This is a genomic window from Aquabacter sp. DMC10, assembly GCF_056314145.1.
Map to the genome: position 1 here is coordinate 226,504 of NZ_JBQUYX010000003.1, position 56,127 is coordinate 282,630.

Genomic DNA, 56,127 nt, shown 5'->3' on the forward strand with positions numbered 1-56,127 from the left:
GTCCGTTCTGGAGGCGCAAGCCTGCGGCGTGCCGGTTGTGGCGAGCCGGGTTGGGTCGGTGGCAGAGGGCGTTTGTCCGGGAACGGGCGGGCTCGTTCCGCCGGGCCAGCCGTCGGCCCTGGCCGCAGGGCTGCGGGCCGCGCTGGCGATGCCCCGGCCGGCCGGGCTTCGCGCCTTTGTTCTCGACCATTTCTCATGGGACCGCATGGTGGCGGCCTATGAAGAGCTGACGGACCTTTCCCGCCCATGAGGCTGATCCTCGAAATCCTGTTCTGGGCCAGCGTGATCGGCGTCGTCTATCACCACGCGCTCTATCCGCTCCTGCTGCGAGCGCTGGCCCGCCGCCGCCCGCCTCCGGCCGAGCCCGCGCCAGTGCCGGACGTGGCCTTGCCGCCGATCACGCTGGTCATTCCGGCCTATCAGGAGGCGCGCTTCATCGCCGGCAAGCTCGAGGATTGCGCGCGCCTGGATTATCCCCGCCACCTTCTGAGGGTGATCGTCGCCTGTGACGGCTGCACCGACGGCACGGAGGAGGTGGCCCGCGCCGCGCTCGCTTCCCCCGCTTGCGCCGGCCTCCAGGCAGAGATCCGGGCCTTCGTGCTCAATCGGGGCAAGGTGGCGGTGCTGAACGAGGTCATTGGCAGCTTGCCACCCGGCCTTGTGGGCCTCTCCGATGTCTCAGCCCATCTGTCGCCCGACAGCCTGCGCCGGGCCGCCGCCCATTTCGCCGATCCCGCCGTCGGGGTGGTGGCCGCGACCTATGCGCTCACCGCGGCCGGCAGCGCCGGCGAGGCGCGCTACTGGGCCTATCAGACCGCCATCAAGGCGGACGAAGCGGCGCTTGCCGCACCCATCGGGGTGCATGGGGCATTCTACCTGTTCCGCCGCGAGCTGTTCACGCCGCTACCGGCGGACACCATCAATGACGACGTCATCCTGCCCATGCGTATGGTCGCGGCCGGCGCGCGAGCGGTCTATGACCGGCGCATGGTGGCCTATGAGGCCGAGCGCACGGAGCGGAGCCAGGAATTCCGGCGGCGCGTGCGCATTGCCTCCGGTAACGTTCAGCAGGCCTTGCGGCTGATGGGCCTGGCCGATCCCCGGCGGCCCGGCCTGGCCTTCGTGTTCCTGTCGGGCAAGGCGCTGCGCGCGCTGGCGCCGGTCCTCCTGGCGGTGGCCCTTCTGACCAATGTGGTGCTCGCCTTCACGGGCGCGCCGCTGTATGTGCTGGCCCTTGCAGGACAAATCGCGCTCTACGGCTCGGCGTGCGTCGCCATGCTCCGGCCGGAAGCGGTTCCGCGGCCGATGCGCTTGCTCGCCTATTTCGTGGAAGGTCATGTAGCCGGGCTGGTGGGGGCCATCCGGCAGGTGTCGGGACGGGACAAGGGCCGCTGGGGGCGGGCCGGGGAGAGCAGGGTGGAGCTGGACGGAGAAGACTTCACGCATCCCCTCGTACGGGTGGGGAAGCGGGCGTTCGACATCGTGGTGGGATCGGTGGCCATGGTGGTGCTCATCATCGCCTTCGTGCCGGTGGCGCTGGCCATCAAGCTGACCTCCAAGGGGCCGGTGTTTTACCGGCAGATCCGGGTGGGCCGGTCGACGCCCACCTGCACGCACCTCTTCTACCTCTACAAGTTCCGCACCATGAGAGTGGATGCGGAGGCGCGCACCGGCGCCGTGTGGGCCTCCGCCAACGATCCGCGGGTGACCCCCATCGGCCGCTTCATGCGCAAGACCCGCATCGACGAACTGCCCCAGGCCATCAATGTGCTGAAGGGGGAGATGTCCATCGTCGGCCCGCGGCCGGAACGGCCGGTCTTCTTCCAGAAGCTGGAAACCGAAATTCCCTTCTATGTGGAGCGCACCTTTGGCCTGAAGCCGGGCATTACCGGCTTGGCCCAGGTCAACCAGGGCTATGACGCCTCCATCGAGGATGTCCGCTCCAAGGTGTCCTACGACCACGCCTATGCCATGCGCCTGCTGGATCCGGTGGACTGGATCAAGACGGACCTCTGGATCATCATGCGCACCTTCACCACCATGGTGCTCGGCAAGGGCCAATAGGCTGCGGTCGGTTCAGCCCAGGGCCGAAAGCAGGCGCTCCACCTCCTGCGCCCGCACGTCCCAGCCTTCTCCGGCCACGCAGGCGCGGCGGGCGGCGGCGGCGTCCGGGCTGGCGCCCGCCGCCGCTGCGCGAATGGCGGGGGCAAGCGCGCCTCCCGGCTCGATGGCGCTCACCTCCGCCTCATAGGGGGCGAGGGCGGGAAAGCGCGTCGCGGCCACCGGCGTGCCGCTCGCCAGATATTCGCGTAGCTTCAGGGGGTTGCAGGCGCGGATCTGGGGCGTGTCGCGGAACGGGATCAGCGAGACCGTCCAATTCTGCACATAGCCGGGCAGGGCGTCATGGGGCCGCGGGCCCAGGAAGTGCACATTGGGCAGACAGGCGAGGGGGGTGACGTCGGTATGGACCGCGCCCACCAAGACAAACCGCCACTCCGGCAAGTCCTGCGCGGCCCGCGCGATCATGGCAATGTCCAGCCAGTCGGAAATGCTGCCATAAAAGCCCGCCACCGGGCCGCCCGGCAGGTCTGCGGGCCGAGGGGCCGGTCGGGCAAAGAGATCGAAATCCACCCCATGCGGCACCAGGTGAGTCTTCTGTGCCGGAAAGCGGTTGGCAAGCGCCGGGCTGGCCGCGATCACGAGATCCGCCCGTGCCACCAGGCGCCGTTCCATGTCCAGAACGGGGGCGTGGTCCACCCCGGACAGGGCGCCGAAATCATCCCCGCAATAATAGACCACCGCCCGCTCACCGGCCGTGCCGAGGGCCGCCACCGCACTGGGAAGGGAGGCCCACAGGATGGGGCGGCTGATGCCGGAGGCGGGCAGCACGGTCCCCAACTGACGGGCGAGGGAGGCGTGGTTCAGCCATTCCACCAGGGGGTTGCCGGGCCAGGATGCCACTTGCGGGGAGACCACCTGGAGGCCGGGGGGGAGCGGTCGCGTCGTGCCCGGGGCGGGAGAGGCGACGCCATGACCCAGCATGGCCCGCACCTTGCGGGCGGCGCGCGCGAGATCATGGGCGGTGAGACGCGGCCGACGTAGGCCCAGTGAGTTGACCCACACCACCCGGTGGTGGGCGAGAAGACGTCCCACCAGATGCTGGGTGGACGAGGGATGACCGCCCCAATCCTCGCCGAAGACGACCAGATCCGCAGTCACGAAATGGGTGCTCCCGGCTGGAAATTGGGCGGCTGCCGCGGCGGGCGCCCCCGTTCATCTGGCACCGCCCCCTCGTTGAGGGGCATCTCCGACGGGAGGTCCCGACGCGGAAGGGGCGCCAGCTCCGCGGCGAGGGGGGCTTCCTGCGGCTGGTCGAGGGAGAGCACACGCGCGAGCGCGACCGTCATGGCGAAGATCATGTAGAAGGGCCAGGAAAAGCCCTGGGTGAGGAAGGTGCCGGACACACAGAAGCTGGCGAGCCCGCCGGCCAGCGCCACGGCGGCGGTCTTCAGCCGGGGATCCACATCGCGGCTGTCCACGATCTTCAGCGACCGACGGGCCACCAGCGCGGTGGATCCCACCAGGGTGAGGAAGGCGGCGATCCCCGGAAAGCCGGTCTCGGCCAGGATGCCGAACCAGGTGGAGTGCACGGCGTGGGGCTTGCCGTCCCAGTCATTGGTGAAGAAGAAATAGTTGGGCGCGAAATTGGCGAGCCCGACCCCGGTGAGGGGCCGCGCCTTGGCCATGTTCCAGGCGGTTTCCCAGGCATTGAGGCGTCCTTGGGAGGATTCATCAATGCCTTCCTCCGCCGCGCCGCCCGATTGCCGGCCGGAAATGCCAGCCACCGCGAACAGGCCGATCACGCCCACCACGCCGATGGTGATGAGGAGCGTCCGGCTCTTGATGAAGCGGCTGCCCAGCAGCGCCAGCACGGCGGTGATGCCCAGCAGCCCGCCCCGGCTCTGTGTGCAGATGATGCCGGCGAAAATGGTGGCAAAGCCAGCCAACCCCAGCAGGCGGTCGAAGATGTTGACGCGGCCGATGATGAGCGAGCCGGCAAAGCTCAAGGGAAAGAGGAGCGCCAGAGCCAAGTCGTTGGGGTCGCCCAGCACCGAGCCCGTGGCGCGCCCGATGGTCACGCGGGTGCCTTCCACTAGGCCGATCCCGTTGAGCTTGTTGGAGATGGCAACGCTCGCCACGGCCGAACCGAAGATCACGAACATGCGGTTGATGAGATGGAAATCGCTGGGTGTCCGCGTGGTCCAGGCGACGATGACGGTGATGAGCCCCACCTTCGAGAACAGGTCCGACCATTGCTTGAAGGCCAGTTCGCGCGACACGGCCGTGGCCACCGTGGCGGTCGCAATCAGGAAGAAGATGGCGAAAATGGTCAGCTCGCGGGTCCAGAACGGCTTCATGGTGCGCGCCAGCGCCAGGTGCCAGAACACGACGATGATGGACACCTGAGCCAGGATCTGGGGGATCTTCCAGGGATTGAGGATCTCAAACGCCTCATGCACCCGCAGGAAGGAGAAGATCACGAACAGGATGCAGGGAATGGCCGGCCGGTCGAACCCCATGACCACCACGATGGCCAGGGTCGCCAGGAGCACGGGATACTCCACGCCCTCCACGCCGATCCACAGATAGAACATGATCCCGGTCGCGGCGAGCGCGATCAGGATGTCCCGCCAGTGGCTGGTGAGGCGCGTCGGGGGCGGGGGCTGGTAAAGGCCTTCCATCGCGTGAAAATCTCGTCGTCGGCGCGCATGAGGACCGATGCCTCGCGCCGGACCTTGCGGGGCCGGCACCGGTGATCGGGGATGAGCCTGATCCAAGAAGCTTATCGCCCCTCTGGATAAACGCACAGGACGGCCGAGGAAAGCGCGCCTCAGGCGGCGGGTCGAGGGCCCCCGGTGCGGACAGGCGCGTCAGAGCGGGGCGATACGGTCGTAAAGGGCAAGGAGATCGCCGAGACGGGCCTGGGTGCCGTATCCCTCCCGCGCGGTGCGCCATGCGGCATGGGACCAGGCGGCGCGGTCGGTCGCGTCACCCCTCTGCCAGGCGGTGACCGCCGCCTGCGCGGCGTCCAGGTCGCCCGCGGGAAACAACCATCCGTTCTCGCCCGGCCGGATCAAGTCCGGCAGCGCACCCAAGGCGCTGGCGGCCACTGGCCTTCCCGCTGCCATGGCCTCGATGGCCGCATAAGGCAGCCCCTCCGCGCGGGAGGGCATGAGCAGGAGGCCGATGCGCGGCCAGATGCCGCCGGGGTCCGTGACAAGGCCGTGGAACTGAACCACCGCGCCATAGGTGTTTTCCAGCTCGGCCCGCAGCGGGCCGTCGCCGAACATCTCGAAGGACAGGCCGGGCATGCCGTGCTCGGCAAAGCGGCGGGCGAGGGCGCAGAACAGGTCGGGGCCCTTCTCGTGGCTGAGACGTCCGACAAAGCCCACCGTCTGCGATACGGGCGTGGCCGGCGGGGCGGCCGGGACGGGAATGAAGTTGGTCAGCAGGGTCACCGGCGCAGGCAGGCGCGCCGCGATGGGTGCGCTGACCGCGATGCGCGTGGCAAGGCGTGCCGTGATCTCGTCCAGGCGCTGATAAAGCGAGACCGGGAAGGGCGCGCGCTCGCCCGCATGAAAGGTGGAGGCGCAGGGTATGCCGGCGAGCTTCGCCGCCAGGCGGCCAAAAATGCCCGCCTTGTAGCCGTGGGTGTGCAGGAGCCGCGGCCGCTCGGCCTTCAGCCGCCTCAGAAGAGTGCCGAACCGCCCATCCAGCACCGAGAAGGTCACGCCCTCCGCTTTGAGCCGGCCCAGAAAGGGAGTGTCGCCATGGTCGGACAGCAGCACCACGCGGCATGGATGCCCGCTCTCGGCCAGCGCCTGCGCCAGCACGATGACGTGCCGCTCAATGCCACCGATGCCGCTCGCGTCCAGCAATTGCCAGATCTCGCCCGCCACCCCCGTCTCCCCTGTCCCTCGGTCCGCGCCGGCGCGTGCCCCACGCCGTGCCTTTTGCGCAGAACTGCCATGCCCGTGGAAGACCCCATGCTCCAGCGGGTGGGGCCATTTCCCGTGGCGCCGCGCGCGGCCTCTGATATATGCCCAACCGATCGGGGTCGAACGAGGGGAAACCGCCCATGACCAGTGTCACAGCTTTTGCGGACAAGGCCACCATCGCGGAACTCACCGCGAAGATGATTATCGAGGTGGGGGCGGTGGGCTTCTCGACGGGCGAGCCCTTCATCTTCACATCCGGCTGGGCGAGCCCTGTCTATATCGATTGCCGCCGGCTCATCTCCTTCCCGCGCGTGCGTCAGACGCTGGTGGATTTCGGCGTCTCCACAATCTATCGCGACATCGGCTTCGAGCAGGTGGACACGGTGGCCGGCGGCGAAACGGCGGGCATCCCGTTCGCGGCCTGGATCGCCGACCGCATGATGCTGCCCATGCAGTATGTGCGCAAGAAGCCCAAGGGCTTTGGCCGCAACGCGCAGATCGAGGGCTTCCTGGAGCCGGGCAAGCGCGTCCTGCTGGTGGAGGATCTCACCACCGATGGTCGCAGCAAGGTGAATTTCGTCCAGGCCCTGCGCAATGCGGGCGGCGAGTGCGGCCACTGCTTCGTGTTCTTCTATTACGACATCTTCGCCGAGGCGCAGAGCATTCTCGATGATGCGGGCCTGTCGCTTCATCGCCTGTGCACCTGGTGGGACATCCTGGCCGCGGTGAAGAAGATGGATCGCTTCCCGCCCCAGCAGATCGCCGAAATCGAATCCTTCCTGCACGACCCGCATGGCTGGTCCAAGGCCCATGGTGGGGCTTCCAACGCCAGCGAGTGATAGCCACGCCATGGATCTTTACGGCCTCGCCCGCCCCTTCCTTCCCCTCGTCTCGCCGGAAACGGCCCATGGATTGACGGTGCGGGCCCTCGCGGCGGGCCTGCGCCCGGTGCGGTCTGCGCCGGACGATCCTGTGCTCGCCTCCCGCCTGTGGGGGATGGATTTCCCCAATCCGGTGGGGCTCGCCGCCGGCTTCGACAAACATGCCGAGGTGGTGGACGAGGTGCTGGGGCTGGGATTTGGCTATGTGGAGGCGGGGTCGGTCACGCCGCGCCCGCAGCCCGGAAATCCCAAGCCGCGCCTCTTCCGTCTGGACGAAGACGAGGCGGTCATCAACCGCTTCGGCTTCAATTCGGAGGGGCTCGGCCCCTTCGTGGAGCGGCTGCGCAAGCGCCGCGCCGCGGGGGCAAGCGGGATCGTCGGGGCCAACCTCGGCAAGAACAAGGAAACCGCGAACGCGGCGGATGACTATGACGCCGGCATCCGCGCCACCTGCGGCCTTGCCGACTATCTGGTCTGCAACCTGTCGTCGCCCAACACGCCCGGGCTGCGGGCGCTGCAGGCCCGCAGCGAGATGGCTGCGGTCATCGGCACCGCCCGCAATGCGCGGGACGAGACCATTGTGGAGCCGACAAGGCGCCCCCCGCTTCTTGTGAAGATCGCCCCCGATCTCGATGATGCGGCCCTCGCCGACATTGCCGAGGTGGTGCTGGAGGAGAAGGTGGATGGCGTCATCATCGGCAACACCACTTTGTCCCGGCCGGCGAGCCTGAAGAGCGCCCATAAGGGCGAAACCGGTGGCCTGTCGGGCCGGCCGCTCATGAGCCTGTCGACGGAGCGCCTCGCCGCCTTCGCCCGCTTGGTGGAGGGGCGCGTGCCCCTCATCGGCTGTGGCGGCATCGCCTCCGGGGCCGACGCCTATGCCAAGATCCGCGCCGGCGCGAGCCTGGTGCAGCTTTATTCGGCCCTGGTGTTTCAGGGGCCTGCGCTGGTGGGCCGCATCAAGCGCGATCTCGCCGCCCGCCTGAAGGCGGACGGCTTCACCTCCCTCGCGCAGGCCGTCGGCGCGGACCTGCGCTGACGCCTTTGGCCTGGCGTCTGGTCCTTACCCCTGGCGCTTCGCCAAAAGGTCGCGGATCTCCTCCAGGAGCACCTCGGAGCGCGTGGGGGCGGCGGAGGGCTTGGCGGCCTCCTCCTTCTTCAGCGCATTCATGGCCCGGACGATGAAGAAGAGGATGAAGGCCACGATCAGGAAGTTGATGGCCAGCGTGATGAAGCGGCCGTAGGCCACGACCGCCCCCTGCCGGCGGGCTTCCTCCAGATTGTCCGCCGTGACGTTGGATGCGAGCGGGATGAAGTAGTTGGTGAAGTCCAGGCCGCCCGTGATCGCGCCGATGATCGGCATGAAAATGTCGGCGACGAGTGAGCTCACGATATTGCCGAAGGCGGCGCCGATAATGACGCCGACCGCCAGGTCCACCACGTTGCCCTTCATGGCGAATTCGCGGAATTGCTTGAGCATGGCTCTCCTTTCCCAGTGCCGGTGTTCCCCGGCGACAACGCACACGCCCCGCTCCGGTGCCAGCCTCAGCTTGACCTGTTGCGTGCGAATTGTCGCCTCTCCCGGCGCGGGAACTGCAAAGCGGTATTTTTTGGCGCGCCAAAGAGCGGGCGTGACGCTTTCATGACTTTGAGCGCGGCGGCGCCTATGTTAGGGAGTGCGCCGGTCGGCGAGGGGTGCCGGTGGCGATCTGATCGCGCCGCGCTTTGAGCCGCAAGGAATCATCCCTTCGTGGGCAGCATGGCGATACCAGCGAGAATGGCGGACCGGCAGACCAGTTTCGAGTATGAAGACCTCCTCGCCTGCGGGCGTGGCGAGCTTTTCGGCCCCGGCAACGCCCAGCTGCCGCTGCCTCCCATGCTCATGTTCGATCGCATCTCGGAGATTTCCGAGACCGGCGGTGAATTCGGCAAGGGCTTCGTGCGCGCCGAACTGGCGGTGAAGCCCGACCTCTGGTTCTTCCCCTGCCACTTCAAGGGCGACCCGGTGATGCCTGGCTGCCTCGGGCTTGACGCCCTCTGGCAGATGGTCGGCTTCTTCCTGGGCTGGCTGGGCTCTCCCGGTCGTGGCCGGGCGCTGGGGCTCGGCGAGCTGAAATTCTCTGGCCAGGTTCTGCCGAGCATGCAGAAGGTGGTCTATGGCGTGGATTTCAAGCGCGTCATGCGCTCCAAGCTGGTGCTCGGCATTGCCGATGGCTGGCTTTCTGCGGATGGCGAGATCATCTATCGGGCAAAGGATCTGAAAGTCGGACTGTTCCAGCAGGATGCGGCGCCGGCGGCCATTGGCGGCTGACAAGGCATCGCCATCTTTGCGGGGCAGGGTGCGGTTTTCCACCTGAGGAAGTGACATGCGGCGCGTCGTCGTTACCGGGATGGGCATTGTCTCGTCCATCGGAAACTCCACGCAGGAGGTGCTCGCCAGCCTGCGCGAGGCCAAGAGCGGGATCTCCTTTGCGAAGGACTATGCCGATCTGGGCTTCCGGTCGCAGGTCCATGGCGCGCCCAGCCTCCATGCCGAGGACGTGGTGGATCGTCGCGCCATGCGCTTTCATGGCGGCGGCACGGCCTGGAACCATGTGGCCATGGACCAAGCCATCCGCGATGCGGGCCTTGAGGCTCACGAAGTGTCCAACGAGCGCACCGGCATGGTGATGGGCTCGGGCGGCTCGTCCACCCGCACCATCGTCGAGGCCGCAGACACCGCCCGCACCAAGGGCCCCAAGCGCGTGGGTCCGTTCGCTGTGCCAAAGGCCATGGCCTCCACGGCGTCGGCGACGCTGTCCACCTGGTTCAAGATCAAGGGGCCGAGCTATTCCATCTCTGCCGCCTGCGCGACCACCAATATCTGCATCGGCAATGCCTATGAGCAGATCGCCTATGGTAAGCAGGACCGCATGTTTGCCGGCGGCTGTGAGGATCTGGACTGGACGCTGTCCGTCCTGTTTGACGGCATGGGCGCCATGTCCTCCAATTACAATGACCGTCCGGCGGTTGCCTCCCGCGCCTATGACAAGGATCGCGATGGCTTCGTGATTTCCGGCGGCGCCGGCGTGGTGGTGCTGGAGGATCTGGAACTCGCCAAGGCGCGCGGCGCCCGCATCTATGCGGAGATCGTCGGCTATGGTGTGTCCTCTGACGGCGCCGACATGGTGGCCCCGTCCGGCGAGGGGGCGGAGCGGGCCATGCGTCTGGCCATCGCCGACCTGAAGGCGCCGATCGACTATATCAACCCCCACGCCACCTCGACCCCCATCGGCGATCTCAAGGAGATCGAGGCGATCCGGGCCGTGTTCGGCGACAAGGCACCGCCCATCTCGGCCACCAAGTCGCTGACCGGCCATTCCCAGGGCGCCACCGGGGTGCACGAGGCCATCTATTCCATCCTGATGATGCAGAACGGCTTCATCGCCAAGAGCGCCAATATCGACGAGATCGATCCGGCGTTTGCGGACATGCCGATCCTGCGCGAGCGGATGGACGATGTGGCGCTCGGCCATGTGCTGTCCAATGGCTTCGGCTTTGGCGGGGCCAATGCGTGCCTGGTGCTCAAGCATCCCAACGCCTGATCCGTCATCGGTGTGAAATCGTTAAGGCCCGCGGGGCGATTGTGCAGAATGCGCAGCGCGGCAGATGCGTGCGGGTAGCATCGGCCGGCAAGGTCTGCTATCGCCCCTGCCAGTATCGGACGAAGGATAGCCAGCGATGCGGGACCTGATGAAGGGCAAGCGCGGCGTGGTGATGGGCGTGGCCAACGACCACTCCATCGCGTGGGGGATCGCGAAGGCCCTGTCGGGTCAGGGTGCGGAACTGGCCTTCACCTATCAGGGCGAAGGCATGGCCAAGCGGGTCCGCCCGCTCGCCCAGAGCCTCGGCTCCAGCCTCATTCTGCCGTGCGATGTGGAAAACCTTGCCAGCGTGGATGAGGCCTTCAGTCGGCTCAAGGACGAATGGGGCACCATCGACTTCCTCGTCCATGCGGTTGCCTTCTCCGACAAGTCGGAGCTGAAGGGTCGCTACGCCGACACCACGCGGGAAAACTTCTCCCGCACCATGGTCATTTCCTGCTTTTCCTTCACCGAGGTGGCCAAGCGGGCGGCCGCGCTGATGCCGAACGGCGGTTCGCTGATCACGCTGACCTATGGCGGGTCCACGCGCGTCATGCCCAATTACAATGTGATGGGTGTGGCCAAGGCGGCCCTTGAGGCCTCCGTGCGGTACCTCGCAGCCGACTACGGTCCGGTCGGTGTTCGGGTGAATGCCATTTCCGCCGGCCCTGTGCGCACGCTTGCGGGCGCGGGGATCGCGGATGCCCGGCTGATGTTCAACTATCAGCGGCGTCACGCCCCCTTGCGCCGCACCGTCACCATCGAGGAAGTGGGCGGCTCTGCCCTTTATCTCCTCTCGGACCTATCCACGGGCGTGACCGGCGAGGTCCACTTCGTGGATAGTGGCTACAACATCATTTCCATGCCCCATCCCGACGTCCTGAAGACGCAAGAGGATGCAGAGGCCAAGCTCGCCAGCGAAGTGCCCGCGACCGCAGCGGAATAAGGCGCACGCCTCCGGTTGGACGGCGGCAAGGGGGAATGGGCCGGCCCGGCGGGAATCCCGCAGGACCGGCGCTACGTGCGGTGCCGTTGCGACAGGCATCATATTGCCATGTTTTAAGTTGCCCGGCGCGACACCTCCTCACTAAAGTGCCGCTGCCCGCCTTGCAGGGGCGCATTGCCCTCCCCCACATGACATAAGTCCCACACGATGAATTCCTGGCTCGTTGCGGCTCTCTCCTTTGGCTGCATGTTCGGTGGCGCGCTCGGTGCTCTTGCGCTTGCCTCGCGGCTGCCGGACCATCATCTGTCGCCGGCGACCCAGGATACGGTGAAGCTCGGCGTGGGCATGATTGCCGCCGTGGCCTCCCTCATCCTCGGGCTCATGGTGGCCTCGGTTCAGGGGTCTTTCAGCTCCACCTCCGGGGATGTGCGCAGCTATGCGCTGTCCATCCTCTCCGTCGACGTGGATCTTCGCCATTACGGGCCAGAAGCCTGCAAGATCCGCGACCTGCTCGACGACTATACCCGTGCTGTCCTGACGGACACCTGGCAGGACGCACCGTCCACCATGCGGCCCAGGAACACCCAGTCACCCCGCGAGACACTGGGTCAGCTCGATGCCGCCGTGCGCGCCCTGGAACCGGCGACGGACAGCCTGAGGGGGCTGAAGGAGACCATTTCAGGTGAATTGCGGACGGTGCTGACGGAGCGTTGGAAGGTGTCCGGCGACACCAGCTCCCAGATCCCGACGGCCTTCATCATCGTGGTCATCGTCTGGCTGGCGTTGATCTTTTCGAGCTTCGGGCTGTTTGCGCCGCTCAATGCCGTCGTCATGGGCGCCCTGTTCCTTTGCTCCATCTCCATTGCCGGTGCCCTGTTCCTGATTGTGGAGATGGCCAGTCCTTTCGACGGGGCGATCCAGGTGTCGCCGAGCGCCATCACCGACGTCATCACCTATATGGAAGCTCATCCCTGTCCGAAATGAGCCGCGCACGCCGGTGACGTGCTGGCGGCTACGGTGCCGGCTCGGGCGAGCGGACCTCGATCACTTGGACAAAGCTGGCCGGCCAGGGGCGCGGGCTGGGAATTCACGGGAAAGGGTCGGGCATGGAGCCCTGGCAGATCTCGCTCATTGCCTTCTTTTGCATGTCCCTCGGAACGCTCGGGGCCATGTTCATTGCCCGGATGCTGCCGGAGCATCACGTCTCCAAGGAGACGCAGGACACGGTGAAGCTGGGCGTTGGCATGATCGCCGCCATGTCGTCCCTCATCCTCGGCCTCATGACGGCCTCGGTGAAGGGGAATTTCGATACCACCGACAAGGATGTGCATACCTATGCGCTGAATATCCTGTCCGCGGATACGGCCATGCGCCATTACGGGCCGGAGGCGTGTGCCGCGCGTGATCTCCTGCGCCAGTATACGCAGGGCGTGATTGATGAGGCGTGGTCGGGCCTCGACGACGGCGGCACCCCCGGGGTGGCCACCGGGCAGGTCCTGACCGAAATTGACGCCGCTGTCCGCGCCTGGAAGCCCCAGAATGACGACCAGCGCGCCATCCGGGCGGCGGTGATGGATCGCCTCCAGAGTCTGCTGGCCAGCCGCTGGACCATCAGCCAAGACGCCATGACCAATATCCCGAACGTGTTCCTTCTCGTTCTAATCATCTGGCTCACCCTCATCTTCATCAGCTTCGGGCTTTTCGCCCCGTCCAACGCGGTGGTGGTGGGCGCGCTCATGCTCTGCTCCATGTCCATCTCCTGCGCGCTCTTCATCATCATGGAGATGTCCGGCCCCTTTGATGGCCTCGTCGTCGTGACGCCCCAACCGCTGATTCGGGTGCTGGAGCTGGTGAAGGCCTATCACTGCGCCTAGAGCATTTCCGCTGATGATTGAATCGGGTTGGATTCCCTTTGGCGCGGGGTTGTGATTCAAGGTGCTGGCTGGGCGGAGGCCAGCATCAGATGATCCGACCTCTCTCCAATGATCTGCGTGAGCGGGTGGTTGCGGCGGTTGTGGCTGGGGAGACGACGCGGGTGGTTGCGGCCCGGTTCGGGGTGGCGGTGTCCTCGGTGGTGAAGTGGGCGCAGCGCCATCGCGCGACCGGCTCGGTGGCGCCGGGCCGGATGGGCGGCCATCGCAAATATGTGCTGGAGCCGCACCGCGCCTTCATCGTCGAGCGGCTGGTTGAGAGCCCGCATCTGACGCTGCATGGCCTGAAGGCGGAATTGGCGGGACGCGGGATCGCCGTCTCCCACGATGCAATCTGGCGCTTCCTGCGCCGCGAGGGGCTGCGCTTCAAAAAAAACGATGTTCGCCCTTGAGCAGGCGCGCGCCGACATCGCTCGCCGTCGTCAGCACTGGCGCTTCCGGCAGAAGAGGCTCGATCCAAACCGACTGGTGTTCATCGACGAGACCTGGATCAAGACCAACATGGCCCCGCTCCACGGCTGGGGGCCAAAGGGCAAACGCCTGAAGGGCTTCGCGCCGCACGGCCATTGGAAGACCCTGACCTTCCTCGGAGCCCTGCGCGCCGATGCTCTCACCGCGCCCTGCGTCTTCGACGGCCCCATCAACGCCGCGTGTTTTTGCGCCTACGTGGAGCAGGAACTCGTGCCCACGCTGAAGCCGGGCGACATCGTCATCATGGACAATCTCGGCAGTCACAAGGGAGCGGCGGTGCGCAGGCTCATCACTGAGGCCGGCGCCAGGCTCCGCTTCCTGCCGCCCTATTCGCCGGACCTCAACCCGATCTAGCAGGCCTTCTCCAAGATCAAGCACTGGATGCGCCAGGCCCAGAAGCGGACCGTCACGGACACCTGGCGCCATATCGGCGACCTCGTCGCAACTATCGAACCCAGCGAATGCACAAACTACCTCGCAAACGCCGGATACGCTTCAATAAAAACATGAAGCGCTCTAGCCGGGGGCGGGGCGCCGCCCGCGCCCGCAAGGTCCAGGCAAGTCTCTTCGCCTTTCTTGCTCCCGCTTGGGTTTTTCGGGAGCATTCACATGCGCGGCTTGCGGTTGGGTATCGGGCTGAAGCTCGGATTGGTCGCGGGCTTTCTGGTGCTCATGTCCGCCGGCGTCATCGTCAGCCGGCAGATCGCCCTTACCCGCATCAACGGGGCGCTCGACGATTCCCGTCTCCAGGCGGAAATCCTGAAGGAGGCGGAGAATGTGGGCCTGCTGCTCAGCACCATCCGCCTCAACGCCGCAGAGATGCGTCTTTCCTTCGCCAATCTGGACAATGACGATCTGCTGCGGAAGGTGAAGGTGGACGTGGCCACCGCCCAAGGGCAGCTCAATCATCTTCTGGAGGTGGAAACCCATGAGGATGATCGGGAGACGTTCCGGTCGCTCAAGGCCAGCCTGGTCCAGATCTCCCGCGCCGTTGCCGACGTCCGCGAGACCCAGACCACCCAGCTTCAGGCCGTCGACAGCCGCATCGCCCTGGCATCGCGCGCACGCGGCACCTTCTCGATGCTGGCGAGCACTGCCGCCGCTGCCGGCAAGGCGGACGCCGTGAGCGCGGCGCATCAGTTGGAGCAGTTGCTGGACAATATCAGCCTCGCCGCCGCCACCTTCACCCTGGAGGACGACCGCAAGCAATTGGTGCTGATCTCCGCCATGCACGACAGCGCCGGGCGGATCCTCAATGACCTGGAGGATGCCCTCGGCCGGTCGACAGATCTGGATACCGCTCGCAAGCTGTTCGACAATTATGTGGATGCCATCCGCCAGGGCCTCGCCGAAATCCAGGCGCGAGACAAGCTGGTGCAGGAGCAACTCCTGCCGGCAACACAAAAGGCCGCCAAGCTCCTGGCGGGCGTGATCCATGAAAGCGAGGAACAGGCAGTCGAGGCACAGGCGGCTGCCAATGAGGCGCTGGACGAGGGCATGACGCAGATCCTGTCCCTTTCCATCATTGCCATCCTCGCCGCCCTCGCCGCCGGGGCCTATTCCATCATCGGCGTGGCGCGGCCGTTGGGCCATGTGGCCGGTGCCATGGAGCAGGTCTCGTCCGGGAACCTGGACGCGGCCATTCCTCATGGCGCCCGGCAGGACGAGATCGGCGATCAGGCCCGTGCGCTCACCTATTTCCGCGACAGCCTGGTGGAGTCGGAGCGCCAGCGCGACGAACGACGCCAGGAAGAAGAGGCGGCCCGGGCGCGACGCAAGGACGAAATGAACGCCCTGGCCCAGTCCTTCGAGGCGGCGGTGGGCGCGGTGGTGGATCTGGTTGCCAGCGCCGCCACCGAGCTGCAGGAAGCGGCGGAGAGCCTCAACGCAACCGCCGACGAAGCCTCAAGCGAAGCCGCGACCGTCGCCGCTGCGGCCCAGCTCGCCACCACCAATGTGCAATCCGTGGCGGCGGCCATCGAGGAACTGTCCACTTCCGCCCGGGAGATCGGCGACCGCCTCCAGCATTCCTCGCAGATGACCGAGCAGGCGGTGACCGAGGTGGAGACCACCAATGGCCAGATCAACGGCCTGCGCGTCTCCGCCGACCAGATCGGCACCATCGTGAGCCTGATTGACACCATCGCCGGGCAGACCAATTTGCTGGCGCTGAACGCCACCATCGAATCCGCGCGGGCCGGTGAGGCCGGGCGTGGCTTTGCGGTCGTGGCGCAGGAAGTGAAGGACCTCGCCGGGCAGACAGCGAAGGCGACCGCCGACATTGCGTCGCGGATCACCGGCATCCAGGACTCCACGGGCGACGTGGTGGTGTCCATCTCCGGCTTCAGCCAGACCATCACCGAATTGCGCGCCGCCGCCGCCGCCATCGCCGCCGCCATGGAGGAGCAGAATGCCACCACGGGCGAGGTGGCCCGCAGCATCCAGAGCGCGGCCAACGGCACCACCGAGGTGACCGCCAGCATTGCCGCTGTGGAACGGGCGGCCCACGCTTCTTCAGCCGCTGCCCAGCAGGTGCTGATCTCGTCGCGGGATCTGTCCCAGCAAGCCGAGCGTCTGCGCCGTCAGGTGCGCGACTTCGTGCAGACCGTGCGGGCGGCCTGACCGAGGCGACAAAGCCCAAAGAAAAAGGGCGGCCCTGGGGCCGCCCTTCTCGTTTCTGGGGGCGAAAGCCTCACTCGGCGGCGCCAGCCTCGTCCTTGGCCGCAGCGTCCTTGGCGGCGTCCCGCTCGGCCTTTTCCTTGGCCTCGAGGTCCTCGCCGGTGGTCTGGTCGACCACCTTCATGGACAGGCGGGTCTTGCCGCGCTCGTCGAAGCCCATCAGCTTCACCTTGACCTTGTCGCCTTCCTTGACCACGTCGGTGGTCTTGGCGACGCGCTCCTTGGCGAGCTGCGAGATGTGCACCAGGCCGTCCTTGGAACCGAAGAAGTTCACGAAGGCGCCGAAGTCCACCACCTTCACGACCGTGCCGTCATAGATCTGGCCCACTTCCGGCTCGGAAGCGATGGACTTGATCCAGTTGATGGCGGCCTTGATGCTTTCCGCGGCGGCGGAGGCGATCTTGATCGTGCCGTCGTCCTCGATGTTGATCTTGGCGCCGGTCTTCTCGACGATCTCGCGGATCACCTTGCCGCCGGAGCCGATCACTTCGCGGATCTTGTCCACGGGGATCTGCATCACTTCGATGCGGGGAGCGTGCTCGCCCAGTTCTGCACGGGCGGAGGTCAGGGCCTTGGACATCTCGTTCAGGATGTGCGCGCGGCCGTCCTTCGCCTGGCCGAGGGCGACCTTCATGATCTCCTCGGTGATGCCGGCGATCTTGATGTCCATCTGGAGCGAGGTCACGCCCTTCTCGGTGCCAGCCACCTTGAAGTCCATGTCGCCCAGGTGATCCTCGTCGCCCAGGATGTCCGAGAGAACGGCGAACTTCTCGCCTTCCAGGATCAGGCCCATGGCGATGCCGGCCACGGGACGGCGCAGGGGAACGCCCGCATCCATCAGCGCCAGCGAGGTGCCGCAGACGGTGGCCATGGAGGAGGAGCCGTTGGACTCCAGGATCTCCGAGACCACGCGCAGGGTGTAGGGGAACTCATGCTTGGCGGGCAGCATGGGGTGGATGGCGCGCCAGGCCAGCTTGCCGTGGCCGATCTCGCGGCGGCCGGGAGAGCCCATGCGGCCGGTCTCGCCCACGGAGAAGGGCGGGAAGTTGTAGTGCAGCAGGAAGTGCTCCTTGTAGGTGCCCTCCAGGCTGTCGATGAACTGCTCGTCCTCGCCGGTGCCGAGGGTCGCGACCACCAGGGCCTGGGTCTCGCCGCGGGTGAACAGCGCCGAGCCGTGGGCCCGGGGCAGGATGCCCACTTCGGAGACGATGGGACGCACGGTGCGCACGTCACGGCCGTCGATGCGCACGCCCTCGTCGAGGATGTTCCAGCGCACGATCTTGGCTTCGAGGCCCTTCAGCACTTCGGACAGGACCTGCGGGGCGGGGGCCTGCTGGCCCTCGACGGCGAGGCCTTCGAAATACTTCTTCACCTTGGCCTTGGCCTGACCGACGGCCTCATAGCGGGCCTGCTTCTGCACGATCTTGTAGGCGGCGCGCAGGTCCGCCTCGGCGATCTCGCGGATCTTGGCTTCGAGGGCGGAATGATCCTCGGGCTCGAACGCGCGGGGTTCCTTGGCAGCCTTCTCGGCGAGGCGGATGATGGCCTCGATCACCGGCTGGAAGTGGCGGTGGCCGAACATGACCGCGCCGAGCATGATCTCCTCGGGCAGTTCCTTGGCCTCGGACTCCACCATGAGCACGGCGTCGGAGGTGCCGGCGACCACCAGGTCGAGGGCGCTTTCCTTCACCTCTTCCAGGGTGGGGTTGAGCACATATTCATCGCCGATGAAGCCGACGCGGGCGCCGCCGATGGGGCCCATGAAGGGCACGCCGGAGAGCGTCAGGGCGGCGGAAGCGGCGACCATGGCGACGACATCGGGGTCGTTCTCGAGGTCATGGGCGAGAACGGTGACCACCACCTGGGTCTCGTTCTTGTAGCCGTCGGCGAACAGGGGGCGGATGGGGCGATCGATGAGACGGGAGACCAGGGTCTCCTTCTCGGAGGGACGGCCCTCGCGCTTGAAGTAGCCGCCGGGGATGCGGCCGGCCGCGTAGGTCTTTTCCTGATAGTTCACGGTCAGGGGAAAGAAATCCTGACCGGGCTTGGCCTCCCGGGCGGAAACCACGGTGGCGAGAACGGTGGTGTCGCCGTAGCTGGCGAGCACCGCACCGTCAGCCTGCCGGGCCATCTTGCCCGTCTCCAGGATCAGCGTGCGGCCGCCCCAGTCCAGTTCCTCGCGATGGATGTCGAACATGGAATGTCTCTCTCTATTGCGCGAAGCGGGAGAGCCATGTGCAAGACGGCCGGACGCGCCGCCCGTTCATCGTCCCCGGTTTGGGGCGATGCACGACGGTAGCGTCCGGCGATCCTGCCATGACTTTCCCTAGACTTCGCGGGCGCGCGGCGGACCCCATGTCCGCCACGATGCGTCGCCGCGTCATGCGGCGCGCTTGGGCGCGATCCCATGCGATGGAGCCCACCGCACCGGGACGCGCCCTTGGGACCCTTGACCCTTCGGGCCGGCCATCACGCCGACGCCCGAAGGGCCGGGAGCCCTGTCAGCGACGCAGGCCGAGCCGCTCGATCAGCGACTTGTAGCGACCTTCGTCCTTGCGCTTCAGATAATCGAGGAGGCTGCGACGCTGGGAGACCAGCTTCAGCAGGCCGCGACGGGAGTGGTTGTCCTTGTTATGGGACTTGAAGTGCTCGGTCAGGTTGGAGATGCGCTCGGAGAGGATCGCAACCTGCACCTCGGGCGAACCGGTGTCGCCGTCCTTGGCCCCATAGTCCTTGATGAGCGCCTGCTTGCGCTCGGCAGTGATCGACATCGGATGTTCCTTTTCGTTGGAGAAGAGCGGCAATCGCGAGCGCCATCGCGGGCGGAACCGGGATTGCCAATCCGTCGACGGGCCGGGCCGGGATGTCGTCCAGCGCGGTCCAGGTCGAACGGAAGGGTTGCGCTCCCTTTCGGCAGCGCGGCGGCACTATATACACGGAATCCCTTGGCGGGCCAGTGCAAAGTCCGGCGGACCGGCCGGCGGCCCGCCGGCGCACTTTGTTCGCAAGACGTGCGGCGCCCCGGAGGGCACCGCCAGCCTCACTTCATGCCGATGGTGGTCAGGTCCTGGAACCAGTGCTGGGCTTGCACGAAGTCCTTCACCTTGGGCGACAATGCGTGGGGGTTGGTGTCATGCACCACCCAGACCAGGGCGGCATCATCCACCACCTGCTCATGCACCTTGGCCATCAGCTCATCCTGCTTGGCCACGTCGAACGTGCGCTTGGCCTCGTCGATGAGCGCATCCACCTTGGGGTTGGAATAGAAGCCCCAGTTCACCCCCACCGGCGCCACCTGCCGGGAATCGAAGAAGCGGATGAGCGCATAGAGGGGGTCGGAGGTCACATAGGCGATGTTGTTGGCGGTGATGCCCGCGTTCATCGGGTCCTTCGCGCCCTTGCGCCAATGGGTGTAGAGCGCCTCCAGCTCCACCACCTTGAACTCCACGTCCACGCCGATCTCCTTGAAGGAGGCCTGGATATATTCGTTCATGGGCAAAGACAGCATCTGGCCCGTGCCGCCGGTGGCGATGATGAAGGTGGCCTTGACCGGCTTCTCCTTGGAGTAGCCGGCTTCCTTCACCAGGCGCGCCGCTTCGGCCGGATCATACTTCAGGTCGAAGGTGGGCTTGCCGAACCAGGGGCTCTGCGGGTCCACCTGGCCCTTGGCGGGCTTGGCGAGGCCGTTCATGAGGGCGACGATGCCGTCGCGGTCGACCGCCAGGTTCAGCGCCTTGCGCAGGCGCACGTCGGTCCAGGGCGAGCCGGGCAGGACCGAGAGGTGATAGTTCCACACGTGCGGCGTGACATTGTCGACGATCTTGATGCCCGCCGCCTTCAGCTGCGGCACGGCGTCGGGGGCGGGGGTCTCGATCAGATCCACCTGGCCGGCGAGCAAGGCATTGGTGCGGGTGACCGCCTCGGGGATGGGGATGAGGATCATCCGGTCCGCCTTCGGCAGGCGGTTCTTGTCCCAGTAATCGGGGTTCCGCACCAGTTCCAGGCGTTCGCGCGGGACCAGCTTGTCCATCTTGAACGGGCCGGTGCCGGACGGACTGGCGGCGAACTTGTCCCAGTCCTTGCCGAGCTTCTCGTATTGCGCCGGGCTGGAGACCAGGAACCAGAGCATCTGGTAGGGGAAGAAGCTGTCCACGTCCTTGGTGGTGATCTCCACCGTATAGTCGTCCACCTTGCGATAGGAGGCGACGGAGGGCAGGCGGGTCTTCACCTGCGCGGACTGGCGCTTGTCGAACTGGGGGGATTTCTCGTCCAGGACCTTGTCGAGGTTCCAGATCACCGCATCGGCAGTGAAGTCCGACCCATCATGGAACTTGACGCCCTTGCGCAGGGTGAAGATCCATTTCTTCTGGTCGGCGGGATCCACCTTCCATTCGGTGGCCAGGCCCGGCACCAGCTTGCCGGGCCGGTCGGCCACATTCATTTCCCAGGCCACCAGCGGATCATAAAGGGTGTAGCCGGTGAATTGATAGGCACCTGCCCCTCTATCAGGCTGACCTGTGGTCTGTGGGATGTCGGCCATGGAGATGCCATAGCGCACGACATTCTCGGCCTTGGCGGCCAGGGGAGCGCCGGCCGCAAGGGCCAGCGAGACAAGAGCAGAGGATAAAAAGGACAATCCGAAGCGCATGGACCAGCTTTCCAGGGTTGCGGAAAGCCCGTGCTTCGCAAGTTGCATGCCGTATTGCGCATGCAATTCGGCAGATCGGTCACGTTTTTGTATACACCCCCTGTGCGCGCGCCTGCCCGACCGAACTGGGGGGCCGTCTCCGCTACGAGGGGGCGGTGGACACGGAAAAGGCCGCCGGACTGAACAATCCGGCGGCCTTCTTTCATCCATTGGCTTTTCTCTCACCCGTCCGCGATGGGGCGGGCAAGGCTTGTCATGCCGTGCGGCGGATGGGCTTCGGCGCCGCCTTGGCCCAATTGAATACACGATGGGGCCGCACCTCTCCGCCGGCCATGTCGCCGATGGCGATCAGCGAGCCCTGGCAGGACACCGCCACATGCCCCTCATAGATGGGGGCGTCGCGGCCACGCAGGATTACGTTCTGGCCACAGCGCATGCGATGGGCGTCCGAGGGAGTGACGGCGATTTCCGGGAGTTCCTCCAGGGCGCAGCCCACATCGGCCATGGCTTCCGACAGTGCGGCCATGCCCGCGTCGGCGCGGTCGCGCAATTCGTCGAGGGGGACGAGGTCCTCCTCCAGGAACGGGCCGACGGCGGTGCGGCGCAGCGTGGACACGTGGCCGCAGGTGCCGAGCGCCCGGCCGAGGTCGCGGGCGATGGAACGCACATAGGTCCCCTTGCCGCACTCGGCCTCGATCACGACATGGTCGGGGTCCGGACGGGATACGATGTCCAGGCGGTGGATGACCACGGGGCGGGCCTCCAGCACCACGGTCTCGCCTTCGCGGGCGAGATCATAGGCCCGTTCGCCCTGGATCTTCAGCGCCGAATAGACCGGCGGCACCTGCATGATCTCGCCGCGGAACTGGGCGAGCGCGGCCTCGATCTCGGCATCGGCCGGGCGCACGTCGGAAGTGGCAACGGGCGAGCCTTCCGCGTCGTCCGTGTCCATCTCGATGCCGAAACTGACCGTGAAGCGGTAGGTCTTGCGGCCGTCCATCACATAGGGAACGGTCTTGGTGGCCTCGCCGAAGGCGATGGGCAGGCAGCCGGACGCCAACGGGTCGAGCGTGCCCGCATGACCGGCCTTCTTGGCGCCGAACAGGCGCTTCACCACGGTGACTGCCTGGGTGGATGTCATGCCGATGGGCTTGTCCAGCAGCACCCAGCCATCAATGTCCCGCTTGGGCTCGCGCGGCTTGTTGGGGTCCCGCTGCGGCCGGCGCGGGGGCTCGCCGGCGCGCTTGTACCGCGGCCGGTCATAGTCCGAAGAGGGCGCTGTGGCGGGAGCCAGGACCGCCGCTTCGGGGCCGGCGTCGGGACGGGCGTCTTGCTTCAGGGAGCTGTCATCCACGATGGGCATCATTGATCCGTTTCGTTCTCGCCATCGGTCTCAAGGTCTCGGGCCACGTCAGGGGAACGCAGCAAGGCGTCGATGCGCGCGCCCTCGTCGAACGAGGTGTCCTTTCGGAAGCGCAGCTCAGGCACCGACTTCAGCTCCACCCGGCGCGCCAGTTCGGTGCGCAGGAAGCGGGCGTTGTCGCTCAAGGCCTTCAGCACCGGGGCGATGTCCTTGCCGCCCAGCGGCATGACAAAGCAGGTGGCGATCTTCAGGTCGGGCGACATGCGCACTTCGGGCACGGTGATGATGTGCCCGGAGAGGACGGGGTCGATATGGTCGCCGCGCGAGAGCACGTCGGCCAGGGCGTGGCGCACCAGTTCGCCCACGCGCAGCATGCGCTGGCTCGGGCCGGCGCCGGTCTTGTTCTGTTGTCTCATGGTCCTTCATTCGACGGCGCGTCGCGCCCGTCGCTCCTCACGCGAGACGGGGCGGAATCGGACCGCCGCATCTCAAAAAACGCCCTCACCGCCGGGCCGCGCGGACCCGGGGTGAGGGATGTCGGTTCGGGAAAGCGGCGGGGCCTGGGCCCCGCGCCATCTCCATCGCCTCCGCGGAGGCGATGATGCGGCGGCTCAGAGCGAGCGGCGCACCACTTCCACGCGGTAGCACTCGATCACGTCGCCAGCGCGCATGTCCTGGTAATTCTCGAAGGACATGCCGCAATCCTGGCCCGCATGGACGGTGTTCACAGCGTCCTTGTAGCGGTTCAGGGTCGACAGCTTGCCCTCGTGGATCACCACGTTGTCGCGAATGAGGCGGACATGCTGGCCACGCTCCACGATGCCGTCGGTGACGGTGCAACCCGCCACCTTGCCGACCTTGGAAACCGCGAAGATTTCCTTGATGAGCGCGTTGCCCAGCATGGTCTCGCGGTTGATGGGGGCCAGCAGGCCGCTCATGGCCTGCTTCACGTCATCCACCAGGTCGTAGATGATGTTGTAGTAGCGGATCTCGATGCCCGCCCGCTCGGCCGCTTCGCGAGCCTCCTTGTTGGCGCGCACGTTGAAGGCGATGATGGACGCGCCGGAGGTCTCCGCCAGCGTCACGTCGCTCTCATTGATGCCGCCAGCGCCGGAATGGATCACCCGGGCCTGGACTTCGTCGTTGCCGACCTTCTCTAGCGCGCCGATGATGGCTTCCACCGAGCCCTGCACGTCGCCCTTGATGATGAGCGGGAATTCCTTGCGGCCCGAAGACCGCACCTGGCTCATCATCTGCTCCAGCGAACCGCGGACGGTGGCGGACCGGGCCGCCGCCTTCTCGCGCTTCTGGCGCTGGCGATAGTCGGTGATCTCGCGGGCGCGGGCTTCGTTCTCTACCACCGCCAGACGGTCACCGGCCTCCGGCGTGCCGTTGAAGCCCAGCACTTCCACGGGGAAGGACGGGCCGGCCGCATCGGTGTTGGCGCCGACATCGGTGATGAGGGCACGCACGCGGCCCCACTCGGCACCCGCCACGACGATGTCGCCGATATGCATGGTGCCGCGCTGGATCAGCACGGTGGCCACGGGGCCGCGGCCCCGGTCGAGCTTGGCCTCAATGACGGTGCCTTCCGCGGCGCGGTCGGGATTGGCCGTCAGGTTGAGGATCTCGCTCTGCAGGGAGATGGCTTCCAGCAGCTTGTCCAAGTTGATCTGCTTGGTGGCGGAGACCTCCACTTCGAGGGTCTCGCCGCCCATGCTTTCCACCTGCACCTCATACTGGAGCAGCTCGGAGCGCACGCGCTCGGGCTTGGCATCGGGCTTGTCGATCTTGTTGATCGCGACGATCAGCGGCACCTTGGCGGCGCGCGCATGATTGATGGCCTCGATGGTCTGGGGCATCACGCCGTCATCGGCCGCCACCACCAGCACCACGATGTCCGTCACCTTGGCGCCGCGGGCGCGCATGGCGGTGAAGGCCGCGTGGCCGGGGGTGTCGATGAAGGTGATCTTGCCGCCGAGCGGCGAGGTCACCTGGTAGGCACCGATATGCTGGGTGATGCCGCCGGCTTCGCCGGAAACCACGTTGGCCTTGCGGATGGCGTCCAGCAGCGAGGTCTTGCCGTGGTCGACATGGCCCATAATGGTGACCACCGGCGGCCGCGGCTGCAGCTTTTCCGGCGCGTCGGCCACGTCGAACAGGCCTTCTTCCACATCCGATTCGGACACGCGGCGCACGGTGTGGCCCAGGTCCTCGGCGATCAGCTCGGCCGTGTCGGCGTCGATCACGTCGGTGATCTTCACCATCTGGCCCTGCTTCATCAGCATGCGGATCACGTCCACCGCACGCTCGGACATGCGGTTGGCCAGTTCCTGGATGGTGATGGTCTCCGGCAGGATCACCTCGCGGGTGATCTTTTCCTTGCTCTCCATCGCCCGGTGGCCGGTCATGCGCTGAGTGCGCCGACGGAACGAGGCGACGGAACGCTGGCGCTCCTCCTCGCTGGACAGGGCGTTGGTGAGGGTCAGGCGACCGCGGCTCTTCTCGCTGCCGGGGCTCTTGGGGAGCTTGACCGGGGCGACGGGACGGGGCGGGGTCGCGCCACGGCGGGCGGGACGACGCTCTTCATCCTCGCCACCTTCCGTCGGGGTGGTGGTGGCTGCCGGACGGGGCGTGAGCGGGCGGGCTGCGGCGGGGGCGGCAGAAGAGGCGCCGCGGGCGGCACCCTGCTCCTCGCCGAAGCGCTTGCGCGCTTCCTGCTCGGCCTTGCGCTTGCTCTCGTCTTCGAGGGCGCGGCGGCTTTCTTCTTCACGCTTGCGCGCTTCGGCGGCCTCGCGCTCGGCGCGCTCAGCCCGCTCGCGCTCGGCGCGACGGCGGGCTTCCTCCTCGGCGACGCGCCGCTCCTCCGCCATGCGCTGCTCTTCGACCGCGCGAACGCGGGCGTCGGCAAGGGCATTGGCGCGGGCGTTGCGCTCTTCCTCGGTCAGGGTGCGCAGCACCACGCCGGAGCCGCCGGGACGCTGGTTGCCGGGACGGCCGCCCGCACCGCCGGGGCCGCCGGAACGGCGATCGGCATTGGGGCCGCCCTGTCCAGGGCGGTTATTGCCCTGCCCGGGCCGCTGCTGGCCCTGGCCGGCGCCGGAACGCTGGCCGCCGCCGGGGGCATTGCGCGCCGGACCGGAAGACGAGGAGCCAGTGGGGCGCGACGCCGCGCCCGAGGATGTGGTGCGATTATCCATCGGACGGGACGATGCTGAGGTCGGCGCGGCGGCGCGGGGCGGAGAGGAGGCGGGCGGCTGAGGCGCTGGCGCCGGCTTGGCCGCTGCAGGTGCGGGCGGCGGCGGGGCAGCGGGAGCGGGCGCCGGCGCGGCGGGGGCCTCGGCCTCCGGCTTCGCCGGTGCGGGGGCCTCCACCTTCGGCGCGGGCGGGGCGACCGGCGCCTCGGGGGCGGCCGGTGCCGGAGCCTCGACCGGAGCCTTGGCGATCACGGGAGCGGGGGCCGCCGGTGCGGCCGGTTCTGCAACAGGGGCCGCCGGCGCGACCGGAGCGGGCGCTGCTTCCGGCGGGCGGGTTGCCACCGGGGTCGCGGCCGGGGCGGGTGCGGCGGGACGGGGAGCCGTGGGGGCGACCGGGGCCGCAGGCACGGCAGGGCGTGCCGCCGCCGGTGCGGGAGCCGGGGCAGGGGTCGGGGCGGGCGCAGCGGTGGGCGCAGCCTCGCCAGGCGCAAATGTCCGGCGCTTCACCTTCTCGACCACAACCGCCTTGGATCGGCCGTGGCTGAAGCTCTGACGGACCGTTCCCTGCTCCACCGGACGCTTCAAGGTCAAGGTCTTGCCGGGGGTGGGGTGAAGGGTCTTGTCGCCGGGGGTCTTAGTATCGTTCATTCCGTATCCGTTCCTGGCATCCGTTCGTCCGGCGAGGCAAGCCGTTCTGACGCGCTGGCGGGTGGGGCGGACCGCCAACGCTCGAGCTTACGGCACCGCGTAAGAAATCCCGCGGTCGTCGGATGCGCGAGCAGCGCAGCGTGTACCACATTTGACCGCCCCAGCGCCAAGTCCAATTCAAGGCCGGAGAGGCAGTTCACGATCGCCACCGCGCCCATGCCGGCAGCCATTCTGCGACGGACAGAGCCGTCGAGCTTGCGCACCCCGTCCGCAGCGGCATCCGCAGCGTGCACAAGCACACTCACGGGCTCGCCGGCGAGGGCAGATTCCACTTTCATATTTCCGGTAACCACGCGCCCCGCCTTGTTGGCCAGGGATAGCGCCGCGCGGGTGTCGGCGAGCAGGCGCGCTTCCACGAGATCGGCCAAGTCGGGGCCGGCCTGGCCCTTGCCGCGGAACGCGCGCCCGAAGGCGCGGCGCTTCAACGCGGTGGCAAGCGCTTCGCGTGTGGCCGTGACCCAGGCGCCGCGGCCGGGCAGCTCACGGGAAAGGTCGGGCACGATGGCGCCGTCCGGCGCCACCACAAAGCGGACCATGTCCGCCACCGGCGTGACCTCGCGCGTGGCGAGGCACAGACGCGCCAGCGGCGCGCGCGCGGACTTCAGCCCGCGCGGCCCCCCATCGGTCTCTTCCTCGTCCATGATCGCAAGCACGCCGGGTCATCTCCTTTTCTCTCAGGCCTGGGCGCCGTCGGCGCCCTCCGCATCCTCTTCGGACGCGGTGGCCAAATCCTCCTGGCTGATCCAGCCGGCGGTGATGCGCGCCTGCATGATCAGCTGCTCGGCATCCTCGCGGGTCAGCTGGAAGCCTTCGAGCGCGCCCGGGAAACGCTGGGTCTCGCCATCCTTGCGCTCGCTCCAGCCGATGAGGTCATCGGTCGCGCAACCCGCCAGATCCTCCACCGACTTGATGTCGGCCTTGCCGAAAGCCACCAGCATCTTGGACGTGACGCCGGGCACATCCTTCAGATCGTCCTCAACGCCCAGCGCCTTGCGCTCGTCGTCGAGCGCCTCTTCCACGTCCGACAAATGCTTGCGTGCGCGGTTCTGGAGCTCGGTGGCGGTGTCGTCGTCGAAGCCTTCGATGCTGGCCAGTTCCGACAGCGGCACGTAGGCGATTTCTTCGACCGAGGTGAAGCCTTCCGAGGTCAGGAGCTGGCCCATCATCTCGTCGAGGTCGAGGGCCTCTGCGAACATCTTGGTGCGCTCGGCGAACTCCTTCTGGCGCCGCTCGCTCTCCTCCTGCTCGGTCATGATGTCGATGTCCCAGCCGGTGAGCTGGGAGGCGAGGCGCACATTCTGGCCGCGGCGGCCGATGGCGAGGGAGAGCTGCTGGTCGGGGACCACCACCTCGATCCGCTCGCGATCCTCATCGAGCACCACCTTGACCACTTCGGCCGGGGCGAGCGCATTGACGATGAAAGTGGCGATGTCCGGGTTCCAGGGGATGATGTCGATCTTCTCGCCCTGCAGCTCATTCACCACCGCCTGCACGCGCGAGCCGCGCATGCCGACGCAGGCGCCGACCGGGTCCACCGACTGGTCGCGGGAGATGACGGCGATCTTGGCGCGAGAACCGGGGTCGCGGGCCACCGCCTTGATCTCGACGATGCCGTCATAGATCTCGGGCACTTCCTGCGCGAACAGCTTGGCCATGAACTGGGGATGGGTGCGCGACAGGAAGATCTGCGGGCCACGGGGCTCGCGGCGCACGTCATAGATATAGGCGCGGATGCGGTCGCCGGTCTTCACCACCTCGCGGGGCAGCAACTCGTCGCGGCGCAGAATGGCTTCTCCGCGGCCGAGATCGACGACCACGTTGCCATATTCCACGCGCTTGACGAGGCCGTTGCAGACTTCGCCGATGCGGTCTTTGTATTCGTCATACTGTCGGTCGCGCTCGGCCTCGCGCACCTTCTGCACGATCACCTGCTTGGCCGACTGGGCGGCGATGCGGCCGAAGTCGAACGGGGGCAAGGTGTCGGCGATGGTGTCGCCCACCTGGGCGGCGGGATTGTGCCGGCGGGCGCCGTCGAGCGTGATCTCGGTGGCGAAATTTTCCACCTCGTCCACCACCAGGAGGTGGCGGGCCAGGCGCAATTCGCCGGTGCGCGGATTGATGTCCGCGTGGATGTCCGTTTCCTGGCCATAGCGCGAGCGCGCGGCCTTGGCGATCGCGTCTTCCATGGCCGCGATCACGATGGAACGGTCGATGGATTTTTCGCGAGCGACCGCGTCGGCGATCTGCAAGAGCTCGAGCCGATTTGCGCTGACGGCAACCATCAGTGCGTCTCCTTCGCTTTGGACTTGCCGGTCCGCGCTGCGCGGGAGCCCGGATTGGTGATCGCCAGGTCAGCAACTTCGGCGGGTGAAAGGCGGGCCTTGCCGCTGGCTTTCTTGCCGGACGCCGCCTTCAGGTCCTTTTCCGCCTTGCGGGCAGTCTTCGCATCGCGCTTGCGGGCTTTTTTCTCGGCGAGATCTGCGGCCTTGCGGGCGTGGCCGCGCTCGGCATTGGCGGCATCCACGGCGTCCTTGCGATCAAGCTCGGCGTCATCTTGCGCGCCGTCCATCTCGTCCTCAAGGTCGTCGTCCTCACCCAGGCCGCGCTCGGCCGCGCGGGCCCGGCGCAGGGCCTCGGTGATGAGCGCGTCGGTCAAAACCAGCTTGGCCTCGCCGATGTCGCCGGCGGGCAGCTTCACCAGTGGGTCCTCACCCGCCGGGGCATCGGTGCGCTCGAGCAGGGCGTCGGCGCCCTCCGCGCCCCGCAGAATGCCCCGAAAGCGCTTGCGGCCGTTCACCGGCACCGCCATCTCTACCTTCAGCTCATGGCCCGCCCAGCGCACGAAATCGCTGAGCCGCACGAGGGGCCGGTCGATGCCGGGGGAGGAGATTTCCAGGCGATAGGCGCCGGAAATGGGGTCCTCGACGTCCAGCACCGGCGACACGGCGCGCGAGATGGCCTCGCAATCATCGACGGTCATGGAGCCGTCCGGCCGCTCGCCCATGATCTGGAGCGTTCCGCCGTCGCGGCTTGAAACCTTCACCCGCACAAGGCGGTAGCCGAGGTCCGCGACCACGGGCTCCACGATGGCGGCAATGCGTGCCGCGACCCCGGACTCGGTGATGAGGCGGGGTTCGTGAGGATCGCCGGCATCGAGGGCCAAAGCGTCGATCGGGTCGGTCATGTCCCTCCGGGACGTATCTGAGCCGCCAGGCGGGCCTGGGCGGCTATTAAACTTGGATCACCTCGCCCGGTATCGGGCCGGGGGCGAGCTGTCGCGCAAAGGGATCGTTCAGGTAAACGAAAATCGAGCGGGCCCCGGGGAGGACCCACTCTCATCACCTTCGACTGCGATGGCTCTGAGGTATCCCCACATGGGGACAGCGCTAATATAGCCGGAACGCAATCAGATGCAAGGGGAAGCGGGTCGGGGTGCGCGGCCGGGGGGGCGGCGGGGGGCTAGACGACGATGTTTCTTATGAAGCGTACCACGCCCGGACCGGCATTGCGGAACGTATAGGGAGAGGCGCTGGCGAACACCAGGAAGTCACCAGTCGGGATATTGGTGGTGTTTCCACCGCGTTCCAAGATGAGCGCGCCTTCCATGACATAGATCATCTCGTGCCAGCCGACCGCATCGGGCCGCCCCTCATATTGCTCACCGACCGCCAGGGACCACACCCAAAGCTCCGCCTCCAGCCGGGCCGGGGCCGTGCCCAGCAGCACGGCGTTGCTCTCCGCGGCCTGGCCCTGCCACAGCATCTGGTCGATCCGGGCGCCATCGCGGGCATCGGGGGCGCGCACCACTTCCGAAAAGGGCACGTCCAGGGCTTCGCCCAGGCGATCCAGATTGGCGAGGGAGATGTTGGCCTCGCCCGTCTCGATGGCGACGATCATGCGCCGGCTGAGGCCCGAGGCCTCTGCCAGGGCGGCCTGGCTGAGGCTCTTGGCGAGGCGCAATCTGCGCACGTTTCCAGCCACATGGGCGAGCACGTCCGGTCGCGGAACAGAGTCCGGCGCGCGCGAATGTGTGGCTTCCGTGGTGTTCGGAGAGGCTTGACTGCGCATTATATTGCACCTATGACCTGCGCATTATGTTGCGCATCTCGCTCCCACACAATCCCCTCCCCATGGGAAGGGCCTACCGCCCGCTCCTCACCCCCGTTGGTTCGGAGGCGGTTCGCCGCCCCGTGCGCCGCCAGGGTGTGGTGCCGCGACCGGACCCGGAGAAGGTGGCCGGTGTGAGGGAACCCGCGCCGCGGCCGCGCTGGACGCTTCCGGCCTGGATGACCGGCGCGCGGGGCAGCGAGCTGGCGCTCGTGCTCATCACGATGATCTGGGGTACGACATTTCTCGTTGTGCATCAGGTGCTTGCAGTTACCGGGCCGCTCATGTTCGTGGGCCTGCGCTTCGGTGCGGCGGCGCTGGTGCTGGGGCTGATCGCCCTTCCCGTGCTGCGGCGGGTGACCATGCGGGAATTGGTGGCCGGATCTTTGATCGGTGTCAGCATTTTCTTTGGCTATACGCTGCAGTCCTATGGCATGCAGACCATCAGCTCCAGCCAGTCAGCCTTCATCACGGCCATGTATGTGCCGCTGGTGCCGCTGCTGCAATGGGCGGTCATGCGCAAGGCGCCGCGGGTCATGGCTTGGGTCGGCATTGCGCTCGCCTTTGCCGGCCTTGTCCTGCTGGCCGGGCCGGGGGCGACCTCCCTGGGGCTGGGGCGTGGCGAGCTTCTTACGCTGGCCGCCACCGTCGCCATCGCTGCTGAAATTCTTTTGATTTCAAGGGTGGCGGGGCAGGTGGACACGCTGCGCGTCAGTGTCGTCCAGCTCGCGGTGGCCTCGCTGGTGGCCTTCCTGGCCATGCCGGTGATGGGGGAGGAGGTGCCCGCCTTCTCCTGGTTCCTGGTGCTGGCGGCGGCCGGGCTGGGGCTGGCGAGCGGGGTGATCCAGGTCACCATGAACTGGGCGCAGAAGCGGGTGTCTCCCACCAAGGCGACCCTCATTTATGCCGGCGAGCCGGTGTGGGCGGGGCTGGTGGGGCGGCTCGCGGGGGAGCGCCTGCCGGGCCTGGCCCTGGTGGGGGCGGGGTTGATCGTGCTGTCCGTGATCGTGTCGGAGCTGCGGCTGGGTGGCAAGCAAGCTTCTGAAAAATAAGAGAAAGTCATTTTGCCTTCGCGGGGTGTGACGGGGAAGGGGCCGGCGGAGACGCCGGCCTTTTTTGCAGGAATCGGACGGAATGGCTTCTGCTTTTGCGAATGAGTTGCAGTTGCGGTGGCGTTATGGCAGGCTTGCCGCATGAGCCAGCACCCATTCCCCCCCTGTGCGCCCTTGAGCCGCCGGCGCCTGCTCGCGGCCGGCGCCTTCTCCCTGGCCGGCGCTGCCTTCGGGCGGCCCGCCCGGGCTCAAAAGGCATCGAAATTCAAGGTGATAACAACCTTCACCATCATCGCTGACATGGCCCGGAACGTGGCCGGGGAGGCGGCGGAGGTGGACTCGCTGACGAAGCCTGGGGCGGAGATCCACAATTACCAGCCGACCCCCGGCGATCTGCTCAAGGCCCAGGATGCCCAACTCATCATCTGGAACGGGCTGAACCTGGAGCTGTGGTTTCAGAAATTCTTCCGTAATCTCAAGGGGGTGCCGGAGGCTGTGGCGAGCGCAGGGGTGCCGCCCATGGCCATTTCCCAGGGTCCCTATTCGGGCAAGCCCAACCCCCATGCCTGGATGTCGCCCACTGCGGCCCTGACCTATGTGGATAATATTCGCGACGCCCTGGTGCGGCACGATCAAGTAAACGCGCAAGTCTATATTTCCAACGCCGAGGCGTACAAGGCCCGGATCAAGGCTTCCATCGACCCGATCAAGGCGGAATTTGCGCGAATTCCGCCGGAACAAAGGTGGCTCGTCACCTCGGAGGGGGCCTTCTCGTACCTGGCGCGGGATTTCGGCCTGAAGGAGCTCTATCTCTGGCCCATCAATGCCGACCAGCAGGGCACGCCCCAGCAGGTGCGGCGGGTCATCGACATGGTGCGAAAATACCGCATCCCCGCCGTCTTCTCCGAGAGCACGGTCTCGCCCGATCCGGCCAAGCAGGTGGCCCGGGAGACGGGGGCAAAATATGGCGGGGTGCTCTATGTGGACTCGCTGTCCGACGCCGCTGGCCCGGTGCCCACTTATATCGACCTCATGAAGGTGACGTCGCAGACCATTGTCACCGGGCTCATGCTATGAGCCCGGCACCCAAGGACTCGGCTCATGCCATGAGCCCGGCACCCAAGGACTCGGCTCATGCCATGAGCCCGGCACCTGCCGCGGGGCCGCAGTCCACCGGCATCGCGGTGCGCCAGCTCACCGTCACCTATCGCAACGGCCATACCGCGCTTCGGGACGCCACGTTCGAGATCCCCACGGGCACCATCGCGGCCCTGGTGGGGGTGAACGGCTCCGGCAAGTCCACCTTGTTCAAGGCCATCATGGGGTTCGTGCGGGCGGCGCGGGGCGAGATTGCCATCCTCGGCGGCACGGTGAAGGCGGCGCTGACCTCCAACAAGGTGGCCTATGTGCCCCAGAGCGAGGAGGTGGACTGGACCTTCCCCGTTCTGGTGGAGGACGTGGTCATGATGGGCCGCTACGGCCATATGGGATTCCTGCGCCGGCCCCGCCCCGCCGATCACAGGGCGGTGGACGGGGCGCTGGAGCGGGTGGGCATGACGGCTTTCCGCCACCGGCAGATCGGCGAACTCTCCGGCGGGCAGAAGAAGCGGGTGTTCCTCGCCCGGGCGCTGGCGCAGGAGGCGCGGGTCATCCTCTTGGACGAGCCCTTCACCGGCGTCGATGTAAAGACCGAGGACGCCATCATCGCCTTGTTGCGGGCGCTGAAGGCGGAGGGCCGGGTGATGCTGGTCTCCACCCATAATCTGGGCTCGGTGCCGGAATTCTGCGACCGCACCATTCTCATCAAGGGCACTGTGCTGGCTTATGGGCCCACCGCCGAGGTCTTCACCGAGGCGAACCTCGCCCGCACCTTCGGCGGCACGCTGCGCCATTTCGTGCTGGGCGATGCCGGCGGGCGGCTGCGCGTGCTCTCGGACGACGAGCGGCCCCTCGTGGTGGGCCTGCCGGAAGCCGACCGGGACGCGGGGGCGGCCTGATGGACCTGCTGCTCCAGCCCTTTTCCTATGGCTACATGGTCAATGCCATGTGGGTCAGCGCGCTGGTGGGGGCGGTGTGCGCCTTCCTGTCCGCCTATCTCATGCTCAAGGGCTGGTCGCTCATCGGCGATGCGCTCTCCCACGCCATCGTGCCGGGGGTGGCGGGGGCCTACATGCTGGGCCTGCCCTTTTCGCTCGGGGCCTTCTTTTCCGGCGCGCTGGCGGCGGGGGCCATGCTGTTCCTCAATGCCCGCACGCGGCTGAAGGAAGACACCATCATCGGCCTCATCTTCAGCTCCTTTTTCGGGCTGGGCCTGTTCATGGTGTCGGTCTCGCCCACCTCCGTGAACATCCAGACCATCGTGCTGGGCAATATCCTGGCCATCACGCCGGAAGACACGCTGCAACTGGCGCTCATCGGCTTCGTCTCGCTGGCGGTGCTCACCGCCAAGTGGCGGGATTTGATGGTCACCTTCTTCGACGAGACCCATGCCCGGTCCATCGGCCTCAACACCGGGCTGCTGAAGGGTGTCTTCTTCACCCTGCTCGCCGCCTCCACCGTGGCGGCGCTACAGACGGTGGGCGCCTTCCTGGTGATCGCCATGGTGGTGACACCCGGCGCCACCGCCTATCTGCTCACCGATCGCTTCCCGCGCCTGATCCTGCTCTCGGTGGCCATCGGCGCGCTGACCAGCTTCTTCGGCGCCTATGCCTCCTTCTTTCTGGATGGGACGACAGGCGGCATCATCGTGGTCCTTCAGACGCTGATCTTCCTGGCCGCCTTCCTGCTGGCGCCAAAACATGGGCTGCTCGCCGCCCGGCGGCGGGGCGCGGCGGCGCTTGCCGCGCCGGATGCGGGCGGGGAGGTGGCGCCATGAGCCTCTTCGCCGTGCTGGCCCAGCCGCTCCAGTTCGAGTTCATGCGCCTCGCGCTCATCATCGCCGTGCTGGTGGCGGTGCCCACAGCCCTTTTGTCGTCCATCCTGGTGCTGAAGGGCTGGTCGCTCATGGGGGATGCGGTCTCCCACGCCATCCTGCCCGGCGTGGTGCTGGCCTATATGGCCGGCCTGCCGCTGGCCTTGGGGGCGTTCGCGGCGGGCCTGTCCTGCGCGCTGCTGGCTGGATACCTGAAGGCCAATAGCCGGGTGAAGCAGGACACGGTGCTGGGCGTGGTGTTCTCCGGCATGTTCGGCCTCGGCCTTGTGCTCTACACCTCCATCGCCTCCGACGTGCACCTGGACCATATCCTGTTCGGCGACATGCTGGGGGTGGGCTGGGACGACATTGCCGAGAGCGCCGTCATTGCCCTGGTGGTGGGCGGCCTCCTGGTCCTGAAATGGCGGGACCTGCTGCTGTTCGCCTTCGACCCCGCCCAGGCGCGGGTGGTGGGCCTGCCGGTGAACCTGTTGCATTACGGCCTGTTGTGCGGCCTGTCCCTGGCGGTGGTGGGGGCGCTCAAAGCGGTGGGCATTATCCTGGCCATCGCGCTGCTCATCGCGCCCGGCGCCATCGCCTTCCTGCTGACGCGCACCTTCGGCGCCATGCTGGGGGTGGCGGTGATGGTTGCGGTCTCCGCCGCGCTCGCCGGGGTCTATCTGTCCTTCTTCCTGGACAGCGCCCCCGCGCCCACCATCGTGCTCATCCTGAGCGCCATGTTCGTGACCGCCTTCGTGCGGGCCACCACCCGGGCGCGGCAAATGGAGGAGGGGGTCTGACGGGCTCTTGCCCGCGCCGCCCCGCTTCTCGGGAGGAAAACACCAGCCGGCCTGTAAGCCGGGTTCTGTACGGCGGGATTGCGCCCGCGCGGCGGCCATTCCTCTGGGACGCCGGTTGCCCGGCGCCTCTAGCAGTCAACCCGAACGGCGTCCCGAAGACAGGGCTTCGAGGCGGCGAACCGCATCGATGCCGTTCCTATTCGACTTTGCTCCCGGTGGGGTTTGCCGTGCCGCTTCCGTTGCCGGTCGCGCGGTGGGCTCTTACCCCACCGTTTCACCCTGGCCTGCGCACGCGCAGGTGGTTTGATTTCTGTGGCACTTTCCCTGGGGTCGCCCCCGCCGGACGTTATCCGGCACCGTGTCTCCGTGGAGCCCGGACTTTCCTCGGCACCCGAAGGTGACGCGGCCGCCCGGCCGGCTGGTGGGCGCACCAATGGGCGCCCTGGGGGCTGGCGTCAAGGGTGGATGCGCGTCAGCAGGTCCTGGTACACAGGGCGCCAGCGGTCATAGGAGAAGCCAGAGCTGCTGGGGTGGCCGATGCGCGCGGCCGGCACGCCATGAAGATCGATCAGCTCAATCTTGTCGGGTCGTCCAGGATGGCCGATGCCGTTCAGGACCCACCACCACAGGCGTCCGCCGCACACCAGGATCACTTGCGGCTGATGCTCCGCAATCACCTGCGGCAGAAGGCTGGCACCCGCCTTGAACATCTCGTCGGTCGGTGCGAGACGGGCCCCCTCGGCGGCGATGACCGGGACATAATTGTAGAAGAGCAGGGCGTTCCAGGCGGCGTGGTGCCCCTCCTCGCCGAGTTCCCATTTCGCCTTGCCGGTGACGAGCCCGGAAATCTTCGAGAAGAAGGCCCGGCGCTCCTCACCCTCGAAGACGCATGTCCTGACCACATCCTTGGTGAAGCCCGGAATGCAGGTTCCAGGCTCCACGTCGCTGTTGTGGTGCGACTCCCCGAGCACCATCACCCGGTGCCCCCCGAGCGCATTGCCCGCTTCCCCGTAAGCGGGACCCACCCAAGGCTCAAACATACGCGCCCCCCAACTCCGCCCCCTTGGATGCAGATGGCGATCTGGCAGGGCGAATCGGGCGTTACGCTAGATTGTCCCCCGGCCGGCCCGCAATCAGATTCCGCAGCGTCATGATGGTGGAGAGATCCGCCACCCCGTCGACCTTGGCGCGGCGGAAATGGCGCTGGAAGGCGCGCACCACCTGTTCGGTGGCCTCGTCATAAAGGCCGGTCACGGCCAGGCCATAGCCATAGAGCGCCAGCATGGATTGCAGCGCCTCCACCGGCTGGCCAGCATCCCCGCGCATAAAGAAGCGCCCGCCGGTGAGCGGGGCCTCGTGCACCAAATGGCCGACGCCCGCATGGTGCAGGAGGTGCCAGGGGAATTTCTCGCCCGGATCGTCCTTGCGCGCCGGGGCCACATCCGAATGGGCGAGCACCCGGTCGGCGCGGATGGGGTGGCGGGCGAGAATGTCCTGGGCGAGCGCCGCCACGGCCACGATCTGCGCCTCGGGGAAGGGCGGATAGCCATGGGAATGGCCGGGATTGGCGATCTCGATGCCGATGGAGCGGGAATTGGTGTCGGTTTGCCCCTCCCAGGAGGAGACGCCCGCATGCCAGGCGCGGCGCGCTTCCGGCACCATCTGGAGAATGGTCCCATCCTCCAGCACCACATAATGGCAGGAGACCTGCGAGGCCGGATCGCGCAACAGGTCCACCGCCGCCTCGGCGGAGGTCATGCCGGTATAATGCAGCACCAGCATGTCGATGGGGCACCTGCGCTCCCCATGATTGGGGGAGGGCGCGAGGATGCCCACCAGAGGACTGTCGGGGCGGAAGGGCGCGGGCTCGGTCATGGGGCTCTAACTCGGTCCAGTCAGGTCAGGCCGCGCTGGCGGGCGATGCGGTCATAGGCGGCATTCACCGCCGCCACCCGGTCATTGGCGAGCTTGAGGGCGGCGGGCGGCAGGCCGCGGGCGGCGAGCCGGTCGGGATGATGCTCGCCCACCAAGGCGCGGCGGCGCGCCTTCACCTCGGCGTCGGTGGCATCGGGGGCAAGGTCCAGCACCGCATAGGGATCGCCCGGCCGGCGCACATGGCGGGCCTCGATGCGCTCATAGGCGACGCCCTCGAAACCCAGCAGCCGGCCCACCTCGGCGAGGAAGACCAGCTCGTCCTCGTGCAGGGCATGGTCGGCCTTGGCCACGTGGAAGAGGGCGTCGAGCAGGTCCTCGCGGGTGTCGGGATCATCGGCGAACAAAGTGCCGATCTGGCGGGCATAGGCCTCGAAGCCGGCCGTGTCCTGCTTGGCGAGGTTGAAGACGCGGGCGACCGCCTCCAGCTCCTCGGCGGGAATGTCGAACACCTCCCGGAAAGCGGCCACCTCCTGCGGCACCACCACCCCGTCCGCCTTGGCCATCTTGGCAGAGAGCGCGATCAGCCCCACCGAGAAGGCGGCGGCGCGCGGCTCGGGCGCCAGCAGGCGGTCCACCACATGGCCGGCGAGCGCGCCCACGAGGGCCCCCAGCGGCCCGCCGAGCGCCAGGCCCACGCCCGCCCCGCCGATGAGGCCCACATAGCCCACGCCTGAATTCAGCATCGCGCCCGCCCGAAGGTGTCGTGTCCGGGCCAGGGAATACGCCGCCCGCTCCCAAGGTTCAATGCGGCCCGCCCGCCCCGTCCCGGGCGTCCGGCAAAGCCCCGGCTTTCAGGGATTCTTAAGGTGTATGGACCGTAAATGGGGGCCGTCTTCCCATGCAGATTCATTGACGGCCCATCAGATCCCATGTTAACCCAAAGACATTCAGGAGAGCGACGCGACGCCGGGGTATCGGCGTGCCTTCGCACCGGGGCGTCCGGGGCGGGGTCATGGGGTTGCTCAGTTCAGCGCGGGGGGCAGCACGGCCGCCATGGACCGCTTCGTGTCCACCTACACGATGCGCCTGGACAGCAAGGGCCGGGTTTCCATCCCCGCGCCCTATCGCGCCGTGCTGGCCAAGGATGGGACCGAGCACCTGGTCTGCCATCCCAGCCTTGCGGGGCCGGCTCTGGATGCGGGCGGCAATCGCCTGCTGGCGGAGATCGAGGCCCTGATCGACCGTTACCCGCCCTATTCGGAGGCGCGGGAGGAACTGGCGGCCGCCTTGTACGGCACCAGCGAGACGCTGCGCATCGACCCGGAGGGCCGGGTGGTGCTGAGCGAAGGGCTGAAAGCCCATGCGGGCATCGCGGACGCGGTGGCGTTCGTGGGCCTGGGACACAAGTTCCGAATCTGGGAACCCGAGCGCCTGCGTGCCCATCTCGCGGAGGCCACCGAGAAGGTGCGGCAGCTTCGGCGCGCGCTTGGTTCCTCGGCGGAGAACAGCGGAGGCAGCAAGGGATGAAATCGGGCCGCGGGGTCGGGCCCACCGACGCCGCAGGCGGACCGGCCCGTCATCTTCCCGTTATGCTGGCCGAGGTTCTCGCGCACCTCGCGCCGAAGGAGGCCGGTTCCTATCTGGACGGCACCTTCGGCGCGGGAGGTTATACGGGGGCGATCCTGGATGCGGCCGACTGCCGCGTCCTGGCTGTGGATCGCGACCCCACCGCCATTGCCGGCGGCGCGGCCTTGGTCGCCGCCTCCGGCGGGCGCCTCACCTTGGTTGAGGACCGCTTCTCGCAGCTTGATGTCCTCGCGCAGGATAACGGCTTCGCGCCGCTGGATGGCGTGGTGCTCGACATCGGCGTGTCCTCCATGCAGCTCGACCAGGCCGAGCGCGGCTTTTCCTTCCGCCGCGACGGGCCCCTCGACATGCGCATGGGCGGCGACGTGCCGTCCGCCGCGGACCTCGTGGCGGAGCTGGAAGAGGTGGAGCTCGCCCACCTCATCTGGAGCCTGGGCGAGGAGCGCCAGTCGCGCGCCATCGCCAAGGCCATTGTGAAGGCGCGCGCCGAGGCGCCCATCACCCGCACCGGGCAGCTGGCCGAGATCATCTCCCGCGTGGTGTGGGCGAAGCCCGGCGAGGTGCATCCCGCCACCCGCACCTTCCAGGCCCTGCGCATCGCCGTGAATGGCGAACTGGACGAGCTTGCCGCAGCGCTCGCCGCGGCCGAGCGGGCCTTGAAGCCCGGCGGGCGGCTGGTGGTGGTGACCTTCCACTCGCTCGAAGACCGGATCGTTAAGACTTTTCTGTCACACCGGAGCAAGGCTCCCTCCGCCTCGCGCCACCTGCCCCAGGCCGAGGGACCGGCTCCTTCCTTCCGTCTCCTGTCCAAGGGGATGGTGGAGCCCGGTCCCGAGGAAGTGGCGATCAATCCGCGCGCCCGGTCCGCAAAGCTGCGGGCCGCCGAGCGCACGGAGGCTCCGGCGCACGGGGAAGGGGACCTGCCCGGGATGCTGCCTCCCGGACTGTCGCAACGCCGTGGGCGGAGTCGTCGTTGATGTTTCGCATCGCGAACCTGGTGGTGGTCCTGGCGCTCCTGGTGACCGCTGCGGTGGTCTACCAGGTGAAGTACGCCTCGACCGCCGATGCGGAGCGCCTCGCGCATCTGCGCCAGGCCATCCGGGCCGAACGCGACGCCATCGCGGTGATGCGGGCGGAGTGGGCCAAGCGCACTTCGCCTCTGTTCGTGCAGGGCCTCGTGCAGCGCCACCTGGATCTTCAGCCGCTTGCCGTGGACGGCATCTCCACCCTCGACGACCTGCCCGAGAAGGTGGCGCGCAAGCAGGACGGCATTGGCGGCATGATCGAGGAACTGGTGGACACGCCGCTGGTGACTTCCTCGGTCAATCGCAGCGCGCCCACGCCCGCCGTTTCCGCGCCCGCCGCCGGCGGCGCCGCGGTGCTGCCGGCATCCTCCGCACTGCGCTCCCCGTCCACCCCCGTGACGCCCAAGCCCACCGCTGCCCCCACCGGCACGGGTGCGCCCCAAGCCTCCGCCGCACCCGTGCGCACCACCCCGGTCGCGCCCCGTGCCGTGGCCCCCGCGCCCGCTTATGTTCCCCCGTCCACCCCCGCACCCGCCCAGACGAGCAGCAGCGGCGCGGGCGGTGGTGGCCTTGCCCCCATGCTGCCCCCCGCCGGCCTGACGGGCGGGCGTTGAGGAGGCCGGAATGATGATGCCCGACTTCGGATCCCTGCTGACCCGCCTCCGCACACCCTTCGCCCGGCGCTCCGCGCCGGTCGCCGGCACGGTGCGCGCCAAGGCGGCCAGCAAAGCCCCCGCCAAGGTTTCCGTGCCGGCTCCGGCGGCCGCGGTGCGCGAGGCGACCACCCAGCGGCCGGCGCGCGCGCCCCTGGCGGATGCGCCCACCGCCCGCATCCGCACGCCCCAGCCGGCCCCGCCCGGCGCCGCCGCTCGGCCCGGCCCCTCGGCCGGCGCGCCCCCGGCCACTGCTCCCGCAGCCACTCCCGCCGGTGACGCCGCCAGCCTTGCCGCCCGCGCGGGCGGCGCGGTCGTGGACTTCTTCCGCCAGCTGGCGGTGGCCTTCGTCATGTTCTTCGTGAACCTGTTCCTGGGCCTATGCCGGCGCGTCGCCGGGCTGATCTATGGCACCGGCATGGGCATGGTGCGGGCCGTGGTGGGCCTGTTCCGCTTCTCCATTTCCTTCTCCGTAGGCCTTTATCGCGCCTTGCTCGGGCTTGACCGGGTGGATGCGGAAACGGTCACCCGCGCGCGCCTGAAGCTCCTGGTGCTGGCTTTCTCGCTGGTGTTCCTGGCCATTGCCGGCCGCCTGTCGGTGATGGCCATGTTCGCCGATCCCAATGGGGTGCGCGGTGGCGGCTCGGAGGCGGTGGCCTCGGCGCGGCCGGACATCATCGACCGCAACGGCGACATCATCGCCATCGACGTGAAGTCGCCCTCCCTGTTCGCCGAGCCGCGCCGCCTCATCGATCCCGACGAGGCGCTGGAAGGCCTTCTGAAGGTGCTGCCCGACCTCGACGTGGCCGAGACCCGCGCGCGGCTGAACTCCGGCAAGGGCTTCGCCTGGCTGAAGCGCGAGATCACCCCCTCGCAGCAACGCGCCATCTTCCGCCTGGGCCTGCCCGGCATCGGCTTCGTGAAGGAAAACCGGCGCATCTATCCCGACGGTCCGACGCTCTCCCATGTCATCGGCAACGTGAACGTGGACAATCAGGGCATTGCCGGCATCGAGAAATATATCGACGGCCGGGGCCTGGCAGAACTGCACCTCGCCGGCCTTGCCACCGACCGGCAGCAGGAGCCGGTGCAATTGTCCATCGACATGCGCGTTCAGCACGCGGTGCGCGACGAGCTGTCCCGTGCCCGTGAGAAGTTCAAGGCCAAGGCGGCCATGGCGGTGGTCACCGACGTGAACACGGGCGAGATCGTCTCCATGGTCTCGCTGCCGGACTTCGACCCCAATGTGGGGGGAAACCCGAAGGACGACGCCTATCTGAACCGCCTGACCACCGGCGTGTTCGAGATGGGCTCCACCTTCAAGGCCCTGTCCTTCGCCATGGCGCTGGATTCGGGCAAGATCGGCCTGAACTCCTCCTTCGACGCGCGCGGCGCGCTGTCCTTCGGGCGCTTCGCCATCCACGACTACCATGCCGAGAACCGGGTGCTGTCGGTGCCCGAGATCTTCCTCGTCTCCTCCAACGTGGGCACCGCCAAGATGGTGCTGGCGCTCGGCGTGGAGGCGCACAAGGCGTTCCTGCGCAAGATGGGCCAGCTCGACCGGCTGCGCACCGAATTGCCGGAAAGCTCCGAGCCCATCGTGCCCAAGCGCTGGGGCGAACTGAACTCCGCTACCATCGCCTTCGGCCACGGCCTCTCGGTCGCCCCCCTGCAGGCGGTGATGGCGGTCAATTCCATGATGAATGGCGGCTATCTCATCCCGCCCACCTTCATGAAGCGCAATGCAGAGGACGCGCAGAAGGTGGCGGTGCGGGTGCTCAAGCCCGAGACCTCCGACAAGATGCGCTATTTGCTGCGCCTCAATGCGGAGAAGGGCACCGCCACCAAGGCGGAGGTGCCAGGCTATCTGGTGGGCGGCAAGACCGGCACCGCCGAAAAGGTGGTGAATGGCCGCTATGCCAAGAACAAGCTCCTGACCTCGTTCACCGCCGTCTTCCCCATGGATCACCCGCAATATCTGGTGCTGGTGATGCTGGATGAGCCTCAGGCCCTCCCGGAAACCCATGGCTATGCCACCTCGGGCTGGAACGCGGCGCCCACGGCGGGCAAGATCGTGGAGCGCATCGCCCCCATGCTGAATGTGATGCCGCGCCAGAACCTGCCCAATGCCGACCAGATGCTGCGGGCCGCACAGGGCAACCAGAAGGTGGCCGAGCGCCAGTGAGCACGGCCGCCTTTCTCCCGGACAGGCCCGGGAGAAAGGGCAAGGCCACCCCGCTTGATGGAGACGGGACCACGTCATGACCGCCAAGCCCCTCGGCGACCTCCTGGCCGGACATGCCCGCCTGATGGCCGGGCCGCCGGGGCTTGCCGTCTCCGGCCTGACCGCCGACAGTCGCAAGGTCACGCCCGGTGCCCTGTTCGTGGCGGTGCCCGGCACCCATGCGGACGGCGTCCGCTTCATCGCCGATGCGCTGAAGAAGGGGGCTGCGGCGGTGCTGATGGAACCCGCCGCCCCGCCGCCCGATCTCCCCGAGGGCGTGGCGCTGGCCTTCTCGCTGGACGTGCGGCGCTCCCTGGCGCTGGCGGCTGCCCGCTTCCATGCCCGCCAGCCCCAGGTGATCGCGGCGGTGACCGGCACCGCCGGCAAGACCTCGGTGGCCTTCTTTCTGCGCCACATCTGGGCGCGCCTCGGCCATGAGGCGGCCTATCTCGGCACGCTCGGCCTCGTCACCGCCCGCGAGACCGCCTATGGCGGCCTGACCTCGCCCGATCCCGTCGGTCTGCACGAGATGCTGGACCGCCTCGCGGGGGAGGGCGTCACCCACATAGCGCTGGAGGCCTCCTCCCACGGGCTCGACCAGCGGCGCATGGACGGGGTGCGGCTGTCCGCCGGCGGCTTCACCAATCTCGGGCGCGACCATCTGGACTATCACCCCACGGTGGAGGCCTATTACCGGGCCAAGCTGCGCCTCTTCACCGAGCTGTTGCCGGAGGATGCGCCCGCCGTGGCGCTCACCGAGGCGCCCTATGGGGCGACGACCCTGGCCTATGCCCGCACCCGCGGCCTGCCGACGCTCGCCATCGGGCCGGGCGGCGACATGGATGTGCGGTCGATCGCGGCGGAAGGGCTCGGCCAGCGCATCGAGATCGCCGGTGCCGCGCCTTTCCACCTGCCCCTGATGGGCCGCTTCCAGGCGGACAATGCCCTTCTTGCCGCCGGCCTTGCGCAGGCGTGCGGGGCGGACCGGGACGCGGTGCTGGCGGCGCTTGCCACCTTGCCCGGCGTGCCCGGCCGCCTGGAGCGGGTGGGGGACGACCCCAACCGCGTCGTGTTCGTGGACTATGCCCACAAGCCGGACGCGCTGGCCGCCGTGCTGGACACGCTCCGCCCCGCCGTGCGCGGGCGCCTGGTGGTGGTGTTCGGCTGCGGCGGCGACCGGGACAAGGGCAAGCGCCCCCTCATGGGGCAGATCGCGGTGGAGAAGGCGGACCTGGTCATCGTCACCGACGACAATCCCCGCAGCGAGGTGCCGGCGGTGATTCGCGCCGAAATCCTGGCGGGGGCGCCCGGTGCCCGGGAGATCGGCGACCGCGCCGAGGCCATTGCGACGGCGGTGCGGGCGCTGCAAAGCGGGGATGTCCTGGTGGTTGCAGGAAAAGGCCACGAAACCGGCCAAATCATGGGCGACCGGACGCTGCCGTTCAGCGACAGCGCGGCCGTTCGTGCTGCGATGCAGCAAAATTAGGAACTGGCATGCTATGGCCGGCGCGGCGCGCCGGCCGGCACGCCTTCAGGTCATGGCTGCCTCCGGGCGAACCGGGGAGCCGAGGGAGCGTGCGCATGAGCGAACCGCTATACGGGATCGAGGAACTGGCCGCCGCCACCGGGGGCACCGTGCGCGGGGCGCCCGAGCCCGTGCGGGGCATTTCCATCGACACCCGCACGCTGGCGCCGGGCGATGCCTTCTTCGCCATTACCGGCGAAAACGCCGATGGCCATGCCTATGTGGACCGGGCCTTCGCCAATGGCGCGTCGGTGGCGGTGGTGGCCCGCGACCGCGCCGATGCCTTCCCGGCCGATGCCAATCTTCTGGTGGTGGATGACGTGCTCGCCGCGCTGGCGGACACCGGCCGCGCGGCGCGGGCGCGCTCCAACGCGGGCATCGTCGCGGTGACCGGCTCGGTGGGCAAGACCACCTCCAAGGAAGCGCTGCGCCTGGCCCTGTCCGCCGATGGCCCCACCCACGCCTCCGCCGCCTCCTACAACAACCATTGGGGCGTGCCCCTGTCGCTGGCCCGCCTGCCGCGCGAGGCGCGCTATGGCGTGTTCGAGATCGGCATGAACCATGCCGGCGAGATCACCCCGCTGGTGCGCATGGTGCGCCCGCAGGTGGCCATCATCACCGCGGTGGAGGCGGTGCATATCGCCCAATTCTCCGGCATTGAGGAAATCGCCGCCGCCAAGGCCGAGATCTTTGACGGGCTGGAGGCCGGCGGCACCGCCGTCCTCAACATGGACAATTCCCAGTTCCGCCTGTTGACCGACTTCGCCAAGGCCAAGGGTGTCTCGAACATCGTGACCTTCGGCGCCGATCCGGCCGCCGATTGCCGCCTCGTGGACGTGTCGCTCCAGGCCCATTGCTCGGTGCTGGTGGCCGATGTGATGGGCACCCGGGTGACGCTGAAGGTGGGCATGCCCGGCCGGCATGTGGTGCAGAACGTGCTCGCGGTGCTCGCCGCCGTGAAGCTGCTGGGCGCGGACCTGGCGCTCTCAGCCCTGGCGCTCTCGGCCCTGCGCCCGCCCCCGGGGCGCGGCGTGCCGGTGCAACTGGTGCTGCCCGGCGGCACGGCGGTGCTGCTGGATGAAAGCTACAACGCCAATCCCGCCTCCATGCGCGCCGCCATCGATGTGCTCAGCCGCACGCCCGTCGGCCCGCGCGGCCGGCGCATCGCGGTGCTCGGCGACATGCTGGAGATGGGCCCGGACGGCCCGCGCCATCATCGCGAGCTGGCGGAACCGCTCACGGCGGCGGGCATCGACCTCGTCTTCTGCTGTGGGCCGCTCATGCATGAATTGTGGTACGCCTTGCCGAGCGACCGCCGGGGCGGCTATGCCCCCGCTTCCGCTCCGCTGACCGCGCTGGTGGCCGCCAATCTGCGGCCGGGCGATACCATCATGGTGAAGGGCTCGAACGGCAGCCGCATGGGACCGCTGGTGAAGGCGCTCGCCGAACGCTTCCGCACCCCCAGCGAAGCCTCGACCGAAGGATAGACCATGCTTCAATGGCTTGCGCAGCTGCACGACGTCTTCCCCGGGATGAACGTGTTCCGCTACATCACCTTCCGCACCGGCGGGGCGATCGTCACGGCGCTGCTGTTCGTCTTCCTGTTCGGTCCCGGCATCATCTCGGTCCTGCGATTGAAGCAGGGCAAGGGCCAGCCCATCCGCGCCGACGGGCCGCAATCCCACCTTCTGAAGAAGGGCACGCCCACCATGGGCGGCCTGATGATTCTCTCCGGCCTGCTGGTGGCGGTGCTGTTATGGGCGAACCTGTCCAATATCTATGTCTGGACGGTGCTGGGGGTGACGGTGGGCTTCGGCCTCATCGGCTTCTATGACGACTATCTGAAGGTCACCAAGCAGACCCATGCGGGCTTTTCCGGCAAGGCGCGCCTGGCCGCCGAGGGGGTGATCGCCGGCATAGCGGTGGTGATCCTGGTGAGCGTGGGCAAGCCGGGCCTGTCGTCCTCGCTGGCCTTTCCCTTCTTCAAGGACCTCCTGCTCAATCTGGGCTGGTTCTTTGTCCTGTTCGGCGCCTTCGTGATCGTGGCGGCGGGCAATGCGGTGAACCTCACCGACGGGCTCGACGGCCTCGCCATCGTGCCGGTGATGATCGCCGCCGGCTCGTTCGGCATGATCTCTTATCTGGCCGGAAATGTGCTGTTCGCCGACTATCTCCAGATCCATTATGTGGCGGGCGTGGGCGAACTGGCGGTGATCTGCGGCGCCATCATCGGCGCCGGCCTCGGCTTCCTGTGGTTCAACGCCCCGCCGGCCCAGATCTTCATGGGCGATACCGGCTCGCTGGCGCTGGGCGGGCTGCTGGGCACCGTGGCGGTGGCGGTGAAGCACGAGATCGTGCTGGCCGTGATCGGCGGCCTGTTCGTGCTGGAGGCTGTGTCGGTGATCGTGCAGGTGCTTTCGTTCCGCCTCACCGGCAAGCGCGTCTTCAAGATGGCGCCCATCCACCACCATTTCGAGCAATTGGGCTGGACGGAAAGCCAGGTGGTGATCCGCTTCTGGATCATCGCCGTGGTGCTCGCCCTTCTGGGCTTGGCCACGCTGAAGCTGCGCTGAGGCCCGTGCCCCGCGCCGGCTGGGCCGGCGCGGGGGGTTTTACGGGCGCTGCGCCGGTGCGGAGCCCCCGGCGCGCCCGGCCCGGGCCACCATGAGGTGGGCGAGGGCCATGCCCGCCAGCATGGGCACCAGGAAGGCCAGGATCGCGGGGTTGAACAGAGCCAGCGAGGCGATGGCCGGCCCCGGGCAGATGCCGGCCAGCCCCCAGCCGAGGCCGAAAATGGCGGCGCCGATCACGAGGCGCGGGGTGATGTCCTTGGCGGTGGGCCAAGCAAAGCTCTTTGCGAAGACCGGCCGCGACCAGCCCCTGAGCCCCCGAAAGCCGAGGAAGGTCACCGCCACCGCCGCCGCCATGGTGACGGCGAGGGACGGATCGAACGCACCGGTCAGATCCAGGAAGTTCAACACCTTGGCGGGGTCGAGCATGCCCGACAGGGCAAGGCCCGCGCCGAACAAGAGGCCCGCCAGCAGCGCACCAAGGCCGATCATGACAGGCCTCCCACATGGCGGATCAGGAAGGTGACGAGGATGGCAACCCCCATGAAGGTGAGGGTGGCCGTCAGCGAGCGCACCGAGAGCCGCGCCAGCCCGCACACCCCATGGCCGGAGGTGCAGCCCTGGCCGAGGGTGGCGCCGAAGCCCACCAGAAGGCCGGCCAACGCCAGGAGGCCGAGGCTTGGCGGCAGATGCTGCGCCACGCCGCCGGCCAGCAGGGAGACGATGAGCGCCCCGCCCACCAGGCCGATCACGAACAGCACCTGTTCGCGGACCGGGCCGCGGGCGCCGGGATTGACCAGGCGGCCCACAATGCCACTGATGCCGGCGATGCGGCCATTGAGGGCCATCAGCAGCACCGCCGAGGCGCCGATGAGCAGGCCGCCCAGCCCCGACAGGAGGGGCGTGAAGTGTGTCGCAGGAAGGGTCACGTCATTTCACCTTGTCGGCCATTGCGGATGGCGCGAGACTTGTCGTGGGGTCACGGCGCGCACTGGCGGCATTCACCGGAACACCTATTTGACATTCGTCCGGCTGGGGACGGGGCAAGTGGAGAGGCCCAGCAGCCGGTAGGCCGGGCAGAAGCGCAAGGAGGCGGTGCCGAGCAGAACCACGCCGATGAGGGGGAGCACATAGGCCCACACGCCCGTCACCAGGAGGGGCGAGGCCAGGAGCAACAGCCCCAGCACGGCCCGCACGATCCGGTCCACTCCACCCACATTGCTCATCTTCGCCTCCTGTGGTCTAATGATTTTAGTATTTCATGAAACGCTAAAATGTCAACAGCCCTGAACCTTCCTCCCCATGCCTCCGGTGCGGTGCCCCAGGATCTGGTCCGCAATTCCGATGCGGCCGCTGCCCTCCTGTCGTCCATGGCCCATCCCAAGCGCCTGTTGGTCCTGTGCCAATTGGTGGAAGGGGAGCGCACGGCCGGGGACCTTGCCGCCGATGTGGGCTTGAGCCCCTCGGCGCTCTCCCAGCACCTGGCCAAGATGAAGGCAGCCGGCATTGTCGCCAGCCGGCGCGAGGGCCAGACGCTTCATTACCGCCTGGCCGGGCGCGAGGTGCGGGCGGTGATGGAGACGCTGTACAATCTTTACTGCGCGCCGCAGGCCGGGGCGGGGTGCTGAGGCGGCGGCTGCGTGCAAATGCCTGCGCCGGACGGTGCGCGGGTGCTTCCCTTCGGGCGCGACGCGTTCTAGTGCTTGGGCTGTTTTGCCGGCAGGGGGCTGCCGGTTCCAGTCCAGGTTCGCACGATGATTCCCGTTGCCAGCTTCAAGGATCGTCCCGTCGCCGTGTTCGGCCTGGGCGGGTCCGGTCTTGTCACCGCCGAGGCCCTGGTGGCGGGCGGCGCGCAGGTTGTGGTCTATGACGATGCCGAGGCCGGGCGGGCCAAGGCCAAGGCTGCGGGTCTCGCCGTCGTGGACCTCCGGCAGGTGGACTTCACGCAGCTGGCCGCGCTGATCCTCTCCCCCGGCGTGCCGCTCACCCATCCCAAGCCCCATTGGAGCGTGGAGCTGGCCCGGGCGGCGGGCGTGGAGATTATCGGCGACATCGAATTATTCTGCCGCGAGCGGCGGGCGCGGGCCCGCCATTCCCCCTTCGTGGCCATCACCGGCACCAATGGCAAGTCCACCACCACGGCGCTCACCGCCCATTTGCTTGCCACCGGCGGGCGGGATGTGCAGATGGGCGGCAATATCGGCACCGCCATCCTGTCCCTGGAGCCGCCGCGCTCCGGCCGGGTGCATGTGGTGGAATGCTCCTCCTACCAGATCGATCTCGCCCCCACCCTCGATCCGTCCGTGGGCGTGCACCTCAATCTGACGCCCGACCATCTGGACCGCCACGGCACCATCGAGGCCTATGCGGCGGTGAAGGAGGGCCTGCTGGAAGGCATTCCCACCGGCGGTACGGCGGTGGTTGGCGTGGATGACACCTATTCCGCCGCCATGGCTGACAGGGCGGAGCGCGCCGGCACCCATGTGGTGCGCATCTCCGTGAGCCGCCCGCTGGCGGACGGCGTGTGGCGGGACGGCTCCGCCATCGTGCTGAGCGAAAAGGGCGTGGAGCGCTTCCGGCTGGATCTTGCCGGCATTTCCTCCCTGCGCGGCGCCCACAATGCCCAGAATGCCGCCGCCGCCTTCGCCGCCGCCCGGGCCATCGGGCTGGCGCCGGAAGTGATCGCCATCGGCATGCGCCGCTTTCCGGGCCTTGCCCATCGCATGGAAGAGGTGGGCCGCAAGGGCAAGGTGCTGTTCGTCAATGACAGCAAGGCCACCAATGCGGATGCGGCCGAGCGGGCTTTGACCTCATTCTCCAACATCTATTGGATTGCCGGCGGCAAGCCCAAGTCGGGGGGCATCGCGCCGCTCGCGCCCTTCTTCGGGGCGGTGAAGCGGGCCTATCTCATCGGCGAGGCGGCGGAGGACTTCTCCCGCACCCTGGAGGGCCAGGTGCCGCACGAGATCGCCGTCACGCTGGACGAAGCCCTCGCCCGCGCCGCCCGCGCCGCGGAGGCCGATGGCCTCGACCCCGCCGTGGTGCTGCTCTCCCCCGCCTGCGCCAGCTTCGACCAGTTCCCCAATTTCGAGGTGCGCGGCGATGCCTTCCGCACCCTCGCCCAGGCCCTGCCGGGCGTCACCGCGCGCGGGTGAGGCCCGGCCGGTCCCGTTCACTTCGCCGCGGGCAGCCGTTGGTAGGTGTTGCCGAGATCGTCCTGCACCACCACGGCGCGGCCCTCGGCATCTACGGCCAAGTCGGCGGTGGGCACGACGGTCGCATAGTGCCAGCCCTTGGGCAGTTGCAGGCGCCGGCCCAGGTCCGGCAGCGCCGCATAGCTCAGGTCCTTGTCCTTCATGCGGGAATAGGACTGCATGACATAGACCGCCCCGCCGGGCGCGGTGAGCTGGAAGGTGGGCTTGCCGGCCTCGAACACGAAAGTGGTGTCCCGGTGGATCTCGTGCTCGGCATAGGGCGGGTTGCGCAGGTCCCACAAGGAGATCTGCACCTCCGCCCGCTTGATGAAGCCGATGCCGCCCAGCTCCACCGTTTCCCCCGCCTTGGTGGCGCCGCTGGCGATGATCTTGTCCATCAGGAAATAGCGCGGCCCGTTCATGGCCACCAGATAGACATCGAACTGGCGCTTGACCTCGGCCTCGGTGAGCGCGGCCCACTTGTCCGGCGGGCAGTCGCCAAGCCCCATGGTGTTGTAGACCGAGGCGCGCAGCCCGACGCCGTCGAGGGCGATGGGCAGCACCTCGCAATAGCGCGCATCCCGCAGAACCGGCGGCAAGGTCAGGGTCTGGGCGGCGGCCGGCAGGGCGAAGGCGGCGCAGAGCGCGGCGGCTCCGGCACCCCGGAGGAACGGACGGAAGGCCATGGTGTTTGGCTTCATGTGCATGTGTCTCGCCGGCAAGGCTGCCCTCGCCGGTTGGAGCCTGATCCCCCGATCAGCTCCCGTGCCCTGCGTCGCTGACCCCGTGACGCGGTCCCCTTATAGGGCGATGCATCGGCCCGATGAAGGGGAATTGTCCAACCCGGCCAAGACGTTTTCGCGCCCAGGCCGGCGGCGAGGGGGACGGCGGGAAGGCCATTGCGATGCAGCAAGGCCCTTGTGATCGGCCGCCGGGCGTGGCACGTCGGGGCACCGATCGGCCCCAGGTGGCATGCCAAGGCGCGTGGCACGACGAGGAGCAAAGCGACATGAACATGGAGAGCAGGCTCGTGGCACCCCGGCCGGTGTCCGGTCTTTCGGAACTGGCTGCGGACTACGATCTGATCCTGTGCGACGTGTGGGGCGTGCTGCACAATGGCCTGGCCGCCTATGCGGCGGCGGGCGAGGCCCTCACCCGCGCCCGCGACGGCGGCGCCAAGGTGGTGCTGGTCTCCAACGCGCCCCGGCCCAATGCCTTCATCATCACCATGCTGGACAAACTGGGCGTGCCCCGCTCGGCCTATGACGCGGTGGTGACCTCCGGCGACGTGACGCAGGCCGTGCTCTCCGGCCATCCCGGCGCACGCATGTATCACATCGGCCCCTCCCGCGACCTGCCCACCTTCGACGGCCTCGACCTTCAGCTCTCCGGCCCCGAGGCGGCGGATCTCATCGTGTGCACCGGCCTGTTCGACGACGAGGTGGAGACGGCGGAGGACTATCGCGCCTCCCTCACCGCGCTGCAGGCCCGCCACGTGCCCTTCATCTGCGCCAATCCCGACATCGTGGTGGAGCGCGGCGACAAGCTGATCTATTGCGCCGGCGCCATCGCCCAGCTTTATGACCAATTGGGCGGCCACACGGTCTATTGCGGCAAACCGCACAAGCCCATCTACGACACCGCGTTTGCCCGCGCGGCGGACTTGCCCGGCTGGCTGCCCGACGCCCCGAAGGTGCTGTGCATCGGCGATGCCCTGCGCACCGACATCATGGGCGCGACCGCCGCCGGCTTCGACAGCCTGTTCATCGCCTCCGGCATCCATGCGGCGGAGCTGGGGGCCGAGGGCGGGGCGCAGCCCGATGCGGAGGCGCTGATCAACCTCTTCACCGGCCATGCCCATCCGCGCGGCGTGATGCCTCGCCTGGCCTGGTAGGGCGCACCCGGTGCCGCCCCGGCTTGACGGTGGGGCGGCGCTGGTCCAACCCTTTGCCCGCCCAGGGCCTTGCGCCTCGGGCCTTGCCGTTCCTTCAGTCCGGTCGCCGATGACACGCTCCCCCTCCGCTGATCCGACCTTCGCCGTGGTGCACGGCCTTGCTCCCGTGCCGGCGCAGCTGCAGCGGCCGGTGGTGGCCATCGGCAATTTCGACGGCGTCCATCGCGGCCACCAGGCGGTGATCGCCGTGGCGCAGCATATGGCGGCCCGGCTCGGCCGGCCGGCGGCGGCGCTCACCTTCGAGCCCCATCCCCGCAGCTTCTTCCAGCCCACCAAGACCTTGTTCCGCCTCACCCCGCCGGAGCAAAAGATCGCCTGCCTGTCGTCAACCGGCGCGGCCGGGGCCATCGTGCTGCCGTTCGATGCGGGGCTGGCGGCGCTGACCGCCGATGCCTTCGTCGCGGAAATCCTGGTGGGCCACTTCCAGGTGGCCGGCGTGGTGGTGGGCTTCGACTTCCATTTCGGGCGCGGCCGGGGCGGTTCGCCGGATTTCCTGAAAGAGGCCGGCGCCGCCCATGGCTTCGAGGTGGCGGTGGTGGAGCCCATGCGCGACGAAGGCGATCCCATTTCCTCCAGCGCCGTGCGCGCGGCGCTGGCCGCGGGCCAAGTGGGCCATGCCGCGCACATGCTGGGCCGGCCCTGGAGCATTGCGGCCACTGTCATCCATGGCGACAAGCGGGGCCGGACGCTGGGCTATCCCACCGCCAACCTCGCGCTGCCAGCGGGGACGGAACTGGCCTTCGGCATCTATGCGGTGCGTGTCACCATCGGCGACCGCACGGTGGACGGGGTGGCCAGCTACGGCCGGCGTCCCACCTTCGACGACGGCGCGCCGCTGCTGGAAGTCCACCTGTTCGACTTTTCCGGCGATCTCTACGGCCAAGTGCTGGACGTGGCGCTGGTGGGCTATATCCGCCCGGAGATGAAGTTCGACAGCATCGACGCCCTCATTGCCCAGATGGACCGCGACAGTGCCACCGCCAAGGGCATTCTGGCGGGCACCGGCGCCCGCTAGCCCAACGCCTCCGCAGGTCAGGGGATCGGCCTTGCGCCGCCCCGGCCGGCTTGCGTGGGCCGCAGCCTGGGTCTAGATCATAACCATCGCGAAAAACGACGGCCTGAGCAGATCAACCCGTCTGCCCGGCCGTCGCAGACACGTCCGCCCTGCGGTCAGCAGGGCGCGGCCAGCGTCTCCCGAAGCAAAGGCCTGACGACCGGTTCGGTCGCAGGCGCCCGTCAGCGTCCACGGACCGGACGGGAGACCCGGAGCGTTGGCATGGGCGATTTCCCTTCCATTTCCATCATCGGTGCCGGACTCGGCGGCCTGACTTTGACGCGCGTGCTGCATGTGAACGGCATCTCCGCCACCCTCTATGAAGCCGAGCCGGTCGCGACGGCGCGCAGCCAGGGCGGGCTGTTGGACATCCACAAGGACACCGGGCAGGCCGCCCTGCGGGATGCGGGTCTGTTTGAGCCCTTCCTGTCCCTGGTGCGGCCGGGGGAAGATGCCAAGCGCGTGGTGGACACGCAGGGCACCCTCCTGTTCGAGCGGGCCAGCGACCCCGTCTCCGGTCCTCCGGAAGTGGAGCGGGGCGCGCTGCGCGACCTGCTGATTCAATCGCTTCCGCCCGGCAGGATCGCCTGGGGCCGCAAGGCGGTCGCCATCGAAAGGGAGGGGGCCGGGCATCGGGTCCGGTTTGCCGATGGCGGCACACGCCAGGCCGATCTGGTGGTGGGCGCCGACGGCGCCTGGTCCAGGGTGCGGCCGGCGCTTTCGGACGCGCAGCCCGTTTATGCCGGCATCTCATTCATCGAGATCGCGCTGCCCGCCGGGGAGCCGAACCATCGGGCGTCCCTCGATGCCATTGGCCGGGGCACGCTGATGGCGGTCTCCCCGGGCCGAGGCATCCTGATGCATGGGAATGCGGACGGATCGGCCAACGGCTATGCCGCCCTCGCCCTGCCCGAGGAGGCCATTCGGGCGGTCGATCTCGCCGACGCCCGCGCTGGCCTTGCGGAGATGGCGGGGCATTTCGAGGGGTGGGCGCCGCACCTCATCGCCATGATGACGGAGAGCGCCTGTGCCCCGGTGCTGCGCCCGATCCGTGCGCTGCCGGTCGGGCACCGATGGGCACGCGTGCCCGGCCTCACTTTGGTGGGCGATGCGGCCCACCTCATGTCGCCCTTCGCGGGGGAGGGGGCCAATCTGGCGCTTCTCGACGGCGCCGAACTGGCCAAGGCCCTTCTGCGCCATCCCGGTGACCGGGAGGCCGCGCTTGCGGACTATGAGCAGGCGTTGTTTGCGCGCAGTGCCGCCCTTGCGGACCTCTCCGCGCGGAACCTCCAGGCCTTCTTCGGGCCGCGCGCCCCCTGGAGCGTCGTGGACCTGTTCCGGCGCCCTCCGCCCCCGCTGTGACGGGCAGGGAGGGATGGCGCCGCAGCGCGCGGATGCCGCTTTGGCCGGCGGGCGCAGAAGCGCGAAGAGAACAGTTGCGGTTAGGCGCCTCTTAACCCAAATCGCGCATGGTTTACCTTAACTTTCGCGAACCCCGTGCCGATGCCCCATTCCGTTCCCTCAGCGCCTCCCGTGGAGGATCGTCGCTCCCCCTTCGTCCGGCTCGCCGATCTCCTGGCGGACATCGCCCCTGGCCGCCCGCCGCTCTCGGCCGCCGTGGGCGAGCCGCAGCATGCCATGCCGGGCTTCGTGCAGCCGGTTCTCGATGCCTCGCTTGCCGGCTTCGGCCGCTATCCCCGGGCCGAGGGCCTGCCCGCCTTCCGCAAGGCGGCGGCCGCCTGGCTCGACCGGCGCTATGACATTGGTCGCCCGGTGGATGCGGACACGGAAGTGCTGGTCCTGAACGGCTCCCGCGAGGGGCTGGTGACCGCCGCCGTGGTGGCCAAGCGCCGCGTCGCCGAGCGTCCCGGCCGGCCGGTCATGCTGCTGCCCAATCCCTTCTATGCCGCCTATGCGGCAGGTGCGGAATTGGCCGGCTGCGAGGCGGTGGTGATGCCCACCACGCGGGAGAGCGGCTGGCTGCCGGACCTTGATGCCCTCGCCCCCGAGCTTCTCGCCCGCACGGTGGCGGTGTTCCTGGCCTCCCCCGCCAATCCGCAGGGGGCGGTCGCCTCGCGCGATTATCTCAAGCGGCTGCTGGCGCTCACCCGCGCCCATGGCGCCTATCTGTTCGCCGACGAGTGCTATTCCGAAGTCTATCTCGGCGAGAAGGCCCCGGCCGGCATCCTCGAAGCCTGCGACGGCGATTTTACCGGCGCGGTGGCCTTCAATTCGCTGTCCAAGCGCTCGTCCTTGCCGGGGCTGCGCTGCGGCTTCTGTGCGGGCGATGCGGATTTCCTGAAAGAATATCTGGCCTTCCGCTGGGTGGCCGCCCCCCAGGTGCCCGAACCCTTGCAGATGGTGGGCGTCGCGGCGCTGGAGGACGAGGCCCATGTGGAGGCCTCCCGCGCGCTCTACAAGGCCAAGTTCGACCTCGCCGACGGCCTGCTCCAGGGCCGGTTCGGCTATGAGCGGCCCGAGGGCGGCTTCTTCCTGTGGCTCGACGTGTCGTCGGCCGGCGGCGGCGAACAGGCCGCGCTGCGCCTGTGGCGCGAACAGGGCCTGCGCACCGTGCCGGGCGGCTATCTCGCCCGTCGGGACGCCAATGGCATCAATCCCGGCGACGCCTATCTGCGCGTCGCCTTGGTCCAGGACCTGCCCACCTGCGAAGAGGTGCTCAAACGCCTCGTCGCCGGCCTGAGCTGAAGGAGACCGAGCGCCGATGCCCATGGCCCGCCGCCGCCCCTCTGCCAATCCCGCCCTGCGATCCGCCGGGCTCGGGCTCCTTGACGTCATCCCGGAGGGGGTGCGGCGGGCGGTCAGGCGGCGCAGCAGCCAGATCACCGGCTTCGGCTTGCTTTCGGTTGCGCTGTTCGCGCTCGCCTCGCTGGTCACCTGGACCGCCACCGATCCCAGCCTCTCCAACGCCTCGGCGGGGCATATCGCCAATGCGCTGGGGCGGCCCGGCGCCATCATCGCCGACCTTCTGATGCAGCTTCTGGGCCTCGCCTGCCTGGCGCTGCTGCTGCCGGTGGCCTTCTGGGGCTGGCGGCTCCTGACCCATCGCCCGCTGCCGGGCGAGAAGCTGCGCCTGGGCGCCCTGACCCTGGGCGTGCTCGGCACCTGCGCGGTGCTCGGCATCCTGCCGCG

Annotated in this window: 50 protein-coding genes, 1 other RNA gene and 1 pseudogene (2 of these 52 cut by a window edge); 30 read left to right on the forward strand and 22 right to left on the reverse strand. The window is 68.0% G+C overall.

Translation table 11 applies throughout. The features are described from left to right. Nucleotides 1-250 carry the final stretch of a glycosyltransferase gene (locus tag ACT54L_RS09765; RefSeq protein WP_476085390.1) on the forward strand. Its footprint begins 818 nt before the window's first position, so the window shows 250 of its 1,068 coding nt (coding positions 819-1,068); its start codon lies beyond the left edge, outside the window; the stop codon is at nt 248-250. Then, on the forward strand, nt 247-2,064 hold the full coding sequence (locus tag ACT54L_RS09770; RefSeq protein WP_476085391.1) for a sugar transferase: 1,818 nt from the start codon (nt 247-249) through the stop codon (nt 2,062-2,064). Before ACT54L_RS09765 ends, ACT54L_RS09770 begins: the two co-directional genes overlap by 4 nt. Before the next feature lie 12 nt (nt 2,065-2,076). Here ACT54L_RS09770 and ACT54L_RS09775 read toward each other — a convergent pair whose 3' ends face one another. From ACT54L_RS09775 to ACT54L_RS09785, 3 genes are all read right to left on the reverse strand, one after another. After that, nucleotides 2,077-3,219 carry a glycosyltransferase gene (locus tag ACT54L_RS09775; protein WP_476085392.1) on the reverse strand — a complete coding sequence of 381 codons (1,143 nt, stop codon included), beginning with the start codon at nt 3,217-3,219 and terminating at the stop codon, nt 2,077-2,079. Continuing rightward, nucleotides 3,216-4,742 (reverse strand): O-antigen ligase family protein, encoded by a 1,527-nt coding sequence (locus ACT54L_RS09780; RefSeq protein WP_476085393.1) that lies wholly within the window; start codon nt 4,740-4,742, stop codon nt 3,216-3,218. Before ACT54L_RS09780 ends, ACT54L_RS09775 begins: the two co-directional genes overlap by 4 nt. A 189-nt stretch (nt 4,743-4,931) precedes the next feature. Continuing rightward, on the reverse strand, nt 4,932-5,960 hold the full coding sequence (locus tag ACT54L_RS09785) for a glycosyltransferase (RefSeq protein WP_476085394.1): 1,029 nt from the start codon (nt 5,958-5,960) through the stop codon (nt 4,932-4,934). Between the two features lie 179 nt (nt 5,961-6,139). Here ACT54L_RS09785 and ACT54L_RS09790 point away from each other — a divergent pair, with 179 nt between their 5' ends. Both ACT54L_RS09790 and ACT54L_RS09795 read left to right on the forward strand, forming a co-directional pair. Beyond that, entirely contained in the window at nt 6,140-6,838 is a 699-nt protein-coding gene (locus ACT54L_RS09790; RefSeq protein WP_476085395.1) for an orotate phosphoribosyltransferase, read from the forward strand. Nucleotides 6,839-6,848: 10 nt separating this feature from the next. Next, nucleotides 6,849-7,919, forward strand: coding sequence for a quinone-dependent dihydroorotate dehydrogenase (locus tag ACT54L_RS09795; RefSeq protein WP_476085396.1), 1,071 nt, complete (start codon nt 6,849-6,851; stop codon nt 7,917-7,919). A 24-nt stretch (nt 7,920-7,943) separates the two neighbouring features. Here the strand turns inward: ACT54L_RS09795 and mscL are convergent, their stop codons facing one another. After that, complete coding sequence (mscL, locus tag ACT54L_RS09800; protein ID WP_476085397.1) at nt 7,944-8,360, reverse strand: large conductance mechanosensitive channel protein MscL; 417 nt, start codon at nt 8,358-8,360, stop codon at nt 7,944-7,946. 297 nt (nt 8,361-8,657) lie between these two features. Between mscL and fabA the strand changes: the two genes are divergently transcribed. From fabA to ACT54L_RS09835, 7 genes and pseudogenes are all read left to right on the forward strand, one after another. Continuing rightward, on the forward strand, nt 8,658-9,191 hold the full coding sequence (fabA, locus tag ACT54L_RS09805) for a 3-hydroxyacyl-[acyl-carrier-protein] dehydratase FabA (protein WP_476085398.1): 534 nt from the start codon (nt 8,658-8,660) through the stop codon (nt 9,189-9,191). 55 nt (nt 9,192-9,246) lie between these two features. Beyond that, nucleotides 9,247-10,464: a beta-ketoacyl-ACP synthase I gene (fabB, locus tag ACT54L_RS09810; protein WP_476085399.1), complete on the forward strand. Its 1,218-nt coding sequence runs from the start codon at nt 9,247-9,249 to the stop codon at nt 10,462-10,464. A gap of 136 nt (nt 10,465-10,600) precedes the next feature. Next, nucleotides 10,601-11,449, forward strand: a complete 849-nt coding sequence (fabI, locus tag ACT54L_RS09815; protein ID WP_476085400.1) for an enoyl-ACP reductase FabI — start codon at nt 10,601-10,603, stop codon at nt 11,447-11,449. Nucleotides 11,450-11,656: 207 nt separating this feature from the next. Further along, complete coding sequence (locus ACT54L_RS09820) at nt 11,657-12,433, forward strand: bestrophin-like domain (protein WP_476085401.1); 777 nt, start codon at nt 11,657-11,659, stop codon at nt 12,431-12,433. Nucleotides 12,434-12,555: 122 nt separating this feature from the next. Continuing rightward, a complete protein-coding gene (locus ACT54L_RS09825) occupies nt 12,556-13,323 on the forward strand; it encodes a bestrophin-like domain (protein WP_476085402.1) in 768 nt (255 codons plus the stop codon). Nucleotides 13,324-13,412: 89 nt separating this feature from the next. After that, nucleotides 13,413-14,361, forward strand: a pseudogene (locus tag ACT54L_RS09830) (IS630 family transposase). A 99-nt stretch (nt 14,362-14,460) separates the two neighbouring features. Further along, nucleotides 14,461-16,473, forward strand: a complete 2,013-nt coding sequence (locus tag ACT54L_RS09835; RefSeq protein ID WP_476085403.1) for a methyl-accepting chemotaxis protein — start codon at nt 14,461-14,463, stop codon at nt 16,471-16,473. Between the two features lie 70 nt (nt 16,474-16,543). Here ACT54L_RS09835 and pnp read toward each other — a convergent pair whose 3' ends face one another. From pnp to ACT54L_RS09885, 10 genes are all read right to left on the reverse strand, one after another. Further along, nucleotides 16,544-18,727, reverse strand: a complete 2,184-nt coding sequence (gene pnp / locus ACT54L_RS09840) for a polyribonucleotide nucleotidyltransferase (RefSeq protein ID WP_476085404.1) — start codon at nt 18,725-18,727, stop codon at nt 16,544-16,546. A gap of 304 nt (nt 18,728-19,031) precedes the next feature. Next, a complete protein-coding gene (rpsO, locus tag ACT54L_RS09845; protein WP_209104276.1) occupies nt 19,032-19,301 on the reverse strand; it encodes a 30S ribosomal protein S15 in 270 nt (89 codons plus the stop codon). A 269-nt stretch (nt 19,302-19,570) separates the two neighbouring features. Then, complete coding sequence (locus tag ACT54L_RS09850) at nt 19,571-21,178, reverse strand: ABC transporter substrate-binding protein (protein ID WP_476085765.1); 1,608 nt, start codon at nt 21,176-21,178, stop codon at nt 19,571-19,573. Nucleotides 21,179-21,431: 253 nt separating this feature from the next. Further along, entirely contained in the window at nt 21,432-22,472 is a 1,041-nt protein-coding gene (gene truB, locus ACT54L_RS09855; protein WP_476085766.1) for a tRNA pseudouridine(55) synthase TruB, read from the reverse strand. A 68-nt stretch (nt 22,473-22,540) separates the two neighbouring features. Next, nucleotides 22,541-22,957, reverse strand: a complete 417-nt coding sequence (rbfA, locus tag ACT54L_RS09860; RefSeq protein WP_476085405.1) for a 30S ribosome-binding factor RbfA — start codon at nt 22,955-22,957, stop codon at nt 22,541-22,543. A gap of 195 nt (nt 22,958-23,152) precedes the next feature. After that, nucleotides 23,153-26,386 (reverse strand): translation initiation factor IF-2, encoded by a 3,234-nt coding sequence (infB, locus tag ACT54L_RS09865; protein WP_476085406.1) that lies wholly within the window; start codon nt 26,384-26,386, stop codon nt 23,153-23,155. Continuing rightward, nucleotides 26,383-27,099 (reverse strand): RNA-binding protein, encoded by a 717-nt coding sequence (locus ACT54L_RS09870; protein ID WP_476085407.1) that lies wholly within the window; start codon nt 27,097-27,099, stop codon nt 26,383-26,385. The genes infB and ACT54L_RS09870 overlap by 4 nt, the downstream gene beginning before the upstream one ends. A 21-nt stretch (nt 27,100-27,120) precedes the next feature. Next, on the reverse strand, nt 27,121-28,728 hold the full coding sequence (nusA, locus tag ACT54L_RS09875) for a transcription termination factor NusA (RefSeq protein WP_476085408.1): 1,608 nt from the start codon (nt 28,726-28,728) through the stop codon (nt 27,121-27,123). Continuing rightward, a complete protein-coding gene (rimP, locus tag ACT54L_RS09880) occupies nt 28,728-29,630 on the reverse strand; it encodes a ribosome maturation factor RimP (RefSeq protein ID WP_476085409.1) in 903 nt (300 codons plus the stop codon). Before rimP ends, nusA begins: the two co-directional genes overlap by 1 nt. 275 nt (nt 29,631-29,905) lie before the next feature. After that, on the reverse strand, nt 29,906-30,415 hold the full coding sequence (locus ACT54L_RS09885; RefSeq protein WP_476085410.1) for a helix-turn-helix domain-containing protein: 510 nt from the start codon (nt 30,413-30,415) through the stop codon (nt 29,906-29,908). A 317-nt stretch (nt 30,416-30,732) separates the two neighbouring features. Between ACT54L_RS09885 and ACT54L_RS09890 the strand changes: the two genes are divergently transcribed. From ACT54L_RS09890 to ACT54L_RS09910, 5 genes are all read left to right on the forward strand, one after another. Then, nucleotides 30,733-31,605: a DMT family transporter gene (locus ACT54L_RS09890; protein ID WP_476085411.1), complete on the forward strand. Its 873-nt coding sequence runs from the start codon at nt 30,733-30,735 to the stop codon at nt 31,603-31,605. Nucleotides 31,606-31,746: 141 nt separating this feature from the next. Continuing rightward, nucleotides 31,747-32,682: a metal ABC transporter substrate-binding protein gene (locus tag ACT54L_RS09895; RefSeq protein WP_476085412.1), complete on the forward strand. Its 936-nt coding sequence runs from the start codon at nt 31,747-31,749 to the stop codon at nt 32,680-32,682. A gap of 62 nt (nt 32,683-32,744) precedes the next feature. Further along, the gene (locus ACT54L_RS09900) at nt 32,745-33,602 is read left to right on the forward strand and encodes a manganese/iron ABC transporter ATP-binding protein (RefSeq protein WP_476085413.1); all 858 of its coding nucleotides are present in this window, start codon (nt 32,745-32,747) and stop codon (nt 33,600-33,602) included. After that, on the forward strand, nt 33,602-34,480 hold the full coding sequence (locus ACT54L_RS09905; RefSeq protein WP_476085414.1) for a metal ABC transporter permease: 879 nt from the start codon (nt 33,602-33,604) through the stop codon (nt 34,478-34,480). Before ACT54L_RS09900 ends, ACT54L_RS09905 begins: the two co-directional genes overlap by 1 nt. Beyond that, a complete protein-coding gene (locus tag ACT54L_RS09910; RefSeq protein ID WP_476085415.1) occupies nt 34,477-35,316 on the forward strand; it encodes a metal ABC transporter permease in 840 nt (279 codons plus the stop codon). The genes ACT54L_RS09905 and ACT54L_RS09910 overlap by 4 nt, the downstream gene beginning before the upstream one ends. A 38-nt stretch (nt 35,317-35,354) precedes the next feature. Here the strand turns inward: ACT54L_RS09910 and rnpB are convergent. The 4 genes from rnpB to ACT54L_RS09930 all read right to left on the reverse strand — a co-directional run bounded on the left by rnpB (nt 35,355) and on the right by ACT54L_RS09930 (nt 37,934). Then, nucleotides 35,355-35,738, reverse strand: an RNA gene (gene rnpB / locus ACT54L_RS09915) — RNase P RNA component class A. A 33-nt stretch (nt 35,739-35,771) separates the two neighbouring features. Next, nucleotides 35,772-36,356, reverse strand: a complete 585-nt coding sequence (locus ACT54L_RS09920) for a hypothetical protein (protein WP_476085416.1) — start codon at nt 36,354-36,356, stop codon at nt 35,772-35,774. Nucleotides 36,357-36,417: 61 nt separating this feature from the next. Continuing rightward, on the reverse strand, nt 36,418-37,191 hold the full coding sequence (locus tag ACT54L_RS09925) for an N-acetylmuramoyl-L-alanine amidase (protein WP_476085417.1): 774 nt from the start codon (nt 37,189-37,191) through the stop codon (nt 36,418-36,420). Nucleotides 37,192-37,211: 20 nt separating this feature from the next. Beyond that, nucleotides 37,212-37,934, reverse strand: coding sequence for a TerB family tellurite resistance protein (locus tag ACT54L_RS09930; protein WP_476085418.1), 723 nt, complete (start codon nt 37,932-37,934; stop codon nt 37,212-37,214). Between the two features lie 310 nt (nt 37,935-38,244). Here ACT54L_RS09930 and ACT54L_RS09935 point away from each other — a divergent pair, with 310 nt between their 5' ends. The 7 genes from ACT54L_RS09935 (at nt 38,245) to mraY (ending at nt 46,778) form a co-directional block, all read left to right on the forward strand. Next, nucleotides 38,245-38,718, forward strand: a complete 474-nt coding sequence (locus ACT54L_RS09935; protein WP_476085419.1) for a division/cell wall cluster transcriptional repressor MraZ — start codon at nt 38,245-38,247, stop codon at nt 38,716-38,718. Beyond that, on the forward strand, nt 38,715-39,755 hold the full coding sequence (gene rsmH / locus ACT54L_RS09940; protein ID WP_476085420.1) for a 16S rRNA (cytosine(1402)-N(4))-methyltransferase RsmH: 1,041 nt from the start codon (nt 38,715-38,717) through the stop codon (nt 39,753-39,755). The genes ACT54L_RS09935 and rsmH overlap by 4 nt, the downstream gene beginning before the upstream one ends. Further along, nucleotides 39,755-40,417 (forward strand): cell division protein FtsL, encoded by a 663-nt coding sequence (gene ftsL, locus ACT54L_RS09945; RefSeq protein WP_476085421.1) that lies wholly within the window; start codon nt 39,755-39,757, stop codon nt 40,415-40,417. Before rsmH ends, ftsL begins: the two co-directional genes overlap by 1 nt. Before the next feature lie 463 nt (nt 40,418-40,880). After that, the gene (locus tag ACT54L_RS09950; protein ID WP_476085767.1) at nt 40,881-42,641 is read left to right on the forward strand and encodes a peptidoglycan D,D-transpeptidase FtsI family protein; all 1,761 of its coding nucleotides are present in this window, start codon (nt 40,881-40,883) and stop codon (nt 42,639-42,641) included. 76 nt (nt 42,642-42,717) lie between these two features. Then, nucleotides 42,718-44,166 carry a UDP-N-acetylmuramoyl-L-alanyl-D-glutamate--2,6-diaminopimelate ligase gene (locus tag ACT54L_RS09955; protein ID WP_476085422.1) on the forward strand — a complete coding sequence of 483 codons (1,449 nt, stop codon included), beginning with the start codon at nt 42,718-42,720 and terminating at the stop codon, nt 44,164-44,166. A gap of 95 nt (nt 44,167-44,261) precedes the next feature. Continuing rightward, nucleotides 44,262-45,692 (forward strand): UDP-N-acetylmuramoylalanyl-D-glutamyl-2,6-diaminopimelate--D-alanyl-D-alanine ligase, encoded by a 1,431-nt coding sequence (locus ACT54L_RS09960; protein ID WP_476085423.1) that lies wholly within the window; start codon nt 44,262-44,264, stop codon nt 45,690-45,692. Between the two features lie 3 nt (nt 45,693-45,695). Continuing rightward, nucleotides 45,696-46,778 carry a phospho-N-acetylmuramoyl-pentapeptide-transferase gene (gene mraY / locus ACT54L_RS09965; RefSeq protein WP_476085424.1) on the forward strand — a complete coding sequence of 361 codons (1,083 nt, stop codon included), beginning with the start codon at nt 45,696-45,698 and terminating at the stop codon, nt 46,776-46,778. A 39-nt stretch (nt 46,779-46,817) separates the two neighbouring features. Here the strand turns inward: mraY and ACT54L_RS09970 are convergent, their stop codons facing one another. The 3 genes from ACT54L_RS09970 to ACT54L_RS09980 all read right to left on the reverse strand — a co-directional run bounded on the left by ACT54L_RS09970 (nt 46,818) and on the right by ACT54L_RS09980 (nt 48,001). Beyond that, entirely contained in the window at nt 46,818-47,267 is a 450-nt protein-coding gene (locus ACT54L_RS09970; RefSeq protein ID WP_476085425.1) for a DUF6691 family protein, read from the reverse strand. Further along, a complete protein-coding gene (locus ACT54L_RS09975; RefSeq protein ID WP_476085426.1) occupies nt 47,264-47,704 on the reverse strand; it encodes a YeeE/YedE family protein in 441 nt (146 codons plus the stop codon). Before ACT54L_RS09975 ends, ACT54L_RS09970 begins: the two co-directional genes overlap by 4 nt. Nucleotides 47,705-47,788: 84 nt before the next feature. Further along, complete coding sequence (locus ACT54L_RS09980) at nt 47,789-48,001, reverse strand: YgaP family membrane protein (RefSeq protein WP_476085427.1); 213 nt, start codon at nt 47,999-48,001, stop codon at nt 47,789-47,791. Nucleotides 48,002-48,049: 48 nt separating this feature from the next. On the opposite strand from ACT54L_RS09980, the gene ACT54L_RS09985 reads away from it, so the two are divergent. Next, entirely contained in the window at nt 48,050-48,403 is a 354-nt protein-coding gene (locus ACT54L_RS09985; protein WP_476085428.1) for an ArsR/SmtB family transcription factor, read from the forward strand. 126 nt (nt 48,404-48,529) lie between these two features. Then, nucleotides 48,530-49,930: a UDP-N-acetylmuramoyl-L-alanine--D-glutamate ligase gene (gene murD / locus ACT54L_RS09990; RefSeq protein WP_476085429.1), complete on the forward strand. Its 1,401-nt coding sequence runs from the start codon at nt 48,530-48,532 to the stop codon at nt 49,928-49,930. Nucleotides 49,931-49,947: 17 nt separating this feature from the next. Here murD and ACT54L_RS09995 read toward each other — a convergent pair whose 3' ends face one another. Further along, nucleotides 49,948-50,676, reverse strand: coding sequence for a hypothetical protein (locus ACT54L_RS09995; protein WP_476085430.1), 729 nt, complete (start codon nt 50,674-50,676; stop codon nt 49,948-49,950). 302 nt (nt 50,677-50,978) lie between these two features. Between ACT54L_RS09995 and ACT54L_RS10000 the strand changes: the two genes are divergently transcribed. From ACT54L_RS10000 to ACT54L_RS10020, 5 genes are all read left to right on the forward strand, one after another. After that, the gene (locus ACT54L_RS10000) at nt 50,979-51,863 is read left to right on the forward strand and encodes a TIGR01459 family HAD-type hydrolase (protein WP_476085431.1); all 885 of its coding nucleotides are present in this window, start codon (nt 50,979-50,981) and stop codon (nt 51,861-51,863) included. A 109-nt stretch (nt 51,864-51,972) separates the two neighbouring features. Next, nucleotides 51,973-52,938, forward strand: coding sequence for a bifunctional riboflavin kinase/FAD synthetase (locus ACT54L_RS10005; RefSeq protein ID WP_476085432.1), 966 nt, complete (start codon nt 51,973-51,975; stop codon nt 52,936-52,938). 261 nt (nt 52,939-53,199) lie between these two features. Beyond that, complete coding sequence (locus tag ACT54L_RS10010) at nt 53,200-54,339, forward strand: FAD-dependent oxidoreductase (RefSeq protein ID WP_476085433.1); 1,140 nt, start codon at nt 53,200-53,202, stop codon at nt 54,337-54,339. A 141-nt stretch (nt 54,340-54,480) separates the two neighbouring features. Then, nucleotides 54,481-55,683 carry an aminotransferase class I/II-fold pyridoxal phosphate-dependent enzyme gene (locus tag ACT54L_RS10015; RefSeq protein ID WP_476085434.1) on the forward strand — a complete coding sequence of 401 codons (1,203 nt, stop codon included), beginning with the start codon at nt 54,481-54,483 and terminating at the stop codon, nt 55,681-55,683. 16 nt (nt 55,684-55,699) lie between these two features. Then, nucleotides 55,700-56,127, forward strand: partial view of a DNA translocase FtsK gene (locus tag ACT54L_RS10020; RefSeq protein WP_476085435.1) — the 5' end (the start) only. 2,050 nt of this gene lie beyond the right edge of the window; the window shows 428 of its 2,478 coding nt (coding positions 1-428); its start codon is at nt 55,700-55,702; the stop codon falls past the right edge of the window.

Bases quoted from the DNA above. Each gene is read 5' to 3' on its own strand.
- ACT54L_RS09770 (WP_476085391.1), top strand. From the start codon at position 247: ATGAGGCTGATCCTCGAAATCCTGTTCTGGGCCAGCGTGATCGGCGTC.
- ACT54L_RS09780 (WP_476085393.1), bottom strand. From the start codon at position 4,742: ATGGAAGGCCTTTACCAGCCCCCGCCCCCGACGCGCCTCACCAGCCAC.
- ACT54L_RS09790 (WP_476085395.1), top strand. From the start codon at position 6,140: ATGACCAGTGTCACAGCTTTTGCGGACAAGGCCACCATCGCGGAACTC.
- ACT54L_RS09795 (WP_476085396.1), top strand. From the start codon at position 6,849: ATGGATCTTTACGGCCTCGCCCGCCCCTTCCTTCCCCTCGTCTCGCCG.
- mscL (WP_476085397.1), bottom strand. From the start codon at position 8,360: ATGCTCAAGCAATTCCGCGAATTCGCCATGAAGGGCAACGTGGTGGAC.
- fabA (WP_476085398.1), top strand. From the start codon at position 8,658: ATGGCGGACCGGCAGACCAGTTTCGAGTATGAAGACCTCCTCGCCTGC.
- fabB (WP_476085399.1), top strand. From the start codon at position 9,247: ATGCGGCGCGTCGTCGTTACCGGGATGGGCATTGTCTCGTCCATCGGA.
- fabI (WP_476085400.1), top strand. From the start codon at position 10,601: ATGCGGGACCTGATGAAGGGCAAGCGCGGCGTGGTGATGGGCGTGGCC.
- ACT54L_RS09820 (WP_476085401.1), top strand. From the start codon at position 11,657: ATGAATTCCTGGCTCGTTGCGGCTCTCTCCTTTGGCTGCATGTTCGGT.
- ACT54L_RS09825 (WP_476085402.1), top strand. From the start codon at position 12,556: ATGGAGCCCTGGCAGATCTCGCTCATTGCCTTCTTTTGCATGTCCCTC.
- ACT54L_RS09835 (WP_476085403.1), top strand. From the start codon at position 14,461: ATGCGCGGCTTGCGGTTGGGTATCGGGCTGAAGCTCGGATTGGTCGCG.
- pnp (WP_476085404.1), bottom strand. From the start codon at position 18,727: ATGTTCGACATCCATCGCGAGGAACTGGACTGGGGCGGCCGCACGCTG.
- rpsO (WP_209104276.1), bottom strand. From the start codon at position 19,301: ATGTCGATCACTGCCGAGCGCAAGCAGGCGCTCATCAAGGACTATGGG.
- ACT54L_RS09850 (WP_476085765.1), bottom strand. From the start codon at position 21,178: ATGCGCTTCGGATTGTCCTTTTTATCCTCTGCTCTTGTCTCGCTGGCC.
- rbfA (WP_476085405.1), bottom strand. From the start codon at position 22,957: ATGAGACAACAGAACAAGACCGGCGCCGGCCCGAGCCAGCGCATGCTG.
- infB (WP_476085406.1), bottom strand. From the start codon at position 26,386: ATGAACGATACTAAGACCCCCGGCGACAAGACCCTTCACCCCACCCCC.
- nusA (WP_476085408.1), bottom strand. From the start codon at position 28,728: ATGGTTGCCGTCAGCGCAAATCGGCTCGAGCTCTTGCAGATCGCCGAC.
- rimP (WP_476085409.1), bottom strand. From the start codon at position 29,630: ATGACCGACCCGATCGACGCTTTGGCCCTCGATGCCGGCGATCCTCAC.
- ACT54L_RS09890 (WP_476085411.1), top strand. From the start codon at position 30,733: ATGACCGGCGCGCGGGGCAGCGAGCTGGCGCTCGTGCTCATCACGATG.
- ACT54L_RS09895 (WP_476085412.1), top strand. From the start codon at position 31,747: ATGAGCCAGCACCCATTCCCCCCCTGTGCGCCCTTGAGCCGCCGGCGC.
- ACT54L_RS09900 (WP_476085413.1), top strand. From the start codon at position 32,745: ATGAGCCCGGCACCTGCCGCGGGGCCGCAGTCCACCGGCATCGCGGTG.
- ACT54L_RS09905 (WP_476085414.1), top strand. From the start codon at position 33,602: ATGGACCTGCTGCTCCAGCCCTTTTCCTATGGCTACATGGTCAATGCC.
- ACT54L_RS09910 (WP_476085415.1), top strand. From the start codon at position 34,477: ATGAGCCTCTTCGCCGTGCTGGCCCAGCCGCTCCAGTTCGAGTTCATG.
- ACT54L_RS09920 (WP_476085416.1), bottom strand. From the start codon at position 36,356: ATGTTTGAGCCTTGGGTGGGTCCCGCTTACGGGGAAGCGGGCAATGCG.
- ACT54L_RS09925 (WP_476085417.1), bottom strand. From the start codon at position 37,191: ATGACCGAGCCCGCGCCCTTCCGCCCCGACAGTCCTCTGGTGGGCATC.
- ACT54L_RS09930 (WP_476085418.1), bottom strand. From the start codon at position 37,934: ATGCTGAATTCAGGCGTGGGCTATGTGGGCCTCATCGGCGGGGCGGGC.
- ACT54L_RS09935 (WP_476085419.1), top strand. From the start codon at position 38,245: ATGGACCGCTTCGTGTCCACCTACACGATGCGCCTGGACAGCAAGGGC.
- rsmH (WP_476085420.1), top strand. From the start codon at position 38,715: ATGAAATCGGGCCGCGGGGTCGGGCCCACCGACGCCGCAGGCGGACCG.
- ftsL (WP_476085421.1), top strand. From the start codon at position 39,755: ATGTTTCGCATCGCGAACCTGGTGGTGGTCCTGGCGCTCCTGGTGACC.
- ACT54L_RS09950 (WP_476085767.1), top strand. From the start codon at position 40,881: ATGGTGCGGGCCGTGGTGGGCCTGTTCCGCTTCTCCATTTCCTTCTCC.
- ACT54L_RS09955 (WP_476085422.1), top strand. From the start codon at position 42,718: ATGACCGCCAAGCCCCTCGGCGACCTCCTGGCCGGACATGCCCGCCTG.
- ACT54L_RS09960 (WP_476085423.1), top strand. From the start codon at position 44,262: ATGAGCGAACCGCTATACGGGATCGAGGAACTGGCCGCCGCCACCGGG.
- mraY (WP_476085424.1), top strand. From the start codon at position 45,696: ATGCTTCAATGGCTTGCGCAGCTGCACGACGTCTTCCCCGGGATGAAC.
- ACT54L_RS09970 (WP_476085425.1), bottom strand. From the start codon at position 47,267: ATGATCGGCCTTGGTGCGCTGCTGGCGGGCCTCTTGTTCGGCGCGGGC.
- ACT54L_RS09980 (WP_476085427.1), bottom strand. From the start codon at position 48,001: ATGAGCAATGTGGGTGGAGTGGACCGGATCGTGCGGGCCGTGCTGGGG.
- ACT54L_RS09985 (WP_476085428.1), top strand. From the start codon at position 48,050: ATGTCAACAGCCCTGAACCTTCCTCCCCATGCCTCCGGTGCGGTGCCC.
- murD (WP_476085429.1), top strand. From the start codon at position 48,530: ATGATTCCCGTTGCCAGCTTCAAGGATCGTCCCGTCGCCGTGTTCGGC.
- ACT54L_RS09995 (WP_476085430.1), bottom strand. From the start codon at position 50,676: ATGCACATGAAGCCAAACACCATGGCCTTCCGTCCGTTCCTCCGGGGT.
- ACT54L_RS10000 (WP_476085431.1), top strand. From the start codon at position 50,979: ATGAACATGGAGAGCAGGCTCGTGGCACCCCGGCCGGTGTCCGGTCTT.
- ACT54L_RS10005 (WP_476085432.1), top strand. From the start codon at position 51,973: ATGACACGCTCCCCCTCCGCTGATCCGACCTTCGCCGTGGTGCACGGC.
- ACT54L_RS10010 (WP_476085433.1), top strand. From the start codon at position 53,200: ATGGGCGATTTCCCTTCCATTTCCATCATCGGTGCCGGACTCGGCGGC.
- ACT54L_RS10015 (WP_476085434.1), top strand. From the start codon at position 54,481: ATGCCCCATTCCGTTCCCTCAGCGCCTCCCGTGGAGGATCGTCGCTCC.